Below are 43034 nucleotides of genomic sequence, written 5' to 3'. Positions count from 1 at the left end.
GCTCAGGTGATTGAAAAAAATTACGAAGCCTTGCTCCCGTGGAATTGCTCACCCGCATCGCTTAGCTGACCGCGCCAGCCATATTAAGATCGGTGGGGTTTATGGAGCGCTTACAAACAATCGGGCAACGGTTTACCGTTGCATTTCTGGCGAGCAGTTCCACGGCAGCAGAGCTTCGTAGTCGGCAACTGACGAAGCGTGCGGCAGCCGCTCAAGTACGTGGCGCAGCCACGCATAATGCTCCTGGCCGTTGACCTTGGCGGTCTCGACCAGGCTGTAGATCTTCGCGCTGGCACTGGCGCCATTGATGGTATCGCTGAACAGCCAGGCCTTGCGACCAATGACAAACGGCTTGATCGCTCTTTCGGCCGCGTTGTTATCGATGGGCAAGTAACCCGCTTCGACGTAGCGCTCTAGGCGGCTCCAGTTATTCGCCAGATAATGCACGGCCTTGGCCAACGCACTTTGCGGCGTGACCTGAGGCTGCAACGGTAAACCGTTGACCCACCGTTGGGCTGGTGGGGTTTATGGATCGCATACCCTACAACCTCACATCCACCCCAATCACTCCCGGTCCCTCTTGCCTTTCGATAAACGCCGCCACCCGCTCTCCGATCCGTTGCACTGTCAGATCAATCCTGAATGCTCCAAACCTCAAACGCTTCACCTCGATGCGATCAATGCCGACGGGCAAGCGCGGTTGGGTGATCACGATGCGTCTTTGCGCAGCATCGACAGAAATGCCCAGGCACGCTTGCAACAGCATGAACACCGAGCCTGCCGCCCAGGCTTGGGGCAGGCAGGCGACGGGGTAGGCGATTGGGGACTCGCCGGGGCCGCGTTTGAAGCCGCAGTAGAGTTCCGGCAAGCGCATGCCGAAGGCGGTCGCGGCTTCGAATAGGCTGCTCAGAATATGCACGGCACCTGCATGCTCGCCGTAACGAGCGATGCCGGCAGCGCAGAGGGCAACGTCGTGGGGCCAGACCGAGCCGTTGTGGTAAGACATGGGATTGAAGCGGATCGCACCGGTTTCCAAGGTGCGCAGGCCCCAGCCGCTGTCGAAGTGGCCGGCCAGCAATTGGTGGGCTACGGCTTTGCCGCGTTCGGGGGCTGGCAGGCCGGTGAACAGCAGATGGCCCGCGTTGGAGGCTTTGACTCTGCAGGGTTCGCCCTGGCCATCCAGTGCCAGTGCGTAGAATTGCCGGTCTTCCATCCAGAAACGACGCTCGACCGCTTGGCGCAGTCGCTCTGCGCAGGCGTGCCAGTGAGTGGCTGCGGTTTCTTCTCTGCGAATGCTGGCGAGCTCGCTCATGGCCAGGTAGGCGCGCCAGGCATACCCCTGCACCTCGACCAGCGCAATGGGCCCTTCAGGCGAGCGGCCGTCGCTGTGAAAAATCGAGTCATGGCTGTCTTTCCAGCCTTGATTCGCCAAACCGGTGGTCTCGCCGCGTTTATAGCTGACGAAGCCGTCGGGACTAACGGACGCATTGGTTTCTATCCAGCGTGTGGCACGCACCAGCGATGGCCAGAGCTGGTCGATGAATGCCATGTCTTCGGTTCTTTTCACATAGGCCCCGGCCAGCATGACGAACAGCGGTGTGGTGTCGACGCCGCCGTAATAACGTGCGAAGGGCAGTTCGTTGAGGTTCGACATTTCTCCCTGTCGGGTTTCATGCATGATCTTGCCGGGCTCTGCGTCGCTGAAGGTCGAGATTTCCATGGCCTGATGTTCGGCCAGGTAAGCGAGCACGCCCCGTGCCAGCGAGGGGTCCAGCCAGAGTGATTGATAGGCCGTGATAATGGCGTCGCGGCCAAACGGCGTGGAGTACCAGGGGACGCCTGCGTAAGGGTAAGGGCCGGTGGGCAGGTCGGCGGTCAGCAGGGCGAGATCGGCGCGGGACTTGTCGAGCCAGGCCTGAAACAGCCGCCCCGATGCCTTTATGCGCGCACCCCTGCGTTCTTTTTGACGCATCGCGCGGCAAGCCTGCGCGGCCGCATGGCGATAGCGCGCTCGGGTAGGTTGAACGACGCGATTGCCAACCTCGACGTACAAGGTTCTGGTCTGATGGGCGCGAATGTCGATCTGAAAGCGGGCGCTGTGCCCGTCGATATGAGCAGGCGTTTCCGAAAAGCTGATCGCCATATTGCGCTGTTGATCGTCCAGCCCGCGATAGCGCAACACCACGCTGCAGCCGGAGACTTCGGGCTGGTTCATCGAACCGCGCACTGGACGGTTCTGGCCGCGCACTTCAAACATGTCGAAAAAGTCGCCATAGAACTGCAAATCGATGGGCAGCCTGCCGTGCAGGTCGCTGTAGTTGGTCAGCGTGATGCTCTCGAACATGCGTTCTTCCCAGAGAAAGCGTTTGCGCTCGATGTGCAGGACGCCCTGCGGAGTGGTCTCCGCGCCCAGCGCTGGCAAGGGGTGATTGGTCAGGTGAGAGATGAAGTAGACGTTGTTCTGGCTGACGGCCGCTGAAAGCAGCGTCGGGCGTTCTCCCGCCAGCGTCAGTCGGTAGACCGACAGCAGACGCGTGTCGTGATGAAACAGGCCGACATCGTGGCCTTCGATGTCCCCCGATGCGTTCGCCACCAGAAACATGTTGTGGTTGACCAGGACGAACAGGCTCTGGGTGCAGGGTGCCTCTTCGACAGCAAGTGGTTGTGGGGATGATTCATGGCTGGACAGTAACTTCTTCATCGTATGCACACCTACGATCCAGTGATGTCATGACCTCTTGCCAGATGTCGGTACAGATCGACGTAATGTTGCGCCATGACAGTTGCCGAGAATTTCCTCTTGAACACATCGCGAATGGCCTGCCGATCCAGTGCAAGCACCTGATGGACGGCGTTCACGGCTTCCTGCTCACTGCTGACAATCAATCCTGTGACGCCATCATCCAGGACTTCGGGTACCGAACCACAGTGCCAGCCGATAACCGGCGTGCCGCAGGCCATGGCCTCGATCATGACCAGCCCGAACGGCTCGGGCCAGTCGATGGGGAACAGCAGGGCTCTGGCGTTGCCGAGCAATCGAGCCTTGTCGCGGTCGCCGATTTCTCCCAGGTACTCGATGCCGGGCGTGGCAAGTTGCGGCATGACCACGTGATGGAAGTAGTCGCGCTCGGCCCAATCCACCTTGGCCGCGATTTTCAACGGCAGGCCGCTGGCCCGGGCGATGGCGATAGCGCGATCCGGCCGTTTTTCCGGCGAGAGGCGGCCCAGAAAGACCAGGTAATCGCCATGGGCCGCGTTGAACGTCGGGCTGAAATCCGGCAAGCCATGGGGCACGTTGGCCAGCCAGTGTGCATCGGGCATCGGGTTGCGCTGGTGCTGCGAGATCGAGACCAGTGGATACTCCGGCCAGCGTGCATAAGCGTTCTGAAAGTCTGTCACGTCGAGCCTGCCATGCAAGGTGGTCAGGGTCTTGAAAGCAATGGCTTCGAAAAAGGGGAAGTGCAGCAGATCGGTATGGAAGTGCAAGACGTCGAACTCGCTGGCTCGCTGCCGCACTTCATGGAGCATGTTCATGTGGCTCGCCAGTGTGGACTTCGACGAGCGGTCCAGGCGCAGTGCCTGATTACGGCATGCGACCAGCGTTGCGCAGGTAGAGGAGTCACCGGAAGCGAACAGTGTGACATCGTGCCCCAACTCGACCAGTGCCTGAGTGAGACAGGCGACAACGCGTTCGGTGCCGCCGTACAGCGAGGGAGGTACGGATTCAAACAAGGGAGCGATCTGAGCGACTTTCATGGCCCCGTTGCGCGCGAGATGTTCACATGACGAGGCGGATGCGAGCCTGCGGGTGTGCTCGTTGCCCCATGTCCAGCGAGGACGCGGTCAGTCCTCCTTCGGGAAAAGAATAGTCCTTGAACGTCGCGCAAGACGTGCGCTTCGGCGGTGACTCACGCCGCTGCGACGAGCGGCCAGGGTCGTGAAGGTCTGTCAGTCCGGCCCTTTGCGTCTGGTGTTGTCAGTACGGCTTCGTCAGTCCAGCGCATCGAGGACCTTTCGGTAACGCTCTGGGCCTTGAGCGGTTTCCCGGGTCAGACGAATCTCCAGGCCTTTGGGATTGTCTTCCCGGTTGCCATCCAGCGTATGCCAGGCGTTATCCTGCTTCCAGATACGCACTTGCAGCTCTGTAACCTGCCCGAGCACAGCGACGCCAGCCTGAGGTGCGGGCAGGGGATAGCGGTCGCTGGCGTCTCCCATGGCGCGGTACAGCGTGCCGTTCTTCAGCCACCAGCGCACGCGCTGCAAACCCTCGCCGGAGGTGGCCGCGCTGCGAATCACATCCAGACGAAAGTCGCTGCTGTCGGTCCCACGTACGCTGACCGGCGCCGGTGCCTGCGGACGCTCACCCTGGTTGCCATCGAGGTCCGGCTCCTGCAATTCGATGCTGGCGCGCAGGGCCACGTCGCGCTCCAGCTGGTTCAGCGAGCGCAACAGCGATTCGGTCTGCTCGGTGTTCTCACGCAATCGGGCGTCGGTGCGCGTCACGCTGTCCAGACCCCGCCATGCAATCAGGCTGACAATCGACATCAGCAAAATCGCTACCATCACCTCAAGCAGAGTAAAGCCGCGCTGGTTTGTGTTCATGGTGCGCTAACCACGCTCAACTGGCCCAGCGCGCTGCGGTGCACCCCAAGCGAGTGCTGGCCATCGGAGAGCTGAATGTGCAACTCAGGGGTAATCCATTCGGCATTCAGAATCACCGGTCGTCCGGGCTGTACCTGCACGCGCATCGAAGGTGTTTCCCAAGTACGCGGTCGCAGTTGCGGATCGTCATTGAAATGCTCATGACCGGTGCCCTGTTCGTCGCGTCGTCTGAAGGCGAACCCTTTGCCGTCGGCCAGCCAGGTGATAGGGCGGCCGTCGGCCCTGGCTTCGGCCTGAGCGATCTGCAGCAGGTGCGCCAGCCGCTCGCCGTCCTTGCGCAGTTGTGCATCGGCGTCAGGTCTGATGCTCAGGCTGACCGCTGCGCTGGCGATGCCGATGATCACCAGCACTACCATCAGTTCGATCAAGGTAAAGCCCTGTTGCCTGTCCGTGGTCATGACGCTGTGTCCCTTGAGTGTTCGTTCGGTGTCCCGCTGTACCGACGCGCAGTCTGATGTAGACTTCCTGCCCAGACGAACAGGAGGTTCAGTCATGGCATTTGCTCTTGGTGTATCGGCTCCGCGCTTGTTGCAGTCAGTGGCGTTGCTTGCTGCGCTGGCAGGTGTGGCGACCTGGTCATCACTGCTGTTGAATCCGGCACAGTCGCACACCCCGGTGGAACCCCTCACTACGCAGGATTCTGGTTTCGCCAGTCCGGCGAAACAATGGTTCGCCAATCAACCTTCTCAGGTGCAAATCAGTGTGTCGGGCGTGATGGCGGGAGCGCGTGGCGCGGTGGCGATCATCCGCCTCAATGACGGACCGGCGCGCAGTGTGATGGCGGGCGAGCGTCTGGCCAGGGATGTACGTCTGGTGGCGATCGAGGCGGATGGCGTGGTGATTGAACGCGGGTCGGAGCAGACCCGGCTCAAGGTCAGCACGCTGCCTGAGATTCCGGCGCTGCCGGGGCTTACGCGCTTGAACGACCGTCATTGAGGTCTGACCCAGGGATGACCGAGTACCGTCTGCAGTCGAGCCAGTGGCGGTGCCTGTTTGTCGCGTTCGGTGACCCTGACGCTGACCCGCATCAGTGCACCGCCGTGCATCGCGACCAGCGTCTGTTCGCAGCGCAGCAGCAGGCGGCCCTGATCACAGTCGACCGCTTTCGCGCCTGACTTGAGCTGGCCCTCCAGGCGCAATTCCGCCAGTCGATTTTGCGCCGCCAGCAAGGCGACAGCACGGTCCCGGAGCAGGCCGTTGCTCTGCGTCATGCCGCCCGCAACCCGCACTGCGGCAGACATGGCAACGGCAATGATCGCCAGTGCGACCAGCACCTCGATCAGGGTAAAACCACGGTCCTTGTGTCGCGGTCGCATGCGGCCTCCTGGCTGACTACCGTGACGCAGAATAGCACTGCTACGCCGCCCGGATGCGAACGCAAATCACTGAATATTTCCCTCGTCGCGCTTTATAGTTTTGTTACACTGCGGGCCTGATAAGGATTATCAAGGGAAGTAGATATGGAAGTCGCGTGCGTCAAGCAGCGGCCTGCAGGCCGTCGCGCCCAGGCTGGTTTTACCCTGATCGAAATCATGGTTGTGGTGGTCATTCTGGGGATTCTGGCGGCCATCGTGGTGCCCAAGGTGCTGGATCGCCCCGACCAGGCCCGCGCCACTGCCGCCAGGCAAGACATCGCCGGCCTGATGCAGGCCCTCAAGCTCTATCGTCTCGATCACGGCAGCTATCCGAACCAGAATCAGGGCCTCAAGGTTCTGGTGGAACGCCCTGCGAACGTCAACAAAAGTAACTGGCGCTCGTATCTCGAACGCCTGCCCAATGACCCGTGGGGTCGGCCCTACAATTACCTGAATCCTGGTGTCAACGGCGAGGTGGACATCTTTTCCCTCGGTGCCGATGGCCAGCCGGATGGCGACGGTGTGAACGCCGATATCGGCTCCTGGCAGCTTTAAGCGCTGCCATGAAAAAGCTCATTTTCACGTCGCCCGGGCAGCGCGGCTCGGCGATTATCAGCGCGTTGCTGATTGCCGCGATCGTGGCCGTGATCGCGGCCGGTATGCTCACTCGTCAGGGTGTGCTGACCCGAAGCCTTGAGGCCGAGCAGTCCCGCGTGCAGGGCAGCGAGCTGCTGCTGGGCGGGCTCGAAGTCAGTCGTCAATTGCTTTGGGACTCCCGCCAGCGCGACCCGCTGACACGCCTGGACCAGCCGTGGGCCAAGCCGATCGGCAGCGACTCGCAGGGTGTTTTACAGGGTGATTTCGAAGGCCAGTTGCAGGATCAGCAGGGCAAATTCAACCTGCGCAACCTGCTGACCAACCAGCAACTGGATGTCGGACAGCAACGCAGCTTCGAGCGGTTATGCGAAATGATCGGCATCGACGTGGCGCTTGCTCAACGCATCAGCCAGCGAGTGATCACGTCTTATCCAAGGCTTCTGTCATCACCTGTGGCAACCGGTGCCGCCAGCAGCTTCGACAGCGGCCGGGTGACATCGCCCGCGTCCGCGCAAACGCTGCTTCCCGCCACACAGCCGATGCTGCGCAGCCTGGAAGATCTGCGTGGCGTGGCAGGTCTGAACGAGGCTTCGCTGGCGCGTCTGGATCACTACGTGAGTGTGCTGCCGAGCAACACCTGGGTGAACGGCAACACTGCCAGCGCTGAAGTGCTGGCGGCGGTCATTCCCGGCTTGTCGCTGTCCAGGGCGCAGACTGTTGTGTCCGAGCGTGATCGGGGGCTGTGGTTCGTCAATCGTGGCGATCTGGTCAACCGGCTGCGTGTGCCGAAGCTGACCGTCGATCATCTCAACGTCGGGATTACCAGCGAGTGGTTCATGTTGCGAGGCCAGGCGCGTGCGCAGCAACGTCAGGTCAGAATTCAGGCGTTGCTGCATCGGGTAGGCGACTCGATTCCGCGGGTCATCTGGTCACGGGTGGGCATATGAGTCGCGTGAGAGTGGCTCTGCCGCCGTTGACGTCGCTGACTCGTGACACCGAGCTTGAGTACGTGCGGCTGGATCGTGCGGGCCGAAACGTCGAGTGCGGGCGCAGCACGTTGGCAGCGTTAGCCGCGGGCAAAAAACCGCCGATGGTTGAGTGCTATCTGCACCCGCTGGACAGCGTAATCACGTTTATCGATCTGCCACCGCTGTCCGGGTCGCGTCTCAAAGCGGCCGTCACCTGTGCCGCACAAGCAATGATGCTCGGCAACAGTGAGCGGATGCACCTCGCTCACAGCACGCGCAATGCCGAAGGTCGGGTGCACCTTGCCTGGCTGCCGAAGGCCGCGCTGGTTCCGCTGATCGAGCTGTTGCGCCAGATGCGCCTGCCGTTACGCGGGCTGCATGCGGCGCCGTTCGGCTTGGCGGTGCCTGTGCCTGGGCAGGTCAGCGCTTGTCGGCTGGACGATCATTGGTTACTGCGTTACGGCGCCGATCATGCGGTGGTGCAACCAGGCCTTGAGTCCAGCCTGGAAGACGGACCCGGTGAGCGACTGGTGTTGGGTTATGAGGTTCGCCGCGTTGAGCACCTGTCGGCGCAACAGTATTTGAGTGGTGAGACGCCGGGCTGGGGGCTGCATGAGGGGCTTGAACGCGGAGCCGCGCAGACTTCCCGCTGGACGCCCGCCCTGATCTGCTGCGTGCTGGCGGCGGTGGTGTGGATCTCGGGCCTCAACCTGTATGCCGCTCGCGAAGCGGCTCAAGGACAGGCACTGAAAGCCGGGATGAGTCAGCGTGTCAAACAGGCATTTCCGGGGCTGCCGGTGATTCTCAATCCCTTGCAACAGGCGCGTCAGCAACTGGCTGCGCGGCAAGGTGGAACGGGCGGCGATTCCGGCCAGCGCTTCAATCAATTGCTGCAACAGGCCGCCGAGGGGCTGCCTTTCATGGCGGGCAGCGTGCAAAGCCTCACGTTTTCCGAGGATCAACTGCGTCTGCAACTGTTGGCCGAAACGCCGCAGGTGCCTATCGATGGTGCCTTGCAGGAAGCGTTGAAGCAGGTGGGCCTGAGCGTCAGTCGCGAGGACCGTCTGTGGACGCTGAGTCCGTTGGCCGAGTCGGCAAGCCATGAGGGCGATGGCAGCGGGGCTGACGACCATGAGTAGATCGGCGCTGGGCCTTGCGCAAGCCCGCTGGCGTGGATTGCATCTGCGTGCCAAAGGCACGTGGTCGGGCCTGACGCGTAGAGAACGGCAACTGATCAGCAGTGCCGGGCTGGTGCTGCTGGGGCTGCTGGTATGGCTGCTGTTGATTCAGCCGCCGCTGAAGAGCATCGCCTACTGGCATACCGAGACTCCCAAACTGCGTACACAAAGCCAGACCCTGGACGAACTGTTGCAACAGGTGTCGATGCCGGTGTCGCGAGTACCTGGACAAGACTTGGAGCAGGCATTACGAGACAGTCTTGACGGCGCCGGGCTCAAGGGCCGCTATCGATTAGAGGTTACAGCTCCAGACAGCGATTCGGGGTGGCAACTGACGTTCGAACAGGCATCGGCCGATGTGGTGATGGAATGGTTGCTGGAGCAGCCAGGACAGTTTTCGTTACAGGTTACAGAGGCCCGTCTGCAGCGCGCAGACGAGCCTTCCGCTCAAGTCTCGGCAGGTCGCCTGTCCGGGATCGTTCGCATGGATCAGGCGCCGGGCGCTAAGGAAGCTTTATGAAGTGGTCAGGCTTCAATGACATGCGTCAATGTCGCAAGGTGTTGCCTTTCATGCTGCTGGCGCTGAGTGCGTGCAGCAGCTCATCCCCGACACAACCGTTGCTGGTGGACAGTGAACTGGGGCAACCCTTGGCCAGCACGCAACGCAGCGGTGACGCGCTGCTCGACCGGCAACGCGGGCAGGCCGACACGGCGCGCGCGCCCAGGGTGCAGCATCCGGTCAACGCGCCGCATCGGCAGGCCGGTGCCCGCAGCCAGGCCGCAGCACGCAGCGTGCTCGGCAATCAGCCGGTGCAACTCAATTTCGTGGACGCCGATATTCAGGCGGTCGTGCGAGCCTTGTCTCGCTCGACCGGCCAACAGTTTTTGCTGGACCCGCGGGTCACCGGCTCCCTGACGCTGGTCAGCGAAGGACAGGTTCCGGCGGTTCAGGCGTACGACATGTTGTTGTCGGCATTGCGCATGCAGGGTTTCAGCGTGGTCGATGTCGGCGGCGTCGCGCATGTGGTGCCCGAGGCAGATGCCAAGCTGCTGGGCGGTCCGATCTACAGTCCTGACAAACCCGCCGCCAATGGCATGTTGACCCGCACCTTTCGCCTGCAGTACGAGAACGCGGTCAACCTGATCCCAGTGCTGCGGCCCATCGTGTCGCCGAACAATCCGATCAACGCCTATCCGGGCAACAACACCATCGTGGTCACTGATTATGCCGAGAACCTGACGCGGGTCGCGCAGATCATCGACGGCATCGACACGCCCAGTGCCATCGATACCGATGTGGTGTCGGTCCACAACGGCATTGCCGTGGATATTGCCGGCATGGTGAGTGAGTTGCTGGACACTCAGGGCGGAGATCCGACCCAGAAAATCAGTGTGGTCGGCGACCCGCGCTCCAATGCCATCATCATTCGGGCGGGCAGCCCGGAACGCACCGAGCTGGCGCGCAACCTGATCTATAAACTGGACAACGCCCAGAGCAATCCCAGCAACCTGCACGTGGTCTATCTGCGTAACGCTCAGGCCGGCAAGCTGGCCCAGGCCTTACGCGGGTTGTTGACCGGCGAAAGCGACAGCGGCATGCCTGACAGTGCACGCGCGATGCTCAGCGGCATGGGCGGTTCGGTCAACAAAAGTGACGGGCAGGGCGCCAACGGTACTTCATCCGGCAGCGGCAACGTCAGCAGCACAGGCAGTAGCGGCTACGGACAAAGCGGCGGCACGAGCAGCGGCACCGCTCTTGGCGGTCAGCAGACCGATCAGAACACAGCCTTCACGGCTGGCGGCGTGACCATCCAGGCTGACGCGACCACCAACACCTTGCTGATCTCGGCGCCCGAACCGCTGTATCGTAATCTGCGTGAAGTGATCGACCAGCTCGACCAGCGTCGTGCTCAGGTGGTCATCGAAAGCCTGATCGTCGAAGTGAGTGAGGACGATGCCAGCGAATTCGGTGTGCAATGGCAGACCGGCAACCTGAGTGGCAGCGGCGTTTTCGGCGGTGCCAATCTGGGCGGTACCGGGCTGGTCAGCAGTCCGGCCAGCCCGACCAGCATCGACGTTCTGCCACAGGGCTTGAATGTCGGTGTGGTAAAGGGCTCGGTGACCATCCCCGGCATCGGTGAGGTGCTGGACCTCAAGGTTCTGGCGCGGGCGCTGAAGAGCAAAGGCGGCAGCAATGTGTTGTCCACCCCGAACCTGCTGACCCTGGACAACGAAGCCGCCAGCATCTTTGTCGGTCAGACCATTCCCTTCGTCACCGGCAGTTACGTGACCGGTGGAGGCGGCACCAGCAACAACCCGTTCCAGACCGTGGAGCGTGAAGAAGTCGGCCTGAAGCTCAATGTGCGTCCGCAGATTTCCGAGGGTGGCACGGTCAAGCTGGATATCTACCAGGAAGTGAGCAGCGTCGATCAGCGGGCGTCGCTCGAGGCGGGCACGGTGACCAACAAGCGTGCCATTGACACCAGTATCCTGCTCGACGACGGGCAGATCATGGTACTGGGCGGATTGCTTCAGGACGGCTACAACCAGAGCAATGACGCAGTGCCGTGGCTGTCGAACATTCCGGTGCTGGGCGTGCTGTTCCGCAACGAGCGGCGACAGCTCACCAAGACTAACCTGATGGTGTTTCTGCGTCCCTATATCATTCGCGACAGTGGCGCCGGGCGCAGCATCACCCTCAACCGTTACGATTACATGCGCCGCGCGCAAGGCAGCTTGCAGCCGGAGCGCAACTGGGCCTTGCCAGACATGCAGGCGCCGCAGCTGCCGTCGGCGGCCAAGGCGATACCCGAGTCATTGCCGGCGCGGGGCCAGATGCCACGGGCCACCATTCGGGCCGTTCCCGTACCGGCCCCGTTGCCATGAACGCCTTGCCGTACGCCTGGGCCAAGGCGCAGCGTCTTCTGTTGCGCCACGACGAGCAGGGGGCGGTGCTGGTCATGTGCCAGTCAACGCCCGGCTGGGCGATCAATGAGGCACGGCGGCAATTCGGTCCGGTACGTCTTGAGCGTGTCGACGACGCACAGATGGACGGATTGCTGACCGCGGCCTACGCCGACACCGGCAGCGCTGCCGCCGTAGTCGGCGCGGCAGAGAGTGAAGCAGACCTCGACCGCTTGATGCAGGACATCCCTGAAATCACCGATCTGCTGGATGCACAGGACGGCGCACCGGTGATCCGCATGATCAATGCGCTGTTCACTCAGGCCGCCCGGGACGAAGCCAGCGACATTCACATCGAGCCCTACGAAAGTCACTCGGTTGTACGCTATCGGGTCGACGGCACGTTGCGCGATGTGGTGTCGCCGCGCAAGGCACTGCACGGTTCGCTGGTGTCGCGGATCAAGATCATGGCTCAACTGGACATTGCCGAAAAACGCCTGCCGCAGGACGGACGGATTGCGCTGCGGGTGGCCGGGCGACCGATCGACATTCGTGTTTCCACGGTGCCCACCGGTCATGGGGAGCGGGTGGTCATGCGGCTTCTCGACAAACAGGCCGGGCGCCTGCAACTGGAAACTCTGGGCATGGACCCTGACCTGTTGGCCAGGCTCGACAACCTCATTCGTCAGCCACATGGCATCGTGCTGGTCACCGGGCCGACCGGCAGCGGCAAGACCACCAGTCTGTACGCGGCGCTGGCGCGGCTGGACGCCAGCACCAGCAATATCCTGACCGTCGAGGACCCGGTCGAGTATGACCTGCCGGGCATCAGCCAGATTCAGGTCAACACGCGCATCGACATGTCGTTCGCGTTGGCCCTGCGCGCCATTCTGCGTCAGGATCCGGACATCATCATGATCGGCGAAATCCGCGACCTCGAAACCGCGCAGATTGCGGTGCAGGCGTCGCTGACCGGGCACCTGGTGCTGGCGACCCTGCACACCAACGATTCGGTGTCGGCGGTCAATCGGCTGGTCGACATGGGCGTCGAGCCGTTTCTGCTGGCGTCATCGCTGCTCGGCGTGCTGGCTCAGCGTCTGGTGCGCCGTCTTTGCGTGCAGTGTCGGCAGGAAGATCCCGCGCTACCGGGCAGTTGGCGTCCTGTGGGATGTGCCGCTTGTAACCAGATCGGTTACAGCGGCAGGACCGGAATTCACGAACTGTTCTGTGTTGACGATCAGGTTCGCAGCCTGATCCACAGCGGCGCCGATGAGCAGGCGCTGCGTGGCGCGGCAAGGCGCGCAGGCATGTTGAGCATGCGTGAGGACGGTGGTCGCTGGGTCCGCAGCGGCACCACGGCGCCGGAAGAAATTCTTCGCGTGACACGGGACGTCTGATGAATCGCTATCGCTACGAAGCCGCCGATGCACACGGCAAGATCGAATCCGGGCATCTGGAGGCCGACAGCCAGAACGCCGCGTTTACTGTGCTGCGTGGCCGTGGCCTGACCGCGTTGCAGGTCGAGGTCGAGACGGTGCGGGCCGGGAGCGGCGGGCGAGGGGTATTCAGCGCCAGGCTGTCGGACACCGATCTGGCGTCGGTCACCCGGCAACTGGCGAGCCTGCTGGGCGCGGGCCTGCCGCTGGAAGAGGCGCTGAGCGCGACGCTGGAGCAGGCCGAGCGCAAGCACATCATTCAGACCCTTGGCGCCGTGCGCAGCGATATTCGCGGCGGCATGCGACTGGCCGAAGCGCTTGCTGCGCGTCCCGGTGATTTTCCGGACATTTACCGGGCCTTGATTGCCGCCGGTGAAGAGTCCGGCGACCTGGCGCAGGTGATGGAGCGCCTGGCCGATTACATCGAAGAGCGCAACGGCCTGCGGAGCAAGATTCTCACGGCGTTCATCTATCCCGGGGTCGTGGGGCTGGTGTCGATTGCCATCGTGATCTTTCTGTTGAGTTACGTAGTGCCGCAGGTGGTCAGCGCATTCTCCCAGGCGCGTCAGGATCTGCCGGGCCTGACGCTGGCCATGCTCAATGCCAGCGACTTCATCCGCGGCTGGGGCTGGCTGTGTCTGGTCTGTCTGGTGGTCGGTGCATGGGGCTGGCGAATGTACCTGCGCAATCCGGCCGCTCGTTTGAGCTGGCACGCCCGGGTTCTGCGATTACCCTTGATCGGGCGTTTCGTGCTGGGCCTCAATACGGCACGCTTTGCCTCGACCCTGGCGATTCTTGGCGGCGCGGGCGTGCCGCTATTGCGCGCACTGGACGCGGCGCGTCAGACCCTGTCCAACGACCGCCTGAGCCAGAGCGTCACCGAGGCCACCGCCAAAGTGCGCGAAGGTGTGAATCTGGCTGCCGCGTTGCGCGTGGAGAAGGTCTTTCCGCCATTGCTGATTCACCTGATCGCCAGCGGCGAGAAGACCGGTGCGTTGCCGCCGATGCTGGAGCGCGCCGCGCAAACCCTGTCTCGTGACATCGAACGCCGCGCCATGGGTATGACCGCCTTGCTCGAACCGCTGATGATCGTGGTCATGGGCGGCGTGGTGCTGGTCATAGTGCTGGCGGTTCTGCTGCCGATCATTGAAATCAATCAACTGGTTGACTAAGCCATGAAAAGGCCCTCGATCAAGAGGGCCTTTTGCGCAGCGGGTTAGACGTGATGTCAGATCTTGCCGGCGCCAGCCTTGGCCTTGACGTCGGCCGCCACTTTGTCTGCGGCCAGCGGGCTGTAGCTGTAAGGCGGGGTCCAACCGATGCTGTCGGTCCAGGCGCAGTTCAGCGCGCTGCCGTTCAACCGCGAGCCAGTGTCGCGGTACACGCTTCCACCGTAATCACCGGCAATCTTGTCGCAACCGCTGATACCGCTTATTTCGAACGCATTGCGCTCCGAGAAGATCTTCGAACCCTTGCCCACGCCGTGAGCGTAGGAGAACGGATAGATCTTATGGCTGGTGCTGCCCACATGATAGTTGTTGTACAGATGCACCTGGCCGAAGCGAACACGCGGTGCGCGTGCGGAGATGTTTTCGAACAGGGTGTTGTGGATGGTGACCTTGAGTTTGCCGTCATCGGTGGTGCGGCTGTCGCTAGAACCGATCAGGTTGTTCTTCTCGTGATTCTTGAAGATTGAATACGAGATGGTGACGTAGTTCGCGCCGTTCTTCACATCCAGCGCGCCGTCGTGGTGCTGCTTGGGACGACCATTGGCAGTGCCGTTCTGGTCATCGGTGCGGCGGCCATCGGTGAAGGTCACGTGGTCGACCCATACGTTATTGGCACCTTCGACGGTCAGGCTGTCGTATTCGGAGTTCCAGTTGCCCGCGCTGCCGTCATCGGCATCCCAGATCGGCTCCGGATCCCAAGGGTTTTCGATGGTGAGGTTGCGAATGATCACGTCGTTTTCTTTGGCATAGAAGAAACCCTCACGGATTTCCGCACTGCTGCTGGTGCCCACGATGGTGGTCTTGCCTGGAATGTCCAGACGGCCTCGCGCTTTCATGTCCGAGGTCTTGGTGTAAGGCTTGCCCTCGCTGACGTCAATCAGGCCGGTAATCTTGATGATCCGGCCGTTGCTGCCCACCGAGGCGGACAGTGCGGCTTTCAGTTCGGCGGCATTCTTGACGGTGTAGATATTGTTCGCGGCGGCTCTGGAACCGCCTTTGGTGCCACCGTTCTGAGTGGCCCAGCCGGTGGTGGCTACGTCGGTGGCAATATCGGCATGAGCGGAAAGGCTGACCAGCATCAGTGAGCCAAATAGCCCGCTGGCGAATTTGAGTGACCGGTTATATTGAGACTTAACCATTTAATCTGATCCTTGATTAATTTGAGGTACAACCCGCAGAGGCAACTGCGTGTCTCACCAGCAAACGTCCATTTGCTATGGATGCGGCGCAAACAATCCGTTTGCTGCCGGGTGAATATAAATGACAGAAAAGTTAATTGAAGCGTTGTATGACGACATTTCCGGTAAGAGAGAATTATTGCTAGTCACGTCATCATTTAAGACGAGTAAGTGGCCCGTCTGAGCGGACTTGAGGTCTGTAAAAGTAAGGGGGTGAACGCAAGCACCTAAAAAAAGACGTTTTTTTGTCGGAGGCAGTGCAGTCACGCTAGGAGTGCGCGCATTTGCCTCTTCAGGGCCGGTATGACGTCAGGTAAGGATTTTGCAGGTTATACCCGTTTGAAATGTGAGCAGGAACGAGGGTTTATGCGCGCTCATTCTTTAGTCGAGCAAAGACCGCCAGCGTTTAGTGCATACTTCGATGGTGTTGAGAAATCACGCAAAGAGCATATGGAAGGTCAAAGAAATCGCTGCACTTACGCCAGATGAATAGGCAGTTATTGACAGGCTGAATAATGAGGCTGTGCTGAGCGTTACAGTATGACTTGCTTATACTGAGTGTCAGGTAGGTATTGATTCGGAAGAGAACGGGCGAATGCGTTTCGATCAGGCTTCAGTCGCGCCGGTTTCGCTGGTGTCAATGCGTCCCAGTATTCGCAGGTAGAGCTTCATGCAGGTGCCGCTGCCTTGAGCGGTCTCGACCCGCACACCGCCACCGGCGTTGACGGCAAATTCCTGCACTTGCGCCAGTCCGAGCCCGGTGCCGAGTCCGGTCTTTTTGGTGGTGAAGAACGGTTCGAAGATCCGCGATGTCAGTTCGGCAGGCATGCCCGGCCCATCGTCGCTCACGCTGATGACCAGGTAATCGCCTTCAGGCAGGCGCAGGTCGTCGGCGATCGTTTCCATGTGTGTCGCGATGCAGGCATGGCCCGGTCCCGACATGGCGTCCCGTGCGTTGGCGAGCAGGTTCAGAATGGCTGCATGCAGTTGGGTTTCGACACAGAGCACACCCCAACCTCTGGCCGTCAGGTCGAACGACAGCGTCATCTCGTCGCCTACCGAGCGCAGCAACAGGTCCTGCGCCGCTTCGAGTCGCTCGCTCACATCGATGCAAATCAGTTCCGGTCCGTCCTGACGCACGCTGGACAGCAGGCGGCTGACCAATTGACGGCCATGCTCCACCGCCTGCAGCCCGGTGTCGCTGAGGCTTTCCACGTCGGCCGGACGCCGTGCCCTCATGCGGATCAGTTGCAGGCTGGCGCTCAGTGCCTGAAGCAGGTTATTGAAGTCATGCGCAATGCTGGCTGTCAGCATGCCCAGTGAAGAGACCCGCTGTGAATGGCGCAGATTCTTTTCGGTGGCGCGGTTGTGGCCTTGTGCATTCTCCAGTTCCCGGGTCAACGCTGCGGCCCGTTGTTCGTGCTGTTCGCCCAACATACGCAGTTGCATCAGGGCCGCTGTCTGGCGCGCCAGGGCTTGCAGCCCGTGGCGCTGCGAATCGCTGAGGCTGCGTGGTTCGGTGTCGATCACACAAACCGTGCCCATTGGCAGCCCTGAATCGCTGCAGATGGGGGCTCCGGCATAAAAACGGATGTGAGGCGGGCCGAGAACCAGTGCGCTATGTTCGAAGCGAGGATCGAGTGTAGCGTCCTCAACGACCAGCACATCCGTCGGCGCCAGAATCGCGTGGGCGCAGAACGCGAGGTCGCGGTGGGTCTCGCGCACATCCAGACCGATGCACGCCTTGAACCATTGGCGTTCACGATCCACCAGCGAGACCATTGCGATCGGTACATTGCACAGCGTGGTCGCCAACAGCACGACATCGTCGAAGCCTTGTTCAGGCGCGCTGTCCAGAATGCCGAGATGCTCCAGCGACAGGATTCGATCTGCCTCATTGGCCGGAAAGGGAGCAGGGCGGTGAGTCATCGGAGAGCATCGCGGCGAGGGCAAAATGTGGCGGTATGATGCCTGTACAGTCGAGACGACAGCAAGCGACTTCCGAACGCCTGTTGTGGGGCTTGCAGCTTTGGATAAGGTCTGGTTATCTCAACTGTCCATCTGCCTTGAGGCTTCAGCATGTCATCTGCCGCGACCCGCCCGCCATCACCACCGTTTACCCGCGAATCCGCCATCGAAAAGGTCCGTCTGGCCGAAGATGGCTGGAACAGCCGCGATCCCGAGAAAGTCTCGCTGGCCTACACACCGGACACTCACTGGCGTAATCGCGCCGAATTCATTACCGACCGCGAACAGGCCAGGCAGTTTCTGGCGCGTAAATGGGCGAAGGAGCTGGACTACCGGCTGATCAAGGAACTCTGGGCATTCGATGGCAACCGCATCGCGGTCCGTTACGCGTATGAGTGGCACGACGATTCGGGCAACTGGTTTCGCTCGTACGGTAACGAAAACTGGGAATTCAACGATGACGGGCTGATGGCCAGTCGTTTTGCCTGTATCAACGACCTGCCTATTCAGGCCTCCGAGCGCAAATACCACTGGCCCCTTGGCCGCCGCCCGGATGATCATCCGGGGCTGTCGGAGTTGGGGTTGTGAGCTCCGGGCGACGCGAAGCTATTTGACCAGTCGTTTTTCCCTGGACGGCCGATAGCCGAAGAATGAGCTGTAACATTTGCTGAAATGGCTCGGCGAAACGAAGCCGCAGGCGACTAGCACTTCCAGCTGGGACATTTCAGTGTGTTGCAACAATCTGCGCGCTTCGGTGATGCGTAACTCCAGGTAGTAGCGTTGCGGCGTGGTGCCTAATTGCTCGCGGAACAGGCGCTCGACCTGGCGTCGCGAGCGACCCGAGTAGACCGCCAACTGTTCCAGCTCCAGAGGCTCTTCGAGGTTGGCATCCATCAGCTTCACGACCTCTTTCAGCGGAGCGCTGACAGACAGATGCACGCTTGGCTTGACCCGTCGATAGCGTGATTCCTCAAAGCACAGAATGTCTTCGATGCCTTCCACCAGCGCTTTGTCGTGCAGGCACTTGATCCATCCCAGCACCAGATGAAAAGCGCCGGTCGGGCTGGAAGCGGTGAGCCGGTCCCGATCAATCACGTAAGGTTCGCTGGTGACATGCGTGACCCTGGCAAGCTCGGCCAGGGCAGGGCGATGCTCGGGATGAATGGCACAACGATAACCTTCAAGCAGGCCTGCCGCGCCCAGAAACCAGGCTCCGTTCCAGAGTCCGGCCAAGGCAGCACCGTGTTCAGCGGCCATCCGGAGCAGGTCGATCAGTTTACTGTCTGCCTTGAGCTCTGTCCGGTAGCCACCGCAGACGACCAGCAGGTCGACGTTCTGGACATTTTTCGCTTCCAGGCATCGGTCCGGTCGAATGACCAATCCCAGATCGCTGATGACTTCGCCCGGCCGCAGACCCAGCGTCATGGAAGAAAACAGTTTGGGGCGCAGCAGATTGGCCGTGACGATCGTATCCAGCGCTTGAGTGAAGGCGGGCAGCGAAAAATGTTCGAGTAGCAGGAAGGCGACACGGGTAAGCGGCTTTTGCTCATGAACACCGTCACCCAGGTAGCGAAGGTTCTTGCCTCGCATGGCGCTGCTGAATTGTCGTCGTGCAATCACCGTTCTTTTCACCTTATGCTGCTGAAGTCGTCACTTGCCGGGTTACGCCGACGGTCGTATCAGAGCCGCCGCATCCAGGCCGCGTCTAGCCCTCGCGACCGGCCCGCAGGGCCTGCCAGCCTATCACCGAGCTGCCCCCCAGTCTGGTCAGCAGCTTGGCGGGCAGCTTGCTGGGGCCAGGCGAGCTACTGAATTCATCAAGAAATCCAGAGTGTGTGCCGGTTGCCAGTTCCGCCGCCATGACGCCCGCCAAGGTGCTTTTAACGGTCCCCAGACCATTTTCGCAACAGGCCGAATAAAGATTTTCCTCGATCTCGCCAAGCGCCGGGGCGCTGTTGCGGCTCAGGCACAGCCGACCCGCCCAACTGAACTCCAGGGGTACTGCTTTCAGTGCCGGGAAGCGTGCGTCCAGTGATACGCGCTGTTCACGTGCAACGTTCGCGACCCGCTGCGGCGTCACCTGAATACTGGGATCATAAGTGAATCGGGTGCAGATCAGTACCGACGATGAGAGCGCTCAAAACCCGAAAGTGCACAATGGTGAGAACTCGGCAGCCGATATCAGGCGCCATGCCGCCGAATGGATTGTGGCGCACCGTGCGGCTTACGACGGCTGGCTGGTCGACGCACGTTCTGCCGCCCGATAACCGCTTTTCAACTAAGTACCGGCAGTGCGTAAGGACACTGAGGTCCGAACGCATTGCCGGTGATTGAGCTGCTTACAGCTCTTTTTTCAAATGCTTTTCGATTTGCTCGAGTGATTTGCCTTTGGTCTCGGGCAGGCACAGGAAGACGAACACCAGCGAGCCGATATTAATAGCTGCGAACACGAAGAACGTCGGGTTGCCGATGACATCGACCGCGATGGGGAATGCGAAGGCGACCGAGGCGTTGAACAACCATTGCATCGACACGGCAACGCCGGTCAGCAAGCCGCGAACCTGCATCGGGAACAGCTCCGACATGAGCAGCCAGTAAACCGGTGAGATACACATCTGCATGAACAGCAGAAACACCAGAATGCAGGCGAGGGCGGCGTAGCTCTGCGTCAGGTTCTGAGGCATGAATTGCAGCACGCAACCGAGCGCCGCCTGCATCAGGATGACCATGACCAGGCCTGTCATCAGCAAGTGACGGCGGCCATAACGGCCAATTGCCCAGATGCCCAGCAGCGTGGCGATGACCGAGACCACGCCGTTGCCGATCGTTGCGGTCAGCGCGGCATTGGTGCCCATGCCGGTATTCTTGAGAATGATCGGCGTGTAGTACATGAACGCGTTGACGCCGGTGAACTGCGCGGTGAAGCCCAGACCCACACCGATCAGCAGCAGCTTGATCACCCAACTCTGACGCAGCAGATCCTTGACGGCAGGGCGGTTGCGCGCCTGCTCGTCCTGAGCCTTCATCTCATCGACTTCGCGTTGCGCGTCTTCCTTGGTGTCACGCAGTTTCTCCAGCACATCCTGAGCGTCGTCGAAGCGTCCCTTGGAGGCCAGCCAGCGTGGGGAGGGCGGTACGAAGAAGGTTCCGACCAGCAGCAGCACGCCCGGAATCATCGCGATGGCGAGCATGTAGCGCCAGATGCCCGGCGTATGCATCAACGCCGCCAGCACGGCACTCAATACGTAAGCCAGCAACTGGCCGCTGACGATCATCAGTTCATTGCGACTGACCAGTCGGGCGCGCCGCGACGGCCCGGCAATCTCGGCGATGAACACCGGCACTGTTGCAGAGCCGCCACCGACGGCAATGCCCAACAGAAAACGCGCGGCGATCATGAACGGGATCGAGGGTGCGGTGGCGGTGCCCAGTGCGCCAACGATGAACAGGAGTGACAACAGACGCAGTGTTACGCGGCGACCGTAGCGATCTGAGATGTAACCGCTGGCAAGTGAGCCGAAGGCGGCACCGACGATCAAGGACGCGGTGACGAGGCCTTCGCTGAACGCGTTCAGGCCCAACCCGCCCTGATCGACAGGCAGGGTCATGAACGGCAGTGCGCCGGCGATGATGCCGGTGTCGTACCCGAAGGCGAGTGCGCCCATCGTTGCCACAAGTACTGAAATGAAGATCAGGCGGCCGGGAGAGGCCTGTTTTCGACCCTGCCGATCAGCCGCTGTCGAGGTGATGCTTGAAGACATGAATATAAAGTCCTTCACGTGGAACCAGCGTCGTGCCAGTACAGATGTGAGGCTTAGGGCGATGTCGGCGGTATGAGTTCCCTAAGAAAGGAAAATCGTTTCAGCTTATGTATTGGGTCTGTTTCCGGGAGGCGCCGTGTGGTCTGGTCGAGGCCTTGTCGTGCGGCGTGTCGAGTGCAAGGCTTTCAAAGCCTACATGAATGGCTGGAAGCCCGCTCCAGCCGTTCATGCATTGCGGAGAGCCTGTGTGGTGCCGCGCGTCAGCCCAGGCGGCCTTCCTTTCGCAGATGAGCGCCGATGCGCTGGATCTCCGCTTCCCCTTGTTCCAGCGCGGCTTTGCTGGTGTGTACGGAGTAATAACCCAGCACCAGATCATGGGGATGCCTGATGGCAGAGCCCAGGACGAACGAGGTATCCCCCCGTGCCACGAGATCGATCGCCCGGTCCGAATTCTCGAAGACCGCCAGTTCACCCGCAAGAATCGGGGCGTCGGCTTCCAGTTGCCCGGTGTTAACCGCTAGCCAGCCGACGGTATGGCCGTCCGGTGGCGTGTAGCGCCAGTGCTCGCCGTCCTTCAGGTTGACCGCGAGGTAGTTCATGCCCTCCGGAGCCGGAATGCTGCTCTTCGCTGCCCCGTATTGCCCCAGCAAAACGCGGGCAGGGCCTTCTTCAGCCACTTGTGCGGCCGCCAGATAAACACTGAGCGGCGGGCCGTTTTCCAGCGCGGCTGGCAGGGCCACCCAGAGCTGGAACCCTGCCATTGAAGAGCCGCTGACTGCATTGCCGGTGTGCCATACGCCGTTGCCCGCACTCATCCATTCCACGCCGCCTTTGGGCAGCACGCCGGATTTGCCAGTGGTGTCCTCATAGGTCACTTCGCCTTCGATCAGGTAAGTGAGCGTCGCGATGCCGGAGTGGGGATGCATGCCAAAGCCTTTCTGATCCGGTTCGGGCTTGAAATTGAAATGGTCGAGAAACACAAAAGGCTTGAGATGTTGACCGAGGTCGCCGGGACTCATCAAACGGGTTATCGGCCCTTGGCGGGTGCCTTTGGTGCGGTGAATGATGCCGCGCGGCTTGGTGTTGACGGTGACGCTGACTGCTGCTGTGCGTGCCATTGACAGATCCTCTCGATTGGCTTTATCGCCTTGAGCCCCAGCATATGCGCCGATCGATTGGTTGATTAGTTGGTGTAGTTGGATTTAACTGATCCATTATTCAATGTAATGAGCTGCTCACATGCTGGATCTCAACGATGTCGCGCTGTTCGTCCAGGTCGCTCGTAGCGGCAGTTTCGCGCAGGCGGCCAGGCAGCTTGGCGTGCCGTCCAATACGGTGAGTCGACGAGTGCAGCAACTGGAAGCGCATCTGGGCGCACGACTGCTGCAGCGTTCCACCCGTAAACTGGTACTGACGCAGACGGGACAGGTGTTTTTTGACCGCTGCATGGGCCCGGTGGACGGCCTGATCGACGCCGGAGAACAACTGCTGACAGGTGGTGAGCTGCCCAGCGGCAAGGTGCGTATTGCGGCGATGGCCGACTTCTTCGATTTCTTCCCCATGCCGTGGGTCGCTGATTTTCTGGCGCGCTACCCCAAGGTGCACTTGGAGTTCGTACTCGATGATGCCCGCTCGGATCTTATCGCAGATCGTCTGGACATCGCCTTCAGAGGAGGGCCGATGCTCGACTCGGCGTACGTCGGGCGTCAGTTGATCGAGTCGGGAACGGAGGGGATGGTCGCCAGCCCTTCTTATCTGAAGGCCAATGGCGTGCCTGACGCTCTGGAGGCCTTGAGCGGGCATTATTGCGTAAGCGTGGGTCATCCGAGTGACTTGACCACCTGGAAACTGTGGGGAACGGATGGCGCTGAACATGAGGTGCAACTTGCCAGTCGTTTCAATGCCAATACCGCCCAGGCATTGCGCCGCGCCACGCTGGCGGGTCTCGGCATCGCGCTGTTGCCAGCGACCCTGATCAGCGCCGACCTCGACGCGGGGCGCCTTGTGCCGGTACTGCCTGGCTACCAGCGCACCAGCCATGGTTTGCACGTCTTGTACCCCAGCCGCCAACATCTGCCGCTGGCGGTCGCAGCATTTATCGAACTGGTCATGGAGAAGCTGCGGATGAACGAGTTTCCCGCGCATCCACCGACCTGAAGGACCGGGCGGCTGATCGCGTCTTACCCGATTTCAGCTTCATCAGCCCTTGGACCACCTGGTCGTTCATGCAGGGCGTTTCGGCGCCGGTGCCTGAATCGTCAGGCTCGCCGACTTTCATGTCGGCCAGGACATCAGGTCCGTGGCGCCCGTGCCATTGCTCGAAACGAAAGGTGCAGTACGCAGGCAGTCGAGCCCGTTTACCTGCTATACCCGGACAGAAAACGCCTCAGTGCGCGGATCAGAGCATTCATCGATTTTTTCCAGAGCAAGTGGCAAGAGCATCCTTGGAAAAGGCATGAGCCTCAGGCGGTTTCTTTCGAAAAAGGCCGCCTGTTGCGCGTGATCACGATCTCCAGGTATTCCGCTGGCACAACCAATGGCGTTTCCTTGCCGGACCGGTTCATCCGGACAAGCAATTCGGTGAGCTCGCGGGTCAGCCTGTCGGCCTGATCTTCGGAAAGCGCCTTGAAGGCTTTGTGCATCGGCCCGTACCAGTCGCGGAACACTTCGATGAAGTGTCTGGCTGACCGGTAGCGAAAGTTGAATTGTCTCGGGATTGCCCGAACGTCAGCCGCGTGGTGGATGAACAATTCGTGCAGATGCCCTTTGATGCCCCAATCCGAAGGTCTGGCCGCTCCGTCAGGAGATGGCAGGTAACGTCCCAGCGTCGAGAACAGTTGGCCGACGAAGCCTTCGGGCGTCCAGCAAGTCAGGCCGATCCGTCCCGAGGGGCGGCAGACACGTGCCAGTTCTGCGGCAGCCTGTTTCTGATCAGGGGTGAACATTACGCCGAAGGTCGACAACACCGCGTCGAAGGTTGCGTCCTCGAAGGGCAGGGCCTCCGCGTCGGCTTCTTGAAACGCGACATCGAAATGTTCCGCACGCGCCCGTTCCCGGCCGCGCTCCAGCAGTGCGCAAACGTAATCGGTGGAGGTCACTTTGCAGCCTCGACGGGCGGCAGCAAGCGTTGCGTTGCCATTTCCGGCAGCGACATCCAGAACGATTTCGTCGTAGTTAAGGTCGCAGGATTCAGCCAATAGTTCGCCTGTGAGAGTTAGCGTGGTGCCGATGACGGTGTAGTCGCCACTGCTCCAGGCTTCTTTCTGCTTGCCCTTCATGGCGCGCAGATCGAGTGGGGTATGCATGATGGGTGTCCTTTCCTGGCAGGTTGCGGGGCGAGAACCCTTGGCTGCGAAGATCGACAACGAGATGGCATGAGGACGGATCAACCGGGCGATTCAAGGGCGCCCGGTGCGTGGGGGACTCGCTAGGCCGTTATCAAGCATAGCGGCGGAGAAGACAGGCGATGGTGCGAAAATGACTGAGCGGTGATTTCTTCCAGCCCGGCTTTGTAACCGGATTCTACAGCGCTATCGCAACCGTGATGTCATATAGATCAGACGTACGGCGGCAATGGTAATCGCCTCGGCATCGCGTTTGATGGTTTCAAGATGGGAGACGTCGAGATCGTCATCATCGGAGCGTGCCTCGACGAGCCGGGTCACGTGGTAAAGGTTTTGTGTCACCTCATGCAGGCTGCCATGCAGGCGCCCGATGACGCGATTCAACCGTTCAGAATGGGTGTTTCCATGGGCCTCGGTCTGAGGCGTGGAGCGCTCCAGGCTAAACCCGGTGACCACATAACTGACATCGATGCCAGCATCCGAAATACGCGCCAGGTAGTCGGCTCTTGGTGAGCGTATACCGTTTTCATAGTTGCCCTGGGCATTGGTTTCTACTCCCCCTATGGCACCCAGTGCGCTCTGGGAGAGTTTCAAACGCAGTCGTTCCCGTTTAAGGCGTGGACCAATTCCTGTCATAAATCTGTCCTCAAGAAACCGCCCGCCGAGTGTTCACGGCAGTGCTGCAATAATGAAGGTTTGCCAACAGACGTATGTGACAGCGACCGGGACAGTGCCCGGATCCAATACGCCGCAAAGCGTGTACTCGAACCTCAGACTGGCGCCTGAAATGCTGGCACAGTGTAATGGATGATTTAAACGGAGTGATACTGTTTTGTACCAAGTTGAACGACCTGAAACCGTACCGGATGCGACGCGAACTAGCGATATCAGGCATCAGTGAGGCCGTTGCGGCCTCGGTTGACAGGTCGGTCAGAGGCAGCGTGAGGCGGGTTGTTGCGACCAGCGTTCGGCGGTGCCCGCAATCTTCTCGGCCAGCCTGCCGACGGCTTTCTGATGAGCGATTATCAGGCTTTCCATTCCGGGCCCGGCCTGTTCGCGGATAACGCTGCTGCAGGTCAGGTTGGTTCGCTTGCTGCCCGCCGTAGCTCCCGCACTGCGCTGGCTCAGCGTCCATACCACATCGATCAGTGCGTAGCTGCCGGGAACCGACTCGAAGCGACGCACGTCCGTGCGCACGGACAGCACCGGCTGTTCGGTATTCTTGGGGAGACCGGCCATGTCGCGGCTGCCGAAACGCTGTTCGAGTTGAGGCGTCAGGGCGTCGTGAAATTCGTCACCCAGCGGCGAACCCCAGCGTTCGGTGTCCAGAATGGCCAGGCTGCCATCACCCTGGCGTATCACCAGCGGCGGCTGGTCGACTTGCACGGGCATGATGACCGGGAGCATTTCGAACTGAAACGGTGCGGGCTGATTCGCAGTGGCTGTGGTGGAAGTCATCGGCGCGATCAGCGTGTAGTAATGAGTCGGCGTCGACGAGCAGGCGCTGATGCCCAGCGCTGCAGTCAATACGGCCAGTTTCAGGCGCAGGGTCATTGGTCAGGCTCCGCAATGGCTCGGGATGAAGAAGGGGCGTTGAACGAGCGAGGGGCGGCATCGCCCGTACGACCGCGTATCAGCGATTCGGGGTGGCGGCTGAGGAAGTCGGTCAGCACACGAACCGAGCGTGCGGTGCGTTGCACTTCATCCATGGCCTGGCCCAGTTGCTGGCGGGCCGGAGAGTCTTCGGCGAACGAATCGTTGGCAGTGCCGAGGGTCTTTTCGGCCTGCTGCAGGGTGCCACGCATCTGCGGCAGAATGCTGCTGTTGACCTGTTTGAGGGTTTTTTGCAATTCGCTCAGGCTGCCATTGAGGTTATTGGCCAACTGGTCGATGGGCATCTTGCTGAGTTTCTCAACGAATGCCTGCAATTGCTCCTGCAATTTATCGAAGCTGCCAGGAACCGTTGGAATCTCCAGCGGACGGGCTTTGGGGTTGAATGTCACTTTTGGCGCCTTTGGATCGAATTCCATGGCGATGTACAGCTGACCTGTCAACAGGTTGCCGTTACGAACCTGCGCCCGCAGACCGTTGCTGACGAACGCGCCCAGCACCCGGGCAGATTGCTCCTCTTCATCGCCTGTGCCGCCCAGCTCCTTGAGCTTGGTTTCGGCTGCACCCAGACGCTTGGGATAGATGACTGCGCCAACGATGCCGGGGAAGCTTTTGGTCGCCGGATCGTAGTCCAGGTCCACCGAAACGACTTTACCGATATTGACGCCGAGGAAATCGACCGGCGAATTGACCGTCAGCCCGCGCAGGGACTGGTTGAAGCGCATGCGAATGTAGCGCGGCTCACCATCTGGCGGCGCCAGTGCGGTAGCCTGGTCCTCGAAGATTCGGAACTCGGCATTCTCGTCCGCCAGCTTGGAATCCGGACTCCAGTTGGGTTCGCGAAATGCGACGCCGCCAGAGAGGATCGAGGTTAGCGACTGAGTGTTGATCTTCAGGCCGGACGCGCCCACCGACACATCCACGCCGCTGGCATTCCAGAACCGCGTGTCGGTGGTGATGTATTGATCGTTCGGTGAATTGATGAAGATCTGGATATCGACGCCACGGCCGTCCTTGGACAGGTCATAGCCAACTACCTGGCCGACCTGAATGCGCCGGAAATAGATGGGTGAGCCGATGTCCAGTGACCCCAGATCATCGGTGTGCAGGATGAAACGCTTGCCTTTTTCACCGAATGTCACAGGCGGTGGTGTTTCCAGGCCGGTGAAATCGTTCTTGGTGTCCTGAGCGCTGCCAGCATCCGCGCCGATGAATGCGCCTGAAAGCAGGGTATCAACGCCCGACACGCCGTGTGCGCCGATGCGTGGTCGCACCACCCAGAACTGGCTGTCGATGCGGGTGAACGGTTGCGCGGTGTTGTTGAGCTCAATGGTCGCCAGCACATGGGTGCGATCGTCACTCAGGGTGATGTCCGTCACCATGCCGATGACCACGTTCTTGTACTTGACCTGAGTCTTGTTCGCTTCCAGGCCTTCGGCCGTGAGAAAGCTGACGGTGATTCTCGGCCCGATGTTCATCCAGTCATGAAAGGCCATGGACAGGCCGATCAGCGCCGCGACGATGGGCACCAGCCATATCAGCGAGATGCGCACGCGGCGGCGTTTGACCTCGGGACGCGGCATCGAAGCCGAAGGGGGGAGGGTATTGTCAGACATCTTCAACCTCTGCGTCCCAGATAAGCCGGGGATCGAAACTCATGGCGGCGATCATCGTCATCACCACAACCAAACCAAAAAACAGAATGCCGATCCGGGGCTCGATGGTGCTCAGCTCTCGAAACTGCACAAGGGATGCCACGAGGGCGACGACCAGCACATCGAGCATCGACCAGTAGCCGATCAGTTCGATGAACCGGTAAAGACGGGCACGTTCGCGCATGGCCCAGCGACTGCGACGCTGGCAGGTGATCAGCAGCATGCCGAGGACCAGGAACTTGATACAGGGCACGACCACGCTGGCCACGAAGATCAGAATCGCGATGTCCCACGAGCCGCTTTCGAAGAACTCGATGACGCCGCTCATGATGGTGTTCTGGCTGCTGTTGCCCAGCAGGCTGGTGTACATCACCGGCAATGCGTTGGCCGGAATGTAGAAGATCAGCGCGGCGATCAGGTAGGCCCAGGTCCGTTTGATGCTGTCGGGCTTGCGCCGGTGCACGGGCGAGTCGCAGCGCGGGCAGCGGGTGGCGTCTTCCTGGCACGCGTAACCGCAGGTATGACACAGGCACAGCTTGTGTTCGTGGGCGAAGGGGATGCCATTCATTCAGGCTGGACTCCCAGCTCGTCCCACAGGCGGCGGATATCTTTGTTGGCGACCAGCAGAATCAGGACCATCAGCATGGCCATCGCCCAGAGCCCGACGCCGGGGTGTACGTCCAGCATGCCCGCCAGCTTGATGATCGCAACCAGAATACCGAGCATGCAGACTTCCAGCATGCTCCAGGGGCGCAAGTGTTCCAGTGCGCGCATGCAGGTCTTGAAACCTGGGGCGATGATGCCCCTGTTGGCGTGCAGCAGCACCCACAGCAGCAGTGCAATTTGCAGCAGGGGCGCGAAGATGATGGCGACGCCTGTGACCAGTGCGATGATGGTGATTCGGCCTTGAGCCAGTGCTTCTACCGATTGCCAGAGCGTGACCTCGTTGGTCAGGCCTTTCATGCTGATGCTGATCACCGGGAAGATATTGGCGAACACAAAGAACAGGGCTGCGGCGATGGTCAGCGCCAGCAACTGCTCGATGGTCATGCGTCGACCTCGACCGAGTACCGCTCGACAGCGAAGGCAGAAGGCCGCTTCGCCAGGTTTCAGCGGCTGGGCCTCATACAGCGAATCGCAGTGTTCGCAGATGATCAGGTCAGGGGAGTGTCTAGTGGGATGCACAGTGCTCATCGACGCCGTTGATGCAGATGTCTGGGTTATGAATGCGAGGTCCGGAAAGATACCTCGTTATGGGCTTTCGGTGTTTTTTTCTGTGCGTCCAGTAACGATTTGACCGGATGCAGAATTGACCGCTGAGCCTGGCGGTGGTTCCGATGTCATAGGGCTATTATTCAGGCGTTGGATGCAGTCGATCGATATTGGGTGGTCAGCGACGGACCGGCATACCGGTGCCGGCCCGTTCTGACGTGACGTGGTCAGAGTTTGCCAGGCCTGGCGCGTTCCTTCAGGTAGCCCAGAAGCTGACGCGCCGCCTGTGGAACGCTGTGCTCGTCGAAGGTCGTGCAGATGGCTTTCGCATCGTCCTCGATGGTGATCTCGTACTGATTCAAGTCTCGTCCGTCCTCGTTGAAGGCCTCGCCTGACTCGTTCAGTCCGCTGTCGCTCACCAGCCGCTGCAACTGCTCGGCCTCGGGTTTGTCGAGGGTTGCGGTGTCCACCTCACACCGCTTGATTGCGCCTGCAAAGCCGCCTGATTGCACCAAACAGACCTTCATCGTTGCACCTCTTCAATGGTTAAACCTTGACCCCGACCTTTTTCCAGGCGGCCTGAACGGCTTTTCTCGCATTGGGACCGAAGCGAGGGTCATCGGCCACTTTCAGGCTGATTCTGGCGCAATCGGCGAACTGGCTGTCGGACGCCAGTTCCAGCATCGTTTCATACCAGATTCTGCCCGCCACTTCCCAGGCATTTCCGCCGAGCGCCTTGGCGACCAGCACGAACGCCCGGTTGGGAATGCCCGAATTGATGTGCACGCCGCCGCGGTCCTTGGCACCGGTGTACAGGTCGGCCATGGTCGCCGGCTGCGGATCATCGCCCAGATCCGGGTCGTTGGCGTAAGCGGTTCCGGGGTTTTCCATGTCGCGGATGCCGCGACGGGTCGGTGCGGGCACCAGCAGTTCCTTGCCCACCACCCAGTCGGACTCCTCGGCGCTGGTGCCTTCCTTCCACTGGCGAACCAGCATGCCGAATACGTCGGCAAAGTGCTCATTCAGCGCGCCGGACTGGCCACGGTATTCCAGATTCGAGGTAAAGCTCTGCACGCCATGGGTCAGTTCGTGGCCAATGACCTCAAGGCTGCCCGTGAATCGCTTGAAGACCAGGTCATCTCCATCACCGTAGGCCATCTGACTGCCGTTCCAGTAAGCGTTACTCAACGGCACGTATTCTCCCTGAAAATCCACCTCGGCTACATGCACGGTCGACACCAGCGCCATGCCTGCATCATCCAGTGAGTTGCGTTCGAACAGTTGCTGATAAAAGTCGTAGACATCCCCCGAGCCTTCGTAGGCCTCATCCGTCGCTTCGTCGCCGGTCGGCGCCTGACCTTCCGAGCGCACCATTTTGCCGGGAAGCTGGTCGGTGCCTTTGGCGTCATGGATCATTCGGTGTTTTGTGCCGCCGGGAGACTTGATCGCATGCATCGACGGCATGGTTCGGGCGGTCAGGCGCGAGGCCAGGAATGCGGAGCTGCCGGTCAGATTGGCGATGGCCCGCGCGCTGATGCTGGCCTGGGGAGATTGCGCCATATGCTCGAGCATGTAAGGCGGGATGAAGCACTGCAGAGGGTGTCTATCGCACATGTGAAACTCCTGTAGTAATGCACCGATGGCAGCAAGCCACCGATCAACATGTCGCAGGTGTTGGACAGGTAAACGATAGGTTTTATGCAAAAGAAATATTTGATTACATGATGACTGGCAGCCGGAATGTCGGTTCGTCTGCTAATAGTCCATAGAAACGGGCACTTGCCGGATATCGGCAGCCCTGCGTCACCTCGACACAGGCACCCGATCGGCGGCATGAGAATGCTAGACTCGCGCCACTTCAGACGAGGAGCAGACTTACGTGCGCAAGACGGTAATGATGATGGCGATGCTGGCGCTTGCCGGATGCGATGCAGGCAACTCCCGGGCACCTGCCAAAGAAAAGGCTCAGGACGCGGTCCAGACTGCGCCGGTGTCCGGTCCCCAGTGGTTCCTTCAGATGAACTCCAGAGAGGCGGTCAGTGATACCAGTGCCTGGTTGCTCGAACGCAGCTACGCACCGATCATCGTTACGATCGACGGCAAGCAGCAGATGCTGGTCGGCCCTTACCCAAGTCAGGCCGAAGCCGAAGAGCAGCGTGTGGCGTTGCAGGCCAAGGTCAGCAAGTCGCATCGCTTCGCCGAGCCATCGGTGGTGCAATACAACCGCTGACGCTGTATCGGGCGGATCAGGTTGTAAGCAAAAAGGGCGCGATTGCCATGCAGCGATCGCGCCCTTTTTTCATTCTGCGCCGCGGATCAGCGACGACCCAGCAGTAGACCTACCACCAGACCAAAGCCTGCGGAAATGGCCACGGTTTGCCATGGATGACCGCCTATGTAGGTTTCGGTCGCGTCAACCACTGGCTTGGTGCGATCGCGCACGCTCGCCATCGAGTCCAGAGCCTGCTTGAGCTTGAGGCTCAGTTGCGCACGCAGGGTTTCTGCGTCTTCGCCTACCAGAGCGGCGCTGTCCTTGAGCAGCTTGTCGGATTCTTCGATCAGTGCCTGCAAGTCGCTGAACGCCTGATCCTTGATCTGATCGGCTGCATTTTGGGCAGAGGTCTTACGAGCCATGGCATTTTCCTTTCAAGTGATGGCAATAGTGATCAATGGAGTCTTGGCCAACTTGAAAAGTTGCAACAATGTGAACGACCTGACGCCGGGCTCTGCAAAAAAAGGTGGTTGCGGGTGTAAGATGCAGCCGTTTGTAGCCGTAGGTGAATGTTATGAGTTTCAATCTGGCCAATCGGCCCCTTCCTGAACGTGCCGCTATCGAGGATGAAAAATCCCGGCTGTTTGACTTGTGGCAGAGCAATCTGGGCAAGGCCAAGGGCGAGGCCGCGCGGTTGATGGGCGAGCGTGCCAAGCGCAAGGGCAAGTGGTCCGAGTGGGTGCGCTCCGAACTGGACACCATGAGCCCGCCTGAATACGCCAACATGGTACGCAGTGAAGTGAATCGTTTGATGGCGGCTGCCAAGTAGCCATCAGGTCATTGCTTTAGGCGCCTGCGCACAGCGTCCACGGCCGGTCTATCGCCTTTCAACGACGCCTTGGCGACCGCCTGTCACCACGGATCGCCCTCTGCCTGACGCAGATCCAGCGTGCCGCTGTCCTTGAATCGCATGGTGCCGAACAGGCCGCCCGCCAGTTTGCCGCGCAGCGTGTAGGGCAGGTTGTCCAGGCGCTCGGTCTGGCTCAGGCCCAGTGCCTGGCGCAAGGCCGCGAAGGCCGAGACGCTGACCGGTACTACCAACACCGCTTCAGAGAACGAGCCGATGCTGCCGTGCTGGCTGCTGACGCCTGAGGCCAGCAGGCGGCCGTTGACGTCCAGATCCAGCGCTACGCCGCTGTAATCGATGGCCGTTTCGTTCGGATTCTGCAAGCGCAGTTTGACGGCCATACGCAATTCCAGCCCCTGACCAGGCAATGGTTCTATGCCGACAACGCTGATGGTCAACGGATCGCGTTGTGGCAGCAGGGCACAGGCGCTCAGGGCCAGTATCAACAGACTCGCAAGCACCAGCCGCAGCGGGTTTGACAGCATCATCGGATTCCTCGGTGCACACTCGGTCATCCTCAGACCGCAGGGCTGTTCAGAGATTCGCCGGCTGGCGAAGAGCCTGTCCGATCACCTCGTGTTTCAACGTCTGCATGGATACCCGCTAATCTGCCTGTTTCAACCGTTGCGTCGTCACGCCTGCGGGTCGATGATTTCAGCGGACCCATAACAACAAGACTGGAGATCGCCATGTCCATCGAACGGACGCCCCCTCATCAGGAAGACCCTGTTGTCATCATCAGTGCTGCCCGCACGCCCATGGGCGGCTTTCAGGGCGACTTGCAAAGCCTGAGTGCGACCCGCCTGGGCTCGCTGGCCATCGGTGCGGTCGTCGAGCGCGCCGGGATCGATCCGCATGACGTCGAGCAGGTGCTGTTTGGCTGTGTGCTGCCCGCAGGTCTCGGTCAGGCACCCGCCAGACAGGCTGCCCTTGGAGCCGGGCTCGGAACCGGCACGCTGTGCACCACCCTCAACAAGATGTGCGGTTCCGGCATGCAGACCACCATTCTGGCCCATGATCAGCTGATGGCGGGCAGCGCGAAAGTGATGGTAGCGGGTGGTATGGAAAGCATGTCGAACGCGCCTTATCTACTTGATCGCGCCCGAGGCGGCTATCGCATGGGACACGGCCGCGTACTGGATCACATGTTTCTCGACGGCCTCGAAGACGCCTACGAGCCCGGCCGGCTGATGGGCACGTACGCCGAGGATTGTGCCCAGATCAACGGTTTCAGTCGCCAGGCCCAGGACGCGTTTGCCATCGCATCGCTGACCCGCGCCCAGACGGCCATCTCGGACGGGCATTTCGACGAGGAAATCGTTGCGGTACAGGTCACGGTCGGCAAGGAGCAGCGGCAGATCACCCATGATGAGCAGCCGCCGAAAGCGCGCCTGGACAAGATCCCGACCCTCAAGCCTGCCTTTCGTGAAGGCGGAACGGTCACCGCTGCCAACGCCAGTTCGATTTCCGACGGTGCTGCAGCGCTGCTGATGATGCGGCAGTCCGAAGCCCTGCATCGTGGCCTCAAGCCGTTGGCTGTCATCCGCGGGCACGCCGCCTTTGCCGACGAACCGGGGCTGTTTCCGACTGCGCCGATTGGCGCGATCAAGCGTCTGTTGGACAAAACCGGCTGGACACAGCAGGACGTGGATCTGTTCGAGATCAATGAGGCTTTCGCAGTCGTGCCTCTGGTTGCCATGAGCAGCCTGGGCATCCCCCATGAAAAAATGAACGTCAACGGTGGCGCCTGTGCCTTGGGGCATCCGATTGGCGCTTCGGGTGCCCGCATTATCGTGACGCTGCTGGCTGCCTTGCGCCGCCGGGGCCTCAAGCGCGGTGTGGCCGCTATCTGCATTGGCGGAGGCGAGGCCACGGCAGTTGCCGTTGAATTGATTAATTAGTAATAAAAACAACTAGTTATTTGTGTTATTTAATGTGATGTATGCGTTTTTGAATATTCTTCTAAAAGGTTATTTATCAATGAGTTACGAAACAATATTGAGTGAGGTTCGAGATGGTGTGGGGCTGGTGATTCTGAACCGGCCCAAGGCCTTGAATGCCCTGAACGCGACGTTGATCGATGAACTGAACCACGCGCTCGACCGGTTCGAAGCGGACGCGACCATCGGCTGCATCGTGCTGACCGGCTCGGACAAGGCCTTCGCTGCCGGAGCCGACATCAAGGAGATGGTTGGCTTGACCTATCCGCAGATCTATCTGGATGACTTGTTTCGCGAAAGCGATCGCGTAGCTGCGCGACGCAAGCCGATGGTCGCCGCAGTGGCGGGATTCGCACTGGGGGGGGGCTGCGAGCTGGCACTGATGTGCGATTTCATACTCGCGGCCGACAATGCGCAGTTTGGTCAGCCGGAAATCAACCTCGGCGTGTTGCCGGGCATGGGCGGCACCCAGCGTCTGACCCGCGCCGTCGGCAAGGCCAAGGCCATGGAAATGTGCCTGACCGGACGCCTGATCGACGCTCATGAAGCCGAACGCGCGGGCATGGTGTCGCGCGTGCTGCCGCTGGAGCAACTGCTCGACGAGGCGCTGAAGGTCGCTGCCAGCATCGCGGAGAAATCCCTGCCCGTCGCAATGATGGTCAAGGAAAGCGTTAATCGTGCCTTCGAAGTCAGTCTGGCTGAAGGCATCCGCTTCGAGCGCCGCGTCTTTCACGCCACCTTTGCCAGCCAGGACCAGAAGGAAGGCATGCAGGCGTTCATTGAAAAACGCCCGGCCGCCTTCAAGGACTGCTGAGTATCAATGCCTGGCGCTGCTGCGGTGTCCAGTTTTGCTGGAAGTACGTGTGCAGCGCGAGGCACTCGCCGGGATGGATCAGCCACAAATGCCGTGGGGTGCTCTGGTACTCCCTGATCAGTCGGCGACGCTGCGCTGTGCTCAGGCCCAGGTAACCTCGTCCATCAGTGGTTCCCTCGAACAGGAAGTGCTCCGGTTCCAGGCGAGCCAGATGCTGCAGTCCCGGCTCGCGCATCCGCACGATGTACCAGATACGCCCTGTCAACGGTTCTCCCTGGAGGCCCGGCAACGTTGTCAGGCGCAAATCACTCATGTTCGTTGCGTTTTCGTCCAGATCCGCGGGTGAAAAGGCTTTCGGGGTGGCATTGCCCAATACCGAGATACTGGTCGGCGTCAGGTGCAGTTCAATCTGTTCGCCTCTGATCATGAGGTGTCTGTCCGATTCGAAGCGCAATCGCTGACCGTCACGCAGATGAACGTAGATTGGTGACTGGGCCGCGATGCCTTCCAGAAGCACACGCGTCTCCGGGGTCGACCCGGTTTTGTGCAGCGCGCCGCAGATCACCGGGCGATCAGGATCATTGTTCAGATGCCCGACCGCCACACGTGCTCCAGCCTGCAGTTGCCCGACAGGATTGGCGTCGCTGCATGCCACGTGAGCCAGCGGCCAGCGCTCCAATGTCTGCGCTAACGCGTCCTGCCAGTCGAAACGAATCGCTCGGTAGGCTGACAGGCTTTCATCGGCGTCGATGTTCAGCGTTGTGGGCATCAGTGTGGCGCGATGCAGGCCGCGGACTGTCCGCTTGAAGTGTTTGAGCGACGGGCGGAACGGCATCGACCAGGGTATGGCAGCCAGTCGGTTCGTGTAGCCTTCGTCGGCTGCCAGGTCGACAGTCGGCAATTCCTGTTCCGGCAGCGCCTGAATGATCGCCGCAATGTCATGCGGATCGACACCTTCCAGCGTCTGCAACTGGCGCCCCGCGTGGCGCACCTCGATCAACAGCCACTGATCGTTGAGCAATGGCTCGGGATGGTCGAGCACCTGCAGGATCTCTCCACTGCGCAGCCCGGGCTGGGTGCTGCTGCCGTAGAAATGTCGACTTTCGCAACGCAGGCGCTCCAGATGACGAGCGCTGCGCTGTTGTCGATACGCGACTTGCCGGTCTGCCGAGTGTTGGCCGACGGGCGCTTCCAGTGACTCGTTGATCGCGTCTGTGGTCGGCGTGGCGCTTTGTTTCGGAATATTGAACCGGTTTGGCTGGCCTGCATGCCAGGTCCGTCCTGGCCGGTCGATGTGGATCGATCGATGTTCAGCCAGGTGCGTAAGGGCGGGTAACAGATTTTGAGGTGCTCGCTCGCAGTCGAAGTGGATCGGCAGCTTTCGTTCGGGAAAGCTGGCCGGATCGTCGGAAAACACCAGCGCATGGCGGTCCGGCGCATGCTCGAACCGAAAGTGAATGCCTTCCTCTTCACACAGGCGCTGCAACAGGTGCAGATCGCTCTCATCGTACTGGACGCGCACAGGTCGTCGGGGATAGACCCCCGTCATGTGCTCGAACCGATAGGTGCCAGCTTGCAGATCATGGCGTTCCAGCAAGTGCTCAATCAATTGCGGCACGCTCATGTCATGGTAGGCGCTGCGTCGCGAAGGCCGCGCCAGTTTCTGCACGGCCGGCATCAGTACCAGGCGGTAGTGTCTGAATCGGGCACCGGCGTACACTTCGATTGCGTGCTGGATCATGCCATGCACGCCCTGATCCGGCGTGCCGAAGCTCAGGAAAGCGCCGCGCCCGACCAGGCCGGCCGTGTCGAGCGCCGCCGCGGTGCCGATCAGGTCAATGTCGAAACGGTACACCGCGTTCAAGGCATCCAGGCCGGTGAAGCTGATGACATGCAGGTCCATCTGGCAGTCGGCAATCGCCAACGTTATCGGCAGTTGCGGGTCGTTGCACATCGTCGGGCTCTCCCACCTTGAAATTCAGGGTGCGAAGGGTACGAAATGCGTGACTGTAATAGCATCGTTGCAAGGTTTTTCAGAAAAGGACTACACGACAAAGTGTGGGCCGGATCGGTGTCGGATGCCGAACCGGCAGGCATCGTGACCGGTCGTTCGACCAATGAAGTTTCAGCGGGGGTTTCATCTGGCGTGATCGCGTATAAAATGCGCCGCGCCGGAGCCATCTTTACCGGCCACCCTATTTTTAACGTTTCGCCATATTTGCCGCCCGCCTGATGGGTGCCGATGGCGAGACGCACATTGAATCAAGAGAGCAGACATGGGCGCACAGTGGAAGGTCAAGCATAAAGAAGCGGCAGCCAACGCCAAAGGGCGCACCTTCGGCAAGCTGTCCAAGGAAATCATGATCGCTGCACGTGCCGGTGCCGATCCGGACATGAACTCACGACTGCGGCTGGTAGTAGAGCAGGCCAAGAAGGCCTCGATGCCTCGCGAAACCCTGGAACGCGCCATCAAGAAGGGCGCAGGCCTGCTGGGTGAAAGCGTCAACTTCGAACGCCTGACCTACGAAGGCTTTGCTCCACATCGCGTGCCGGTGATCGTCGAGTGCCTCACCGACAACATCAATCGCACCGTGTCGGAAATCCGCGTGCTGTTTCGTAAAGGCCAGCTGGGTGCGGCTGGCTCGGTTTCCTGGGATTTTCTGTATCAAGGCTTGATCGAGGCGGTTCCCGCTTCGGCCGACGCTGACGCGGACGAAGCGGCCATCGAGGCCGGTGCCCAGGACTGTGAGCCGGGTGAAGAGGGTGCGACCCTTTTCTTGACCGAGCCCACCGACATGGACGCCGTGTGCAAGAAATTGCCGGAGTTCGGTTTTACCGTGCAGTCCGCACAGTTGGGTTATCGCCCGAAAAGCACGGTTGACGGTCTGAGCGCCGAGCAGATGGCAGAAGTCGAAGCCTTTCTGGAAGCCATCGACAATCATGACGATGTCCAGAACGTTTACGTCGGTCTGGCGGGCTGATCGATGTCGGCCTGAGGCAGGGGGCGCTTCACGCGCCCCATGCCTGCAACTGTCGATGCACCTCTTCGAGTAACGGTCTGTTACTGCAGTCAGCCTGAGTACAGCGTGCCGCAAGGCCTTTCAACCCGTCGATGATCGGCGAGTCTTCAGGTGACGCCTCGCAGCGTTCCAGCATTTCTCCCAGCAAAATACCGAATGCTCGCGTCTCTATACGCTCCAGCGCCTGGGCAACGGAGGCTGAAGGGTGAAACGACGCCGCACCGAAATCGCTCAGCAGACAGGTGCCATCTCGCTGCACGAGGATATTGTGGCCATACAGGTCGCCGTGGGTCATGCCACGGGCATGCAGGTGCGCAGTGACCGAGGCGATGCCGGTTGCCAGGCGCAGCAGCACAGGCAGCGGAAAGCGCGTCCCGGCAGCGTAAACATCGCGGCTACAGGATTCCAGGCTGGGCGGGGCGGCCAGGTTGCTGAACTGCGGCGCGATCAATTCCATCACCAGACCCTGTCGTTGCTCGGGATGTTCGTTAATCCGGCCCAGCACATTGATCAGGTGCGAGTGGCTGCCGGCGGCGATGCAGGCTGCCATTTCATTGAGGGGTGAGCCGTCGCTGGTCACGCTGCCTTTGTACAGCTTGACCGCAACCGTACGCGGCTGCCCATTGCCCTGCCAGATTGCTTGCTGGATGACGCCGGATGCACCTTCGCCAAGGTGCTGCTGTAGATTCAACTCACGCCAGGGGATTTGCCGTATTGCAAAATCGTTGCGCTCAGGGCCGAGCGGGTTGTCCGCATGGGCGAGCCAGGCGAGGGCAGGCAATTTCAACAGCCAGTCCGGCAGCTCGGTCAAGCGGTTCGCGGCGATGCGGATCAGCTCGAGATGGTGGCAATCGGCCAGGGTCGCAGGCAGAGACTGCAAGCGATTGCCCGCCAGCATCAGCTTCTGCAGATCCGGGCGGCGACCCAGTTCGTCAGGCAAAGACTCGATCCGGTTATCGGTCAGAATCAGCCAGCGCAGACGTGGCGGCAACGCTGAAGCGCTGACCTGCTCGATGCGATTGGCCTTGAAGCCGACAATACGCAATTGATCGCACTGGCCAATGCATTCAGGCAGGTGAGTGAAGGCGTTGTCAGAGCCGAACAGCACTTGCAGGCGGGTCAGGCGATGCAGGTCGTCAGGCAGGCTGTTCAGCGAGTTGCCGCTGAGGTTGAGGACCTCCAGCGTGTCCGCCAGCCCGAAAATTTCCGGTGGGAATTCGCTCAGTCCGCAGGACAGGTCAAGACGCCGAATGCCTGCCAGTTTGCCGGCGCGTAGGTCTGCGAGGGTATGCATGTCAGTTCGGTCAGTAGTCGGACAAGGCGCGCATCATAACGGGAGTCAGGCCAGACAGCCGCAGATATTATCGTTCACGACTGGCGTTTCAGGGCAGGCAGCGTTCAACCCAGCGTTGCACGGTGGCGAGGCTGGGCGGAGCTTCGGAATACAAAATCCGATAAATCATTGGCGCGACGATGGCATCGATCAGTTCGTCGGCGGTCGGCGATGACTCATTGCGGCTCGCGGCGCGGTCGATGATGGTCTGCAGTTGATCGCGCACGATGGAGGCGCATTTGCCTGCGCAATTGGAGGTGCTGGCGGCCACGTCACGCATCATCTCGCGTCCGGGTGCCGAGGACATTTCGTCCAGGTACATTTCGCTCCAGATCAGCAGGTCCTGACGCAGGCTGCCGCGATCAATGGGTTCATCCGGGCGCAGCCGCTCGACGGCGGCATCGGCCAGTAACGTGGTCAGGTCGCCCCAGCGTCGATATATAGTCGACGGCGTCACACCGGCCCGCGTCGCGATCAGCGGCACGCTGAGCGTAGAACGGTCCTGCTCGAGCAACAGGTCGCGCACGGCGCGGTGAATGGATTCCTGCACGCGGGCGCTACGGCCTCCGGTGCGTACTGCTTCTTTGATAGCCATACGGCAGACCTTAACACAAAGTATTTGCTTTAAGCGCTAACCAGTAGCACACTCCGCAAAAGCTAATTCATGGCTTTAATGAGTTGCATCAGTGGAGAGTGTACCCATGTCCATACCTTTGCAGAACCCGCAGCCCGATGGTCGGGAAAGCGGCCATGTAGGATTTCTGGCGTTCACGACCCTGTGTTTCTTCGCGGCGTCGAGTACGCCGACGCCGCTGTATCACTTGTATCAGGAGGCATGGGGGTTCTCTTCCGGTGTACTGACGCTGATCTTCGCCGTCTATGCCTTCAGCCTGCTGGCAGCTTTGTTGAGCGGCGGATCGCTGTCCGATCATTTGGGGCGACGTCCGGTGATTTTAGCCGCCCTGTTGATGCAGATCTTGTCGATGCTGCTGTTCATCTTCGCCGTCGATGTAAGCTGGCTGGTCATGGCGCGTCTGCTTCAAGGCTTCGCCACCGGGCTGGCAGCTAGTGCGCTTGGCGCTGCATTGCTGGACAGCGATCAGGTCAAGGGCCCGCTGATCAATAGTATTTCACCGATGCTGGGCATGGCTGTCGGTGCTCTGGGTACGGCGTTGCTGGTACGGTTCGCGCCGCATCCGTTGCTGCTTGCCTATTGCGTGCTGCTCACCGCGTTCGTGGCTGAGGTACTTTATCTGGCGCGCGTGGCCGAGACCGTCCGCCCGCAACCCGGCGCCTGGCAGTCCCTCAAGCCCTCGCTACACGTGCCTCTACAGGCGCGGCGCATGTTGTGGCTGGTGTTGCCTGTCGATATCGCTGCATGGGCACTGGGTGGTTTCTTTCTGTCACTGAGCCCATCGTTGCTGGCAGCCGCTACCGGCTCGACATCGCCGCTGGCGGGTGGATTCGCGGTGGCCGCGCTAACACTCAGCGGTGCGCTTGCGATTCTGATCCTGCGTCAGCGCGCACCCGAACTGGGGCTATGGGGGGGGGCCAGCTTTATGACGGCAGGGGTTGCGGTGATTCTCCTGGCGATCAACACCGGCGCGCTGTGTTTGTTCTTTGGCGGAGCTGTCGTTGCAGGGATTGGCTTTGGATCGAGTTTTCTCGGCGCTTTGCGAATGCTCATGCCACTGGCGCACGCTCACGAGCGCGCAGGACTGATGTCGGCGTTTCTGGTGCTCAGCTATCTGGCGTTCTGCATGCCCGCATTGGCTGCCGGCTTCGCCGCCCGTTCATTCGGTCTGGTGATGATCAGTAATGTTTACGGTGGTGTGGTCATCCTGCTGGCGCTGATGGCGCTGGCGGGGTTGATCACGCGACGTGCGGCGGGGCAGCAGGATCGGGCGACGGCGTAGGCAGCACGACTGGCTCGATCCTTGGGGTAACGAGCAAATGCTCGAACAATGTGGATCAGCGCAGGTCCTGAACCATTTCCGTCAATACGCTCAACACATCCTGGCCCAGCTGTGCCGAGCGTTTGCCAGACCAGCCGGTCAGCGGATCGGGTGCGTTGTCGTTGTCTTTGAAGGGCATTTCCAGGGTCAGCGCCAGACACTTGTATCGTTCGCCGACGCTGTTGCACGCCAGGTTCATGTTGGCCTTGCCCGGCGCGCTGCGCGGGTAGCCGTAAACGCTCTGGAAATCGACGGTGATCTCACCCAACCGACGGCGAAATTGCTCTTCAAGCTGTTGCTGCTTCGCGGTGTAGCCAGGGTTGCCCTCGCAGGCGGCGGTGAACACATAAGGAATTTCCTCGTCACCGTGCACGTCCAGAAACAGGTCGACGCCGTATTGTTCCATTTGGTGTTTGACGAAGAACACCTCGGGACTTTCGGCTTCGGTACTGTCCTGCCAGGCGCGATTCAGGTCCTTGCCATTGGCGTTGGTGCGCAGGTGACCGTGGAAAGCGCCGTCGGGATTCATGTTCGGCACCAGATACAGATCGGCACTGGCCAGCAACTGATCCATGGCCGCATCACCCTGCTGCTGAAGGCGCTCGATCACGCCTTCCATGAACCATTCGGCCATGTGCTCGCCGGGGTGCTGCTGGGCGATGATCCAGATCTTGCGTTTGCCTTCAGCCCCGTCACCCTTGCGCAGTAACGGGACATCACGGCCCTCGACGCTTTTGCCGGTCGCCAACAGTTGCGTGCCCGCGCTTTCCAGTGCCTGCTCGATCAGCCTGTCGTGGCGTTCACGGCTGTACGGTTCGAAGTAGGCGAACCAGACCTGTGGCTGGCTGGGCGACAACGTGAAGTTGAGCGCCTTGCCATCGAAGTCGGACGGCACTCTGAACCAGTTCTCGTGATCGTAGGAGGCGACGGCGTTGTAGCCGGTCCAGGCGTTGTTGAACGTCGACTCACTGACATTGGTCAGGCTGAACCCGTGGGGCGCGCCGACTTCCATGCCTTCAACCTTGAAGTGAAACCACTGGAAATGATCGCTGCGGGTATCGGGCCTGATAGCCAGTGTGATGGCGCTCGGATCGCGTGCATCCAGAACCTGAATATTGCCGCTGTCGAAGTCTGCGCTGATGGTAAGGGTCAAGGTGCGTTCCTGAATAGATAAGGGCGTACAGGCTTCACTGTACACCGATCATCCCGGCCTCGACTTGCGTAAAGCCGCCATTGAGCGTCAGGAAAAGGCCTCGGCCGTGACCATCAGGCTGCAGATGAATGCCGTGATCAGGCACCAGACCAGATAAATGCGCCGCTTGCGTCGATGCCAGCCACTGGCGCCCAGCAATGAAGCCGGCGCCTTCAGTTCACGCCAGACACGCTCGCTGTTCTGAAACGCGGCCAGGTGTCGGTCATCGGCGTCGAGCCAGTGGCGAAATTCGATGCGCTCGCTGGCGGTCGCCGACGGACTTTGCAAATGCACGTACCAGTGACTGGCCTGCACCTGAATGAATTCATCGTGGGAGACGGTGCCGCGATGAGCCTCTTTGAGCGCTCGAACCATTGCACGCTCGACCTTGGCAATGTCCACTTCCATGAAGCGGGCAATGTCTGCGTAGGCCAGCCCGTCGAGGCGGCTGAGCAGAAAAATCTGACGGGTTCTGCGTGACAGCCTGCCCAGCGCACGGCTGAGTTCCAGCGTCTGCAGCGTCGGCGCCGAATCAGGGAGTCGGTCGGGGAGGGGCAATAAAGACGAGAGCTGACTACTCATGATGTATCGCTCGCTGATCTT

Annotated in this window: 42 protein-coding genes and 3 pseudogenes; 18 read left to right on the top strand and 27 right to left on the bottom strand. The window is 60.5% G+C overall.

Annotated elements, in window-relative coordinates; translation table 11 throughout:
• Nucleotides 1–132: 132 nt before the first annotated feature.
• The 5 genes and pseudogenes from BZK31_RS01375 to gspH form a co-directional block, all read right to left on the bottom strand.
• Nucleotides 133–486, bottom strand: a pseudogene (locus tag BZK31_RS01375) (IS66 family transposase); the annotation flags it as partial.
• Between the two features lie 55 nt (nucleotides 487–541).
• The gene (locus BZK31_RS01370) at nucleotides 542–2701 is read right to left on the bottom strand and encodes an amylo-alpha-1,6-glucosidase (RefSeq protein ID WP_083180955.1); all 2160 of its coding nucleotides are present in this window, start codon (nucleotides 2699–2701) and stop codon (nucleotides 542–544) included.
• 11 nt (nucleotides 2702–2712) lie between these two features.
• Nucleotides 2713–3756: a glycosyltransferase family 4 protein gene (locus BZK31_RS01365; protein ID WP_083180954.1), complete on the bottom strand. Its 1044-nt coding sequence runs from the start codon at nucleotides 3754–3756 to the stop codon at nucleotides 2713–2715.
• 234 nt (nucleotides 3757–3990) lie between these two features.
• Nucleotides 3991–4602 (bottom strand): type II secretion system protein GspJ, encoded by a 612-nt coding sequence (locus tag BZK31_RS01360; RefSeq protein WP_083180953.1) that lies wholly within the window; start codon nucleotides 4600–4602, stop codon nucleotides 3991–3993.
• Nucleotides 4599–5060 carry a type II secretion system minor pseudopilin GspH gene (gspH, locus tag BZK31_RS01355; RefSeq protein ID WP_083180952.1) on the bottom strand — a complete coding sequence of 154 codons (462 nt, stop codon included), beginning with the start codon at nucleotides 5058–5060 and terminating at the stop codon, nucleotides 4599–4601. Before gspH ends, BZK31_RS01360 begins: the two co-directional genes overlap by 4 nt.
• A gap of 94 nt (nucleotides 5061–5154) precedes the next feature.
• Between gspH and BZK31_RS01350 the strand changes: the two genes are divergently transcribed.
• A complete protein-coding gene (locus BZK31_RS01350) occupies nucleotides 5155–5598 on the top strand; it encodes a type II secretion system protein N (protein WP_083180951.1) in 444 nt (147 codons plus the stop codon).
• On the opposite strand, the gene gspI is transcribed toward BZK31_RS01350, so the two are convergent.
• Nucleotides 5592–5978, bottom strand: a complete 387-nt coding sequence (gspI, locus tag BZK31_RS01345; RefSeq protein ID WP_083180950.1) for a type II secretion system minor pseudopilin GspI — start codon at nucleotides 5976–5978, stop codon at nucleotides 5592–5594. The genes BZK31_RS01350 and gspI overlap by 7 nt on opposite strands.
• Nucleotides 5979–6122: 144 nt before the next feature.
• Between gspI and gspG the strand changes: the two genes are divergently transcribed.
• The 7 genes from gspG to gspF are packed head-to-tail and all read left to right on the top strand — an operon-like array spanning nucleotide 6123 to nucleotide 14272.
• Entirely contained in the window at nucleotides 6123–6572 is a 450-nt protein-coding gene (gspG, locus tag BZK31_RS01340; RefSeq protein ID WP_083180949.1) for a type II secretion system major pseudopilin GspG, read from the top strand.
• Nucleotides 6573–6580: 8 nt separating this feature from the next.
• Nucleotides 6581–7561 (top strand): type II secretion system minor pseudopilin GspK, encoded by a 981-nt coding sequence (gspK, locus tag BZK31_RS01335; RefSeq protein WP_083180948.1) that lies wholly within the window; start codon nucleotides 6581–6583, stop codon nucleotides 7559–7561.
• Nucleotides 7558–8721, top strand: a complete 1164-nt coding sequence (gspL, locus tag BZK31_RS01330; protein WP_083180947.1) for a type II secretion system protein GspL — start codon at nucleotides 7558–7560, stop codon at nucleotides 8719–8721. Before gspK ends, gspL begins: the two co-directional genes overlap by 4 nt.
• Complete coding sequence (gene gspM, locus BZK31_RS01325; protein WP_083180971.1) at nucleotides 8714–9280, top strand: type II secretion system protein GspM; 567 nt, start codon at nucleotides 8714–8716, stop codon at nucleotides 9278–9280. The genes gspL and gspM overlap by 8 nt, the downstream gene beginning before the upstream one ends.
• Entirely contained in the window at nucleotides 9277–11646 is a 2370-nt protein-coding gene (gspD, locus tag BZK31_RS01320) for a type II secretion system secretin GspD (RefSeq protein WP_083180946.1), read from the top strand. The genes gspM and gspD overlap by 4 nt, the downstream gene beginning before the upstream one ends.
• Entirely contained in the window at nucleotides 11643–13061 is a 1419-nt protein-coding gene (gspE, locus tag BZK31_RS01315; RefSeq protein ID WP_083180945.1) for a type II secretion system ATPase GspE, read from the top strand. Before gspD ends, gspE begins: the two co-directional genes overlap by 4 nt.
• On the top strand, nucleotides 13061–14272 hold the full coding sequence (gene gspF / locus BZK31_RS01310) for a type II secretion system inner membrane protein GspF (RefSeq protein WP_083180944.1): 1212 nt from the start codon (nucleotides 13061–13063) through the stop codon (nucleotides 14270–14272). The genes gspE and gspF overlap by 1 nt, the downstream gene beginning before the upstream one ends.
• A 56-nt stretch (nucleotides 14273–14328) precedes the next feature.
• Here gspF and BZK31_RS01305 read toward each other — a convergent pair whose 3' ends face one another.
• Both BZK31_RS01305 and BZK31_RS01300 read right to left on the bottom strand, forming a co-directional pair.
• A complete protein-coding gene (locus BZK31_RS01305) occupies nucleotides 14329–15468 on the bottom strand; it encodes a pectate lyase family protein (RefSeq protein ID WP_083180943.1) in 1140 nt (379 codons plus the stop codon).
• Between the two features lie 645 nt (nucleotides 15469–16113).
• The gene (locus tag BZK31_RS01300; RefSeq protein WP_083180942.1) at nucleotides 16114–17436 is read right to left on the bottom strand and encodes a sensor histidine kinase; all 1323 of its coding nucleotides are present in this window, start codon (nucleotides 17434–17436) and stop codon (nucleotides 16114–16116) included.
• Nucleotides 17437–17586: 150 nt separating this feature from the next.
• Here BZK31_RS01300 and BZK31_RS01295 point away from each other — a divergent pair, with 150 nt between their 5' ends.
• On the top strand, nucleotides 17587–18063 hold the full coding sequence (locus tag BZK31_RS01295; RefSeq protein WP_083180941.1) for a nuclear transport factor 2 family protein: 477 nt from the start codon (nucleotides 17587–17589) through the stop codon (nucleotides 18061–18063).
• Nucleotides 18064–18081: 18 nt separating this feature from the next.
• Here the strand turns inward: BZK31_RS01295 and BZK31_RS01290 are convergent, their stop codons facing one another.
• Both BZK31_RS01290 and BZK31_RS01285 read right to left on the bottom strand, forming a co-directional pair.
• A complete protein-coding gene (locus tag BZK31_RS01290; RefSeq protein ID WP_083180940.1) occupies nucleotides 18082–19065 on the bottom strand; it encodes a GlxA family transcriptional regulator in 984 nt (327 codons plus the stop codon).
• A 115-nt stretch (nucleotides 19066–19180) separates the two neighbouring features.
• Nucleotides 19181–19591, bottom strand: a pseudogene (locus tag BZK31_RS01285) (FAD-dependent oxidoreductase); the annotation flags it as partial.
• On the opposite strand from BZK31_RS01285, the pseudogene proX reads away from it, so the two are divergent.
• Nucleotides 19587–19742 (top strand): annotated as a pseudogene (gene proX, locus BZK31_RS01280) (glycine betaine/L-proline ABC transporter substrate-binding protein ProX); the annotation flags it as partial. The pseudogenes BZK31_RS01285 and proX overlap by 5 nt on opposite strands.
• A 72-nt stretch (nucleotides 19743–19814) precedes the next feature.
• Here proX and BZK31_RS01275 read toward each other — a convergent pair.
• Complete coding sequence (locus tag BZK31_RS01275; RefSeq protein WP_083180939.1) at nucleotides 19815–21236, bottom strand: sugar porter family MFS transporter; 1422 nt, start codon at nucleotides 21234–21236, stop codon at nucleotides 19815–19817.
• Nucleotides 21237–21496: 260 nt separating this feature from the next.
• Nucleotides 21497–22354 (bottom strand): pirin family protein, encoded by an 858-nt coding sequence (locus BZK31_RS01270; RefSeq protein ID WP_083180938.1) that lies wholly within the window; start codon nucleotides 22352–22354, stop codon nucleotides 21497–21499.
• A 121-nt stretch (nucleotides 22355–22475) separates the two neighbouring features.
• Here BZK31_RS01270 and BZK31_RS01265 point away from each other — a divergent pair, with 121 nt between their 5' ends.
• Nucleotides 22476–23393: a LysR family transcriptional regulator gene (locus BZK31_RS01265; RefSeq protein WP_083180937.1), complete on the top strand. Its 918-nt coding sequence runs from the start codon at nucleotides 22476–22478 to the stop codon at nucleotides 23391–23393.
• 305 nt (nucleotides 23394–23698) lie between these two features.
• Here BZK31_RS01265 and BZK31_RS01260 read toward each other — a convergent pair whose 3' ends face one another.
• The 8 genes from BZK31_RS01260 to BZK31_RS01225 form a co-directional block, all read right to left on the bottom strand.
• Complete coding sequence (locus BZK31_RS01260; protein ID WP_083180936.1) at nucleotides 23699–24541, bottom strand: class I SAM-dependent methyltransferase; 843 nt, start codon at nucleotides 24539–24541, stop codon at nucleotides 23699–23701.
• A gap of 225 nt (nucleotides 24542–24766) precedes the next feature.
• On the bottom strand, nucleotides 24767–25216 hold the full coding sequence (locus BZK31_RS01255; RefSeq protein ID WP_083180935.1) for a helix-turn-helix domain-containing protein: 450 nt from the start codon (nucleotides 25214–25216) through the stop codon (nucleotides 24767–24769).
• Nucleotides 25217–25510: 294 nt separating this feature from the next.
• Complete coding sequence (locus BZK31_RS01250) at nucleotides 25511–26134, bottom strand: PqiC family protein (protein ID WP_083180934.1); 624 nt, start codon at nucleotides 26132–26134, stop codon at nucleotides 25511–25513.
• Entirely contained in the window at nucleotides 26131–27807 is a 1677-nt protein-coding gene (locus BZK31_RS01245; protein ID WP_083180933.1) for a PqiB family protein, read from the bottom strand. The genes BZK31_RS01250 and BZK31_RS01245 overlap by 4 nt, the downstream gene beginning before the upstream one ends.
• Entirely contained in the window at nucleotides 27800–28414 is a 615-nt protein-coding gene (locus tag BZK31_RS01240; RefSeq protein ID WP_083180932.1) for a paraquat-inducible protein A, read from the bottom strand. Before BZK31_RS01240 ends, BZK31_RS01245 begins: the two co-directional genes overlap by 8 nt.
• Nucleotides 28411–29040, bottom strand: a complete 630-nt coding sequence (locus BZK31_RS01235; RefSeq protein ID WP_083180931.1) for a paraquat-inducible protein A — start codon at nucleotides 29038–29040, stop codon at nucleotides 28411–28413. Before BZK31_RS01235 ends, BZK31_RS01240 begins: the two co-directional genes overlap by 4 nt.
• A gap of 245 nt (nucleotides 29041–29285) precedes the next feature.
• Nucleotides 29286–29585, bottom strand: coding sequence for a protealysin inhibitor emfourin (locus BZK31_RS01230; protein ID WP_083180930.1), 300 nt, complete (start codon nucleotides 29583–29585; stop codon nucleotides 29286–29288).
• A gap of 19 nt (nucleotides 29586–29604) precedes the next feature.
• Nucleotides 29605–30672, bottom strand: coding sequence for a M4 family metallopeptidase (locus tag BZK31_RS01225; RefSeq protein ID WP_083180929.1), 1068 nt, complete (start codon nucleotides 30670–30672; stop codon nucleotides 29605–29607).
• A 265-nt stretch (nucleotides 30673–30937) separates the two neighbouring features.
• On the opposite strand from BZK31_RS01225, the gene BZK31_RS01220 reads away from it, so the two are divergent.
• Nucleotides 30938–31288 carry a hypothetical protein gene (locus BZK31_RS01220; RefSeq protein WP_167377814.1) on the top strand — a complete coding sequence of 117 codons (351 nt, stop codon included), beginning with the start codon at nucleotides 30938–30940 and terminating at the stop codon, nucleotides 31286–31288.
• 86 nt (nucleotides 31289–31374) lie between these two features.
• On the opposite strand, the gene BZK31_RS01215 is transcribed toward BZK31_RS01220, so the two are convergent.
• Nucleotides 31375–31692, bottom strand: a complete 318-nt coding sequence (locus BZK31_RS01215) for an ElaB/YgaM/YqjD family protein (protein ID WP_083180928.1) — start codon at nucleotides 31690–31692, stop codon at nucleotides 31375–31377.
• Between the two features lie 152 nt (nucleotides 31693–31844).
• Between BZK31_RS01215 and BZK31_RS01210 the strand changes: the two genes are divergently transcribed.
• A complete protein-coding gene (locus BZK31_RS01210; protein WP_004882073.1) occupies nucleotides 31845–32099 on the top strand; it encodes a hypothetical protein in 255 nt (84 codons plus the stop codon).
• Between the two features lie 83 nt (nucleotides 32100–32182).
• Here the strand turns inward: BZK31_RS01210 and BZK31_RS01205 are convergent, their stop codons facing one another.
• Nucleotides 32183–32662 (bottom strand): LEA/WHy family protein, encoded by a 480-nt coding sequence (locus BZK31_RS01205; RefSeq protein ID WP_083180927.1) that lies wholly within the window; start codon nucleotides 32660–32662, stop codon nucleotides 32183–32185.
• A 204-nt stretch (nucleotides 32663–32866) separates the two neighbouring features.
• On the opposite strand from BZK31_RS01205, the gene BZK31_RS01200 reads away from it, so the two are divergent.
• Nucleotides 32867–34078: an acetyl-CoA C-acyltransferase gene (locus tag BZK31_RS01200; protein ID WP_083180926.1), complete on the top strand. Its 1212-nt coding sequence runs from the start codon at nucleotides 32867–32869 to the stop codon at nucleotides 34076–34078.
• Between the two features lie 79 nt (nucleotides 34079–34157).
• On the top strand, nucleotides 34158–34931 hold the full coding sequence (locus BZK31_RS01195) for an enoyl-CoA hydratase (RefSeq protein ID WP_083180925.1): 774 nt from the start codon (nucleotides 34158–34160) through the stop codon (nucleotides 34929–34931).
• Here BZK31_RS01195 and BZK31_RS01190 read toward each other — a convergent pair.
• Nucleotides 34918–36885 (bottom strand): type VI secretion system Vgr family protein, encoded by a 1968-nt coding sequence (locus tag BZK31_RS01190; protein ID WP_083180924.1) that lies wholly within the window; start codon nucleotides 36883–36885, stop codon nucleotides 34918–34920. The two genes, BZK31_RS01195 and BZK31_RS01190, sit on opposite strands and share 14 nt — an antisense overlap.
• A 45-nt stretch (nucleotides 36886–36930) precedes the next feature.
• On the opposite strand from BZK31_RS01190, the gene BZK31_RS29350 reads away from it, so the two are divergent.
• Both BZK31_RS29350 and BZK31_RS01185 read left to right on the top strand, forming a co-directional pair.
• On the top strand, nucleotides 36931–37164 hold the full coding sequence (locus tag BZK31_RS29350) for a hypothetical protein (protein ID WP_157900687.1): 234 nt from the start codon (nucleotides 36931–36933) through the stop codon (nucleotides 37162–37164).
• A 43-nt stretch (nucleotides 37165–37207) separates the two neighbouring features.
• Entirely contained in the window at nucleotides 37208–37912 is a 705-nt protein-coding gene (locus tag BZK31_RS01185; protein WP_083180923.1) for a YebC/PmpR family DNA-binding transcriptional regulator, read from the top strand.
• A 28-nt stretch (nucleotides 37913–37940) separates the two neighbouring features.
• Here BZK31_RS01185 and BZK31_RS01180 read toward each other — a convergent pair whose 3' ends face one another.
• Nucleotides 37941–39245 carry a leucine-rich repeat-containing protein kinase family protein gene (locus tag BZK31_RS01180; protein ID WP_083180922.1) on the bottom strand — a complete coding sequence of 435 codons (1305 nt, stop codon included), beginning with the start codon at nucleotides 39243–39245 and terminating at the stop codon, nucleotides 37941–37943.
• Nucleotides 39246–39333: 88 nt separating this feature from the next.
• A complete protein-coding gene (locus tag BZK31_RS01175; RefSeq protein WP_083180921.1) occupies nucleotides 39334–39879 on the bottom strand; it encodes a TetR/AcrR family transcriptional regulator in 546 nt (181 codons plus the stop codon).
• Nucleotides 39880–39985: 106 nt separating this feature from the next.
• Here BZK31_RS01175 and BZK31_RS01170 point away from each other — a divergent pair, with 106 nt between their 5' ends.
• A complete protein-coding gene (locus tag BZK31_RS01170) occupies nucleotides 39986–41200 on the top strand; it encodes an MFS transporter (protein ID WP_083180920.1) in 1215 nt (404 codons plus the stop codon).
• Between the two features lie 55 nt (nucleotides 41201–41255).
• Here BZK31_RS01170 and BZK31_RS01165 read toward each other — a convergent pair whose 3' ends face one another.
• Complete coding sequence (locus BZK31_RS01165) at nucleotides 41256–42392, bottom strand: M14 family metallopeptidase (protein WP_083180919.1); 1137 nt, start codon at nucleotides 42390–42392, stop codon at nucleotides 41256–41258.
• Between the two features lie 87 nt (nucleotides 42393–42479).
• Entirely contained in the window at nucleotides 42480–43013 is a 534-nt protein-coding gene (locus BZK31_RS01160; protein WP_083180969.1) for a sigma factor-like helix-turn-helix DNA-binding protein, read from the bottom strand.
• Nucleotides 43014–43034: the final 21 nt, after the last annotated feature.

The organism is Pseudomonas floridensis (genome assembly GCF_002087235.1).
Taxonomy (GTDB): domain Bacteria; phylum Pseudomonadota; class Gammaproteobacteria; order Pseudomonadales; family Pseudomonadaceae; genus Aquipseudomonas; species Aquipseudomonas floridensis.
Note: the sequence above shows the minus strand (reverse complement) of the source record. Positions and strands in the feature narration are given on the sequence as shown.

Bases quoted from the DNA above. Each gene is read 5' to 3' on its own strand.
- BZK31_RS01370 (WP_083180955.1), bottom strand. From the start codon at position 2,701: ATGAAGAAGTTACTGTCCAGCCATGAATCATCCCCACAACCACTTGCT.
- BZK31_RS01365 (WP_083180954.1), bottom strand. From the start codon at position 3,756: ATGAAAGTCGCTCAGATCGCTCCCTTGTTTGAATCCGTACCTCCCTCG.
- BZK31_RS01360 (WP_083180953.1), bottom strand. From the start codon at position 4,602: ATGAACACAAACCAGCGCGGCTTTACTCTGCTTGAGGTGATGGTAGCG.
- gspH (WP_083180952.1), bottom strand. From the start codon at position 5,060: ATGACCACGGACAGGCAACAGGGCTTTACCTTGATCGAACTGATGGTA.
- BZK31_RS01350 (WP_083180951.1), top strand. From the start codon at position 5,155: ATGGCATTTGCTCTTGGTGTATCGGCTCCGCGCTTGTTGCAGTCAGTG.
- gspI (WP_083180950.1), bottom strand. From the start codon at position 5,978: ATGCGACCGCGACACAAGGACCGTGGTTTTACCCTGATCGAGGTGCTG.
- gspG (WP_083180949.1), top strand. From the start codon at position 6,123: ATGGAAGTCGCGTGCGTCAAGCAGCGGCCTGCAGGCCGTCGCGCCCAG.
- gspK (WP_083180948.1), top strand. From the start codon at position 6,581: ATGAAAAAGCTCATTTTCACGTCGCCCGGGCAGCGCGGCTCGGCGATT.
- gspL (WP_083180947.1), top strand. From the start codon at position 7,558: ATGAGTCGCGTGAGAGTGGCTCTGCCGCCGTTGACGTCGCTGACTCGT.
- gspM (WP_083180971.1), top strand. From the start codon at position 8,714: ATGAGTAGATCGGCGCTGGGCCTTGCGCAAGCCCGCTGGCGTGGATTG.
- gspD (WP_083180946.1), top strand. From the start codon at position 9,277: ATGAAGTGGTCAGGCTTCAATGACATGCGTCAATGTCGCAAGGTGTTG.
- gspE (WP_083180945.1), top strand. From the start codon at position 11,643: ATGAACGCCTTGCCGTACGCCTGGGCCAAGGCGCAGCGTCTTCTGTTG.
- gspF (WP_083180944.1), top strand. From the start codon at position 13,061: ATGAATCGCTATCGCTACGAAGCCGCCGATGCACACGGCAAGATCGAA.
- BZK31_RS01305 (WP_083180943.1), bottom strand. From the start codon at position 15,468: ATGGTTAAGTCTCAATATAACCGGTCACTCAAATTCGCCAGCGGGCTA.
- BZK31_RS01300 (WP_083180942.1), bottom strand. From the start codon at position 17,436: ATGACTCACCGCCCTGCTCCCTTTCCGGCCAATGAGGCAGATCGAATC.
- BZK31_RS01295 (WP_083180941.1), top strand. From the start codon at position 17,587: ATGTCATCTGCCGCGACCCGCCCGCCATCACCACCGTTTACCCGCGAA.
- BZK31_RS01290 (WP_083180940.1), bottom strand. From the start codon at position 19,065: ATGCGAGGCAAGAACCTTCGCTACCTGGGTGACGGTGTTCATGAGCAA.
- BZK31_RS01275 (WP_083180939.1), bottom strand. From the start codon at position 21,236: ATGTCTTCAAGCATCACCTCGACAGCGGCTGATCGGCAGGGTCGAAAA.
- BZK31_RS01270 (WP_083180938.1), bottom strand. From the start codon at position 22,354: ATGGCACGCACAGCAGCAGTCAGCGTCACCGTCAACACCAAGCCGCGC.
- BZK31_RS01265 (WP_083180937.1), top strand. From the start codon at position 22,476: ATGCTGGATCTCAACGATGTCGCGCTGTTCGTCCAGGTCGCTCGTAGC.
- BZK31_RS01260 (WP_083180936.1), bottom strand. From the start codon at position 24,541: ATGCATACCCCACTCGATCTGCGCGCCATGAAGGGCAAGCAGAAAGAA.
- BZK31_RS01255 (WP_083180935.1), bottom strand. From the start codon at position 25,216: ATGACAGGAATTGGTCCACGCCTTAAACGGGAACGACTGCGTTTGAAA.
- BZK31_RS01250 (WP_083180934.1), bottom strand. From the start codon at position 26,134: ATGACCCTGCGCCTGAAACTGGCCGTATTGACTGCAGCGCTGGGCATC.
- BZK31_RS01245 (WP_083180933.1), bottom strand. From the start codon at position 27,807: ATGTCTGACAATACCCTCCCCCCTTCGGCTTCGATGCCGCGTCCCGAG.
- BZK31_RS01240 (WP_083180932.1), bottom strand. From the start codon at position 28,414: ATGAATGGCATCCCCTTCGCCCACGAACACAAGCTGTGCCTGTGTCAT.
- BZK31_RS01235 (WP_083180931.1), bottom strand. From the start codon at position 29,040: ATGAGCACTGTGCATCCCACTAGACACTCCCCTGACCTGATCATCTGC.
- BZK31_RS01230 (WP_083180930.1), bottom strand. From the start codon at position 29,585: ATGAAGGTCTGTTTGGTGCAATCAGGCGGCTTTGCAGGCGCAATCAAG.
- BZK31_RS01225 (WP_083180929.1), bottom strand. From the start codon at position 30,672: ATGTGCGATAGACACCCTCTGCAGTGCTTCATCCCGCCTTACATGCTC.
- BZK31_RS01215 (WP_083180928.1), bottom strand. From the start codon at position 31,692: ATGGCTCGTAAGACCTCTGCCCAAAATGCAGCCGATCAGATCAAGGAT.
- BZK31_RS01210 (WP_004882073.1), top strand. From the start codon at position 31,845: ATGAGTTTCAATCTGGCCAATCGGCCCCTTCCTGAACGTGCCGCTATC.
- BZK31_RS01205 (WP_083180927.1), bottom strand. From the start codon at position 32,662: ATGCTGTCAAACCCGCTGCGGCTGGTGCTTGCGAGTCTGTTGATACTG.
- BZK31_RS01200 (WP_083180926.1), top strand. From the start codon at position 32,867: ATGTCCATCGAACGGACGCCCCCTCATCAGGAAGACCCTGTTGTCATC.
- BZK31_RS01195 (WP_083180925.1), top strand. From the start codon at position 34,158: ATGAGTTACGAAACAATATTGAGTGAGGTTCGAGATGGTGTGGGGCTG.
- BZK31_RS01190 (WP_083180924.1), bottom strand. From the start codon at position 36,885: ATGTGCAACGACCCGCAACTGCCGATAACGTTGGCGATTGCCGACTGC.
- BZK31_RS29350 (WP_157900687.1), top strand. From the start codon at position 36,931: ATGCGTGACTGTAATAGCATCGTTGCAAGGTTTTTCAGAAAAGGACTA.
- BZK31_RS01185 (WP_083180923.1), top strand. From the start codon at position 37,208: ATGGGCGCACAGTGGAAGGTCAAGCATAAAGAAGCGGCAGCCAACGCC.
- BZK31_RS01180 (WP_083180922.1), bottom strand. From the start codon at position 39,245: ATGCATACCCTCGCAGACCTACGCGCCGGCAAACTGGCAGGCATTCGG.
- BZK31_RS01175 (WP_083180921.1), bottom strand. From the start codon at position 39,879: ATGGCTATCAAAGAAGCAGTACGCACCGGAGGCCGTAGCGCCCGCGTG.
- BZK31_RS01170 (WP_083180920.1), top strand. From the start codon at position 39,986: ATGTCCATACCTTTGCAGAACCCGCAGCCCGATGGTCGGGAAAGCGGC.
- BZK31_RS01160 (WP_083180969.1), bottom strand. From the start codon at position 43,013: ATGAGTAGTCAGCTCTCGTCTTTATTGCCCCTCCCCGACCGACTCCCT.